Annotated in this window: 54 protein-coding genes and 1 riboswitch; of the genes, 30 read left to right on the top strand and 24 right to left on the bottom strand. The window is 68.4% G+C overall.

Annotated elements, in window-relative coordinates; all coding sequences use genetic code 11:
- Positions 1–8 precede the first annotated feature (8 nt).
- Positions 9–449 carry a MarR family winged helix-turn-helix transcriptional regulator gene (locus tag ACFVVM_RS16320; protein WP_387618270.1) on the bottom strand — a complete coding sequence of 147 codons (441 nt, stop codon included), beginning with the start codon at positions 447–449 and terminating at the stop codon, positions 9–11.
- A 69-nt stretch (positions 450–518) separates the two neighbouring features.
- Here ACFVVM_RS16320 and ACFVVM_RS16315 point away from each other — a divergent pair, with 69 nt between their 5' ends.
- The 5 genes from ACFVVM_RS16315 (at position 519) to ACFVVM_RS16295 (ending at position 4,420) form a co-directional block, all read left to right on the top strand.
- On the top strand, positions 519–1,145 hold the full coding sequence (locus ACFVVM_RS16315; RefSeq protein WP_387618267.1) for a maleylpyruvate isomerase family mycothiol-dependent enzyme: 627 nt from the start codon (positions 519–521) through the stop codon (positions 1,143–1,145).
- A gap of 234 nt (positions 1,146–1,379) precedes the next feature.
- Positions 1,380–1,904, top strand: coding sequence for a DUF3558 domain-containing protein (locus ACFVVM_RS16310; RefSeq protein WP_387618264.1), 525 nt, complete (start codon positions 1,380–1,382; stop codon positions 1,902–1,904).
- A 14-nt stretch (positions 1,905–1,918) separates the two neighbouring features.
- Positions 1,919–2,293 (top strand): hypothetical protein, encoded by a 375-nt coding sequence (locus tag ACFVVM_RS16305; protein ID WP_387618261.1) that lies wholly within the window; start codon positions 1,919–1,921, stop codon positions 2,291–2,293.
- A 3-nt stretch (positions 2,294–2,296) separates the two neighbouring features.
- Positions 2,297–3,628 carry a hypothetical protein gene (locus tag ACFVVM_RS16300; RefSeq protein ID WP_387618258.1) on the top strand — a complete coding sequence of 444 codons (1,332 nt, stop codon included), beginning with the start codon at positions 2,297–2,299 and terminating at the stop codon, positions 3,626–3,628.
- 33 nt (positions 3,629–3,661) lie between these two features.
- Positions 3,662–4,420 (top strand): ESX secretion-associated protein EspG, encoded by a 759-nt coding sequence (locus tag ACFVVM_RS16295; protein ID WP_387618255.1) that lies wholly within the window; start codon positions 3,662–3,664, stop codon positions 4,418–4,420.
- Here ACFVVM_RS16295 and ACFVVM_RS16290 read toward each other — a convergent pair.
- From ACFVVM_RS16290 to ACFVVM_RS16265, 6 genes are all read right to left on the bottom strand, one after another.
- On the bottom strand, positions 4,417–4,788 hold the full coding sequence (locus tag ACFVVM_RS16290; protein WP_387618252.1) for a hypothetical protein: 372 nt from the start codon (positions 4,786–4,788) through the stop codon (positions 4,417–4,419). The genes ACFVVM_RS16295 and ACFVVM_RS16290 overlap by 4 nt on opposite strands.
- 195 nt (positions 4,789–4,983) lie before the next feature.
- On the bottom strand, positions 4,984–5,433 hold the full coding sequence (locus tag ACFVVM_RS16285; RefSeq protein WP_387618248.1) for a hypothetical protein: 450 nt from the start codon (positions 5,431–5,433) through the stop codon (positions 4,984–4,986).
- Positions 5,434–5,441: 8 nt separating this feature from the next.
- A complete protein-coding gene (locus ACFVVM_RS16280) occupies positions 5,442–5,939 on the bottom strand; it encodes a hypothetical protein (RefSeq protein ID WP_387618245.1) in 498 nt (165 codons plus the stop codon).
- Positions 5,887–12,867, bottom strand: a complete 6,981-nt coding sequence (locus tag ACFVVM_RS16275) for a toxin glutamine deamidase domain-containing protein (RefSeq protein ID WP_387618243.1) — start codon at positions 12,865–12,867, stop codon at positions 5,887–5,889. The genes ACFVVM_RS16280 and ACFVVM_RS16275 overlap by 53 nt, the downstream gene beginning before the upstream one ends.
- A 3-nt stretch (positions 12,868–12,870) precedes the next feature.
- Positions 12,871–13,188, bottom strand: a complete 318-nt coding sequence (locus ACFVVM_RS16270) for a hypothetical protein (RefSeq protein WP_387618240.1) — start codon at positions 13,186–13,188, stop codon at positions 12,871–12,873.
- Entirely contained in the window at positions 13,185–13,664 is a 480-nt protein-coding gene (locus tag ACFVVM_RS16265) for a YbaB/EbfC family nucleoid-associated protein (RefSeq protein WP_387618238.1), read from the bottom strand. Before ACFVVM_RS16265 ends, ACFVVM_RS16270 begins: the two co-directional genes overlap by 4 nt.
- 685 nt (positions 13,665–14,349) lie before the next feature.
- Here ACFVVM_RS16265 and ACFVVM_RS16260 point away from each other — a divergent pair.
- Both ACFVVM_RS16260 and ACFVVM_RS16255 read left to right on the top strand, forming a co-directional pair.
- The gene (locus ACFVVM_RS16260) at positions 14,350–14,820 is read left to right on the top strand and encodes a helix-turn-helix domain-containing protein (RefSeq protein WP_387618235.1); all 471 of its coding nucleotides are present in this window, start codon (positions 14,350–14,352) and stop codon (positions 14,818–14,820) included.
- A gap of 9 nt (positions 14,821–14,829) precedes the next feature.
- Entirely contained in the window at positions 14,830–15,393 is a 564-nt protein-coding gene (locus tag ACFVVM_RS16255; RefSeq protein ID WP_387618232.1) for a PIN domain-containing protein, read from the top strand.
- Positions 15,394–15,399: 6 nt separating this feature from the next.
- On the opposite strand, the gene ACFVVM_RS16250 is transcribed toward ACFVVM_RS16255, so the two are convergent.
- Positions 15,400–16,389, bottom strand: a complete 990-nt coding sequence (locus ACFVVM_RS16250; protein ID WP_387618229.1) for an NADP-dependent oxidoreductase — start codon at positions 16,387–16,389, stop codon at positions 15,400–15,402.
- 212 nt (positions 16,390–16,601) lie between these two features.
- Here ACFVVM_RS16250 and clpB point away from each other — a divergent pair, with 212 nt between their 5' ends.
- From clpB to ACFVVM_RS16195, 11 genes are all read left to right on the top strand, one after another.
- Complete coding sequence (gene clpB, locus ACFVVM_RS16245; protein ID WP_387618227.1) at positions 16,602–19,175, top strand: ATP-dependent chaperone ClpB; 2,574 nt, start codon at positions 16,602–16,604, stop codon at positions 19,173–19,175.
- Positions 19,176–19,238: 63 nt separating this feature from the next.
- Positions 19,239–20,024 (top strand): DUF5666 domain-containing protein, encoded by a 786-nt coding sequence (locus tag ACFVVM_RS16240; RefSeq protein WP_387618225.1) that lies wholly within the window; start codon positions 19,239–19,241, stop codon positions 20,022–20,024.
- Between the two features lie 68 nt (positions 20,025–20,092).
- On the top strand, positions 20,093–21,277 hold the full coding sequence (locus tag ACFVVM_RS16235) for a hypothetical protein (protein WP_387618222.1): 1,185 nt from the start codon (positions 20,093–20,095) through the stop codon (positions 21,275–21,277).
- A 58-nt stretch (positions 21,278–21,335) separates the two neighbouring features.
- Positions 21,336–22,142, top strand: a complete 807-nt coding sequence (locus ACFVVM_RS16230; protein WP_387618220.1) for an SDR family NAD(P)-dependent oxidoreductase — start codon at positions 21,336–21,338, stop codon at positions 22,140–22,142.
- Between the two features lie 3 nt (positions 22,143–22,145).
- On the top strand, positions 22,146–22,709 hold the full coding sequence (pyrE, locus tag ACFVVM_RS16225) for an orotate phosphoribosyltransferase (RefSeq protein ID WP_387618217.1): 564 nt from the start codon (positions 22,146–22,148) through the stop codon (positions 22,707–22,709).
- A gap of 68 nt (positions 22,710–22,777) precedes the next feature.
- Complete coding sequence (locus ACFVVM_RS16220; protein WP_387618214.1) at positions 22,778–23,836, top strand: beta-ketoacyl-ACP synthase 3; 1,059 nt, start codon at positions 22,778–22,780, stop codon at positions 23,834–23,836.
- A 1-nt stretch (position 23,837) separates the two neighbouring features.
- Positions 23,838–24,536 (top strand): lysoplasmalogenase, encoded by a 699-nt coding sequence (locus ACFVVM_RS16215; RefSeq protein ID WP_387618211.1) that lies wholly within the window; start codon positions 23,838–23,840, stop codon positions 24,534–24,536.
- 68 nt (positions 24,537–24,604) lie between these two features.
- Complete coding sequence (locus ACFVVM_RS16210; protein WP_387618208.1) at positions 24,605–25,588, top strand: alpha/beta fold hydrolase; 984 nt, start codon at positions 24,605–24,607, stop codon at positions 25,586–25,588.
- Positions 25,589–25,649: 61 nt separating this feature from the next.
- Complete coding sequence (locus tag ACFVVM_RS16205; protein WP_387618205.1) at positions 25,650–25,970, top strand: DUF4190 domain-containing protein; 321 nt, start codon at positions 25,650–25,652, stop codon at positions 25,968–25,970.
- 25 nt (positions 25,971–25,995) lie between these two features.
- Positions 25,996–26,679 carry a TrmH family RNA methyltransferase gene (locus ACFVVM_RS16200; RefSeq protein ID WP_387618202.1) on the top strand — a complete coding sequence of 228 codons (684 nt, stop codon included), beginning with the start codon at positions 25,996–25,998 and terminating at the stop codon, positions 26,677–26,679.
- Positions 26,680–26,848: 169 nt separating this feature from the next.
- Positions 26,849–27,937: a glycoside hydrolase family 76 protein gene (locus ACFVVM_RS16195; RefSeq protein WP_387619246.1), complete on the top strand. Its 1,089-nt coding sequence runs from the start codon at positions 26,849–26,851 to the stop codon at positions 27,935–27,937.
- Positions 27,938–27,940: 3 nt separating this feature from the next.
- On the opposite strand, the gene ACFVVM_RS16190 is transcribed toward ACFVVM_RS16195, so the two are convergent.
- Complete coding sequence (locus ACFVVM_RS16190) at positions 27,941–28,612, bottom strand: DedA family protein (protein WP_387619243.1); 672 nt, start codon at positions 28,610–28,612, stop codon at positions 27,941–27,943.
- 257 nt (positions 28,613–28,869) lie between these two features.
- Here ACFVVM_RS16190 and fbaA point away from each other — a divergent pair, with 257 nt between their 5' ends.
- Both fbaA and ACFVVM_RS16180 read left to right on the top strand, forming a co-directional pair.
- Positions 28,870–29,907, top strand: coding sequence for a class II fructose-bisphosphate aldolase (gene fbaA, locus ACFVVM_RS16185; protein ID WP_387618200.1), 1,038 nt, complete (start codon positions 28,870–28,872; stop codon positions 29,905–29,907).
- Between the two features lie 36 nt (positions 29,908–29,943).
- Complete coding sequence (locus ACFVVM_RS16180; protein WP_387618197.1) at positions 29,944–31,062, top strand: BTAD domain-containing putative transcriptional regulator; 1,119 nt, start codon at positions 29,944–29,946, stop codon at positions 31,060–31,062.
- 12 nt (positions 31,063–31,074) lie between these two features.
- On the opposite strand, the gene ACFVVM_RS16175 is transcribed toward ACFVVM_RS16180, so the two are convergent.
- A complete protein-coding gene (locus tag ACFVVM_RS16175; protein WP_387618194.1) occupies positions 31,075–32,133 on the bottom strand; it encodes a fused (3R)-hydroxyacyl-ACP dehydratase subunits HadA/HadB in 1,059 nt (352 codons plus the stop codon).
- Between the two features lie 94 nt (positions 32,134–32,227).
- Positions 32,228–32,746, bottom strand: a complete 519-nt coding sequence (locus ACFVVM_RS16170) for a hypothetical protein (RefSeq protein WP_387618192.1) — start codon at positions 32,744–32,746, stop codon at positions 32,228–32,230.
- A 2,651-nt stretch (positions 32,747–35,397) separates the two neighbouring features.
- Here ACFVVM_RS16170 and ACFVVM_RS16165 point away from each other — a divergent pair.
- Both ACFVVM_RS16165 and ACFVVM_RS16160 read left to right on the top strand, forming a co-directional pair.
- Complete coding sequence (locus ACFVVM_RS16165) at positions 35,398–35,832, top strand: DUF3151 domain-containing protein (protein WP_387618190.1); 435 nt, start codon at positions 35,398–35,400, stop codon at positions 35,830–35,832.
- 25 nt (positions 35,833–35,857) lie between these two features.
- Entirely contained in the window at positions 35,858–37,024 is a 1,167-nt protein-coding gene (locus ACFVVM_RS16160) for an aromatic acid exporter family protein (protein WP_387618188.1), read from the top strand.
- Between the two features lie 4 nt (positions 37,025–37,028).
- Here ACFVVM_RS16160 and ACFVVM_RS16155 read toward each other — a convergent pair whose 3' ends face one another.
- The 3 genes from ACFVVM_RS16155 to ACFVVM_RS16145 are packed head-to-tail and all read right to left on the bottom strand — an operon-like array spanning position 37,029 to position 39,372.
- Positions 37,029–37,883: a glycosyltransferase gene (locus ACFVVM_RS16155; protein WP_387618186.1), complete on the bottom strand. Its 855-nt coding sequence runs from the start codon at positions 37,881–37,883 to the stop codon at positions 37,029–37,031.
- 44 nt (positions 37,884–37,927) lie between these two features.
- On the bottom strand, positions 37,928–38,716 hold the full coding sequence (locus ACFVVM_RS16150; RefSeq protein ID WP_387618184.1) for a site-2 protease family protein: 789 nt from the start codon (positions 38,714–38,716) through the stop codon (positions 37,928–37,930).
- Complete coding sequence (locus tag ACFVVM_RS16145; protein WP_387618182.1) at positions 38,713–39,372, bottom strand: hypothetical protein; 660 nt, start codon at positions 39,370–39,372, stop codon at positions 38,713–38,715. Before ACFVVM_RS16145 ends, ACFVVM_RS16150 begins: the two co-directional genes overlap by 4 nt.
- 266 nt (positions 39,373–39,638) lie before the next feature.
- Between ACFVVM_RS16145 and ACFVVM_RS16140 the strand changes: the two genes are divergently transcribed.
- From ACFVVM_RS16140 to ACFVVM_RS16130, 3 genes are all read left to right on the top strand, one after another.
- Positions 39,639–40,928: an adenylosuccinate synthase gene (locus ACFVVM_RS16140; protein ID WP_387618180.1), complete on the top strand. Its 1,290-nt coding sequence runs from the start codon at positions 39,639–39,641 to the stop codon at positions 40,926–40,928.
- Between the two features lie 192 nt (positions 40,929–41,120).
- A complete protein-coding gene (locus tag ACFVVM_RS16135; protein ID WP_387618177.1) occupies positions 41,121–42,029 on the top strand; it encodes a hypothetical protein in 909 nt (302 codons plus the stop codon).
- 254 nt (positions 42,030–42,283) lie between these two features.
- Positions 42,284–42,595, top strand: coding sequence for a hypothetical protein (locus tag ACFVVM_RS16130; protein ID WP_387618175.1), 312 nt, complete (start codon positions 42,284–42,286; stop codon positions 42,593–42,595).
- A 112-nt stretch (positions 42,596–42,707) separates the two neighbouring features.
- Here ACFVVM_RS16130 and ACFVVM_RS16125 read toward each other — a convergent pair whose 3' ends face one another.
- The 3 genes from ACFVVM_RS16125 to ACFVVM_RS16115 all read right to left on the bottom strand — a co-directional run bounded on the left by ACFVVM_RS16125 (position 42,708) and on the right by ACFVVM_RS16115 (position 44,611).
- Positions 42,708–43,526 carry an alpha/beta fold hydrolase gene (locus ACFVVM_RS16125; protein WP_387618172.1) on the bottom strand — a complete coding sequence of 273 codons (819 nt, stop codon included), beginning with the start codon at positions 43,524–43,526 and terminating at the stop codon, positions 42,708–42,710.
- A gap of 192 nt (positions 43,527–43,718) precedes the next feature.
- A complete protein-coding gene (locus ACFVVM_RS16120; RefSeq protein WP_387618169.1) occupies positions 43,719–44,291 on the bottom strand; it encodes a methylated-DNA--[protein]-cysteine S-methyltransferase in 573 nt (190 codons plus the stop codon).
- Between the two features lie 47 nt (positions 44,292–44,338).
- Positions 44,339–44,611, bottom strand: coding sequence for a hypothetical protein (locus tag ACFVVM_RS16115; protein WP_387618166.1), 273 nt, complete (start codon positions 44,609–44,611; stop codon positions 44,339–44,341).
- Between the two features lie 61 nt (positions 44,612–44,672).
- Between ACFVVM_RS16115 and ACFVVM_RS16110 the strand changes: the two genes are divergently transcribed.
- On the top strand, positions 44,673–46,175 hold the full coding sequence (locus ACFVVM_RS16110; RefSeq protein WP_387618164.1) for a PLP-dependent aminotransferase family protein: 1,503 nt from the start codon (positions 44,673–44,675) through the stop codon (positions 46,173–46,175).
- 2 nt (positions 46,176–46,177) lie between these two features.
- Here the strand turns inward: ACFVVM_RS16110 and ACFVVM_RS16105 are convergent, their stop codons facing one another.
- Both ACFVVM_RS16105 and ACFVVM_RS16100 read right to left on the bottom strand, forming a co-directional pair.
- A complete protein-coding gene (locus tag ACFVVM_RS16105) occupies positions 46,178–46,552 on the bottom strand; it encodes a hypothetical protein (RefSeq protein ID WP_387618161.1) in 375 nt (124 codons plus the stop codon).
- 78 nt (positions 46,553–46,630) lie between these two features.
- Entirely contained in the window at positions 46,631–47,728 is a 1,098-nt protein-coding gene (locus ACFVVM_RS16100; protein WP_387618158.1) for a CaiB/BaiF CoA transferase family protein, read from the bottom strand.
- 126 nt (positions 47,729–47,854) lie between these two features.
- On the opposite strand from ACFVVM_RS16100, the gene ACFVVM_RS16095 reads away from it, so the two are divergent.
- A complete protein-coding gene (locus ACFVVM_RS16095) occupies positions 47,855–48,337 on the top strand; it encodes a DUF456 domain-containing protein (RefSeq protein WP_387618156.1) in 483 nt (160 codons plus the stop codon).
- Here the strand turns inward: ACFVVM_RS16095 and ACFVVM_RS16090 are convergent.
- Together ACFVVM_RS16090 and ACFVVM_RS16085 are read right to left on the bottom strand one after the other, a co-directional pair.
- A complete protein-coding gene (locus ACFVVM_RS16090; protein ID WP_387618153.1) occupies positions 48,334–49,203 on the bottom strand; it encodes an amidohydrolase family protein in 870 nt (289 codons plus the stop codon). The genes ACFVVM_RS16095 and ACFVVM_RS16090 overlap by 4 nt on opposite strands.
- Positions 49,204–49,259: 56 nt before the next feature.
- Entirely contained in the window at positions 49,260–50,648 is a 1,389-nt protein-coding gene (locus ACFVVM_RS16085) for an FAD-dependent oxidoreductase (protein ID WP_387618150.1), read from the bottom strand.
- Between the two features lie 132 nt (positions 50,649–50,780).
- Here ACFVVM_RS16085 and ACFVVM_RS16080 point away from each other — a divergent pair, with 132 nt between their 5' ends.
- From ACFVVM_RS16080 to ACFVVM_RS16070, 3 genes are all read left to right on the top strand, one after another.
- Positions 50,781–51,296 carry a hypothetical protein gene (locus tag ACFVVM_RS16080; protein ID WP_387618147.1) on the top strand — a complete coding sequence of 172 codons (516 nt, stop codon included), beginning with the start codon at positions 50,781–50,783 and terminating at the stop codon, positions 51,294–51,296.
- Positions 51,297–51,341: 45 nt separating this feature from the next.
- A riboswitch (SAM riboswitch) is annotated at positions 51,342–51,458 on the top strand.
- Positions 51,459–51,472: 14 nt separating this feature from the next.
- A complete protein-coding gene (locus tag ACFVVM_RS16075; protein WP_387618144.1) occupies positions 51,473–51,889 on the top strand; it encodes a rhodanese-like domain-containing protein in 417 nt (138 codons plus the stop codon).
- Between the two features lie 11 nt (positions 51,890–51,900).
- Positions 51,901–53,109, top strand: a complete 1,209-nt coding sequence (locus ACFVVM_RS16070; protein ID WP_387618141.1) for an O-succinylhomoserine sulfhydrylase — start codon at positions 51,901–51,903, stop codon at positions 53,107–53,109.
- Between the two features lie 49 nt (positions 53,110–53,158).
- Here the strand turns inward: ACFVVM_RS16070 and ACFVVM_RS16065 are convergent, their stop codons facing one another.
- The 3 genes from ACFVVM_RS16065 to ACFVVM_RS16055 form a co-directional block, all read right to left on the bottom strand.
- Complete coding sequence (locus tag ACFVVM_RS16065; RefSeq protein ID WP_387618139.1) at positions 53,159–54,481, bottom strand: MFS transporter; 1,323 nt, start codon at positions 54,479–54,481, stop codon at positions 53,159–53,161.
- Between the two features lie 186 nt (positions 54,482–54,667).
- Positions 54,668–55,765, bottom strand: a complete 1,098-nt coding sequence (locus tag ACFVVM_RS16060; protein ID WP_302873565.1) for a flotillin family protein — start codon at positions 55,763–55,765, stop codon at positions 54,668–54,670.
- 19 nt (positions 55,766–55,784) lie between these two features.
- Positions 55,785–56,018, bottom strand: coding sequence for a hypothetical protein (locus ACFVVM_RS16055; protein WP_387618136.1), 234 nt, complete (start codon positions 56,016–56,018; stop codon positions 55,785–55,787).
- Positions 56,019–56,098: the final 80 nt, after the last annotated feature.

Raw genomic sequence — 56,098 nt, 5'->3', positions numbered from 1 at the left:
CGACAGCCTCATCGATACGGGTCGGTGATCTTGCGCAGTTCGGTCAGCGTCGCGCGCAGCGCGTTCGCCCGCCGCGGGCCGAGGTGGGCGGTCCATTCCGATTCGACCTGTGCGGCAGTGTGATCGGCGAGTTCGGCCGCGCGGCGGCCCCTGGCGGCGAGGCGGAGGAGGCGGGCTCGGCCGTCGGTGGGGTCGGGTTCGCGGTGGAGGTAGCCGGTGCGCAGGAGTTGGTCGACGAGGACGCTCGCGGTTTGTTTGGTGATCTGGGCCTGGGCGGCGAGGTCGGTCAGGCGGGAGCCGGTCGGGGCGATGCGGGCGACCAGGCGGGCCTGGGCCTGGGTGAGGTCGTCGAAGCCGCCGTCGGCGAGTGCTTCGAGGACGCGTCGTTCCATCTCTCGGTACGGCACGAACAGCAGAACTCCGAGGTTGAGGGCGTCGTCGGCGGGCATCTCACTCCTTGATCCGGTCAGCTTCACTGACTATATTAGTCAGAAAGGCTGACCAATAGGAGGCCGATCATGGACGCCGGGCAGTACTGGAAGACCATCGCCGAGCAGCGTCGCGCCATCGCGGATCTGCTCGCCGGGTGTACCGACGACGAACTGGACAGCCCGTCGCTGTGCGCGGGCTGGCGCGTCCGCGATGTCGCCGCCCACGTGGCCCTGGCCCCGCAACCGCCCGGCCCGCTCACCATGCTCCGCGAAGCCGCCCGCGCCCGCGGCAGCTTCCACCGCCTCAACCACGACCTCGCCGTCCGCTACGCCGACACCACCGCCGACCTGTCCACAGTCCTGCACACCCTCGCCGACTCGCACCGCCTCCCCGCAGTCACCAACCACCGCAACATCCACTTCGACGTCATCGTCCACGCCCAGGACATCGCCCGCCCCCTCGGCCGCGTCATCCCCGTCGACCCGGAAGCCGCAGCCCGTGCCGCCCAACGTGTCTGGACCATGGGCTGGCCGTTCTGGGCCCGCCGCCGCCTCCACCACGTCCACCTGATCGCCGACGACTACTCCTGGACCGCGGGCACCGGCCCCGAAATCCACGGCACAACTCTCGACCTTCTCCTCGTGCTCACCGGTCGCCGCGGCGTACTCCCGGCACTCACCGGGGACGGTGTGAGCCTGCTCGGGACCACTTGATCCGGACAGATTCGATCGAAAACCCGACCGGACGGGAAATTCATCGTCCGCGCCCCGATTCCGGCCGGGTTCACCACCGATTTGCCCCCGGTTTCCGGCCCTGCGAACAGGGCCCGAAGCCGAGGTCCGAGCGGGCCCGATCGAGCGACATGGCCCAGGTCGCTCGCCCCTTCGCGTGCTAATGTCCCTGGTCAAAGCAGTGACCGGCTGGAAGGGGCGGGGATGAGGCGCGCGGTGACGACGCTGATCGTGGCTGGGGTGGCAGTGGTCGGGGTGGCGGGGTGTGGTGGTTCGGAGGGGTCGTCGGGGACGGGGAGTTCGGGGGTGAGTACCTCGGCCAAACCGGTGTTGTGGGATCCGTGTGCCGAGATCTCGGATGAGGTGTTGACGGCGGCGGGGGTCGATCCGGGGACGGAGGAGAGCGGTGTCGGCGGTCATGCGCAATCGGGGTGGGAGATCTGCGCATGGGATGCACCCGACTATTCGCTGACCGTCTACACGACCGACAAGACTGTGGAGGAGTTCGAACAGAAGTCGGGCAACGTCGATTTCCAGGATGTGACGATCGCGGGCCGCCAGGGCCGCCAGTTCAAGGTCGAGGGTGCATCGAAGGACCTCGGCTGTGATGTGGTCTTCCCGGCTGCCCAAGGCGTTGTCCAACTCGAGATTCTCAACTCGCCATTGGAGACCGGGTTGGAAGACCCGTGCGTCTACCTGGCGCGTGTGGGGGAAGTTCTCGTTCCGATCTTTCCGAACTGAACCGGGGAGGGTTCATGAGTGAGACCACTGCGTACAGCGCGCTGCTCGACAAGGTGAAGGCCGGTGAGGTGTACCTCAACGACGAGGCGGCCGCCTACCACATGTTCAAGGCGTGTGATCAGCGCCTGTCCGACCTCCGCGACATCCTCGGCATCACCCGGCGAGTGCAGAACGTCAGCGGCTTCGGCGATTTCCAGATGGGGAAGGATCTCGAGAAGAAGTTCCTCACGCAAGCGACTGGCGAGCCCAATTCGATCGACGCCGTGGTGTTGAAGGACATCGAGGCTGTGCAGCAACTCCGCGAGGTCTTCTCCCTCTCGTTCAAGAACATCACCGGCAAAGACATCGAAAACGCCAACGCCATCGACTACACCACCGGCCAGGTGTAGCCCATGTCCCAACCCAACATCGCCGGCCTCGACCTCTTCGGCGGCCTCCGCAATTTCGTCACGTCCCCGTTCGCCAACGACGACGGCGAACTCGACGCCTCCCAGATCGCCGACATCCAGAACCGCTACAACGACCAGCGCGATCGGGCCCGGCAGAAGGCGGGCGACCTCGGGTTCGACGGCGACTACCGGCCGACGGTCGTCAAGGACACCGACCCCTTCGAGACGCTGGATCTGTCGGTCCTGCGCGCCAAGGTCGACCAGATCGACCTTGCCGCGGTCGGCGATCTGATCAAGGCGTGGAACGAGATCTCCACCCGCAACAGCACCTCGCTCGACGAGTTCCGCACGCAGATCGCACGCGGGATGACGCCCGATGTGTGGGCGGGCGCCGCGGCGAATGCAGCGGCGGAAACTGTTGCAGCATATGATGATACGGGTAAGAAGGTGACCATCGCGGCGGCGCTCACCAGCGGCAAGCTGGATGAATTGCGTACCGGTCTCGAACCGACGAAGCGTTTGGTCCCGCACGAACCCGAACATCGCAGTGGGCTCGACAATTTCGGCGGTCTGTTCACCGGCCGTGGCTGGCGCAATGACGATGTCGCGCAGAACAACGCGAAAGTCGAGGCCGTCCGCGTGCTCACCACCGTCTACGCCCCGGTGATCTACGAATCCGATGACCGGGTTCCGGTCATTCCCGTGCCGAGGACCGTGGAGGGCACCGGCACCGGGCCTGACGGCGGATCGACCAGACCCACGTCCTACCAACCGGATTCGTCCACGCCGGACACCGGTCGGCCGTCGACGAACCCGGGGAACACCCCGGAATCGACCGTCCCGACCGAGCAGGACGCAACCCCCGGCGACAACCCGACCACGCCGTCGTCCACCACCCCGGAGTCGACGACGCCCACCTCGACCACGCCGGCGTCGACCACTCCGGCCGCGACGACGCCTGCCGCCACTTCTCCCGCAGCGACTGTCCCCGGCGGCGGTTCACCAGTCGGAACACCCGGTGGCGCAGGTGTTCCCGGTGGGGCGGGCGTCGGCACTCCGGGTTCGGGCGTGCCCGCGCCTGGCAGTTCGCTCCCCGGCGGCGGCACCGCAGGCACCGGCTCCACCACCGCCGCCCGCGCGGGCGGCACGGGAGCGGGCACCTCCGGTCGCGCCGGAATGCCCGGCATGATGGGTCCCGGCGCCCGAGGCGGCGGCAAGGACGACGAATCGAGCAAGGGCATCCCCGATTACCTCATCACCCAGGACCACGGCGACGAACTCACCGGCCTCGACGACCTGCCCAAGACGGTCCCGCCGGTCATCGGCGCGGACTAGACGCGAGACCTGATGAAGCAGAGTAGATCTCCCGTGCGAACCTGGCGGCTGACCGCCCTCGACTTCCGCACGCTGTGGGAAGCGGCGGGGCGCGACGTACTGCCGTACCCGCTGCACCACCGCCACATCGATGTCGAGACCCAGGCCGAGATCCTGCGCCTGCGCGGCAAGGCCGCCGAGAACCTGATGGCCGAGTTCGACAGCGACCTCGACCACGCCATGGCCGCCCTGCTCGCTCCGCACGCCCGCGTCGAGGTCGCCGGCGCCTCGCGCGGCAAGCGGACGATCCGCGCGCACGGCGGAATGCGCGACACCTACGCCGCTTTCGCCGTGCAGAGCCCCGGCCCGGAAACCGATCCCGGCGACATCACGCTCTACCTGCTCGCACCCGACACGCTGGCCGCCGCGGTCCTGTCCACCCTGCCCCGCGCCGCCGCCGGTTCCGGCCGCGAAATCCGCGTCACCGCAGCCGAACTCGCCGCCCCGCGCGCCGATGTCCGCGATTCCTGGAACCCCACCCCCCGCGACCAACTCGAGGCCTTCCTCGCCAAACCCACCGACACCCTCACCCACATCGGCGTCTACGCCCACTCCAGCGTCGACAACCGCCACACCGAAGGCCGCGACGACTTCCAGGTCCACGACATCACCGGCGACGGCCGCTACGTCTTCTACGGCGAAACCACTTTCATCGCCAAACCCGCCACCACCACCCGCATCCACTCCACCCTCGCCACCATCCTCTCCACCACCGCGGCCAAGGCCCGAGCAGGCACCTACCGCGCCCCTTAGTGGCCGCCGGTGACCGTGGCGACGGCTCGCTGCCGATCCTCCTCGGCCACCTCACCGAGGACGAACCCGCGCGCGACGATGTGCTCGACAAGGGCCGACTCCGGCGGGAGCCCGTATTTGCGCAGGTAGTGCGGCACCGCGCCCGGCCAGACGAACACCCCGTCGGTCTGGAAGTTCATCGGCACGTCGCGCACCTCGGGCGCGAAATCATCTGCGCTGTAACTGCGTGCGCTCAACACCACCGGCGCGTGTTCGAGGTAGGCCAACACCCGATCACGGATGCTCGGATCCAGCGCGGCCCGGTTCACCACCGGCCTGCCCTGAGCGTCGCGCCCATCGAACGGCGCCGAAAGTCGAAGATCGTTCATGGTTGATCAACCTATTCCGCGCAGCGCGACGGGTCGACCATCACGCCGAGCCCGACCGACTTCCACCACCGACATCAAGAAGGTGCGTTCCTGTCTCTCGGTGTCGGTCATCAGGCCGAACCCGTTCTCTCGACGACCTCAGGTGGTGCCGCAACCTCGGCGGCTTCTCCGGTCGCTTGCACCAGTGCTGGTACGTCAGCCAACGTCACGGGCCTTCTCCAGCAATTCCTGCATCCAGCTGGGGATGTGTTCTGCAGCTCGGGGAAAGAGTTCCAATTCGCGAGCGCAGTCGGACGGGGACGGCAAATGTTCGGAATGGAAGTTGCTCGAGGGGATATCCCTGAAGTATTCTATCGAATAATAGTCGGGATAGTAGAGGAAGTATTCGGCCTTTATCCAGGCGCCGCGTTCGGGTCGCGCCATCCCTGCCCGCAATTGGGCAAACATGTCATCGACATCGGATGGCGGCTTCCAGATGCCTATTACCTGCTCTCGCTTGTTGAAGACAACGGCGCTGGATCCGCCGAAATCGTTGTCGCCGATTGTCATGTATTTCAGGTCGAGGCGATTCCACCCTGGCGGGGCAACGACCTCCAATCGATCAGTTATCGCTGAAAGCAGTGCGCCTTGTTCTTCGATGAACATCGGGTCTGTCACTGCTTTCCCTGTTCGCTGAGGTACTTGTACTCGCCGGAAAGGATCTGATTCAACCACTTCGGCATGTGCTGTGGGTCGCGTGGATAGATCGCGAGGTCGGTCTTCCAGGTTCCTATATCTGTGGGTGCAAACCAAAGTGGATCGTGATCGTAGTCGAAGACGATTCTATACTCCATGTTCTCCGCAAGGTTGTATCGAGCTAGGAACCATGTGCCACGCCCAGGTTCGTACATCATATCTCGTAGCTGATCGAGTGCTCTGCTTGCTGCAAAGAGAGGTTCGGGTATCTGAAATATTTTGCCACTGTCAAGGGTGCACCAAAACCCATAGTCGGAGACCGCGGCAGTACCTCGGTACTCGAGGTCGAGTCGTTGCCAATCGGGCGGCGCCAGCTGAATCAGATTCTCGCCTACTGTCCGAAGGAGTTCAATGGTCCTTTCATCATGATTGTAGTCGCGATCCGGGTGCGGGGTTCCGTGCCGCTGCTGGGACATTGTGGAAATTCCTAACCTGTATGTATTCTTCTGAATCGACTGGCGATACGGTGAACCTTACATGTAGTCGATCGGGTGTGCGAATATTCGGAGTGTGTCGTTCGGCGAATACATCGATTCTTCGGATTTCCGCATCGGGTGACCGACCGACCGACGACTGGTCGGATTCCATCCGTCGCCACGAGTCCGAGGTCGGGCGCTCCTCGAGTCGCCAACTGCTGTTTTCATATGCCCACTGAGGAACATGGTTGATGCGCTCACCTGGGCCGCCTGCCTCATATGGGGCCAGATGGCCGCCAGCGAAACGGAATAGGTTGGATGGATCGTCGGGATACAAGCTGGAGTCGTACTCTCCGGGCAGGTAGTTGCCATGCCTGTCTCTGCCTCCGCCCGCTATGTTTCCAACATCTGTTTGCAGGTCTGTCGAACCTCCCAGTCCCCGACGTGGGCCGAAGAAGGTTTCGGCAGTGATTCCGGCGGGTGAATATGTCGGTAGTACTGATGCCGCAACTGTGTCGCCGTTGTCGTCTGTTCGGAACAGTTGTCGAGGTTCTCGCGGATCGAGTCCACGGTGTTCCAAGTGGCGTGGTCCGACGGCATATGTGGTGTTTGGGCATGGCACCGAAAGGTTCGCATCCCATGTTGCCCCCGTGCCGAGTTCGGGATTGAATCCGTGCGTTTGGTTTCCGGACCACGTGTGAATATGGGAAAAGGCCCCATATTCGTCTGTATAGAAACTGCCATGCCAGTTGCCGTCAGTATTGTAAACATCGTAGCGAGTGTGTGGTTCGCGAGGTTGCTGCAACGAGAACGGACCCTGCGTGGCTGTGTCGTAATCGGTGATCGGATCTGTGCTGCTGTACATGCCTTGATCGTTGCCCCTGGGATCCCAGTCAACTGCGGGGTCGATAGGACCACCTCGAAATTCATCGAACCTTTGGGGTAGTGACTGTTGCGGATCGGTGGTGCCAGTCTGTGCCGCTGTATGTGCCGACAGCGATGCTGCGGGTTGGGCGCCGGACGGCCGTGAATCTTCCAGCGATGTGCCGACGTAGGTATGCGGATAGATTCCGGTTGCACTCTGTACCCGATATACGACCCCCGTCTCCGGAGAGCTGATGTCTGGGTTGTCTCCCAGCGGGTTGACCGTGCGGCCGTGCCCAGTATTCGCTGATACCAGGTCGGCGTGGGTAACTCGGCCGTCCGCATCGGTGTAGAACGTGCCTCTGGGATTACCGGCAGAGTCAGTTGCGACGATGCGAGAGTTCGGCGGGAGTTCCCCATTCGAATCCAGGATACGAGTGGTTGGCTCCACGGTCATCTCCACCTCGGAGAGCGGGGTGCCGCCGCTATTGGAAGGAGGATCCCATTCGGCACTCATCTGCGGCGATGGATTGCGGTTTGGCGGGTCCGTCCGTGGCGCGACCGGGCGAGCTCGGTCGACTGCTGTTTCGGGGGCGAATCCGCCCTCGGACGGGCTTCTGGTTCCGGCAGGGTTGGTGTTCGGGCCCTCGTTGGTGGTAGCGCCACTCGGGTGGTGGGTATGCCATTGACCGTCGGGTGGGATTCGGGGGATGCGGGTGCCGTCGGGGTTGGTGATGGCGCTGGAGGTGAAGACGTTTCCGTTGGCGTCGGTCCAGGCGGCTTGGGTGGGGGCCAGGACTTCTACGCCCAGGTGTTGGGACAGGCGGTTGGCGAAGTCGTTGGTGGAGGCGTCGCAGCCGATCAGGCGGATGGGGGTGGTGCCGTCCCAGCCGGAGCGGCGCAGGAGGTCGCCGTATTGCTCGGGGGTGAGGGTGTGGTCGCCGATGCGGGCGTTGCCGTCCGGGGTGATGTGGGTGTCGGCGGTGAAGCGGTGGGGGTCGGCGGGGACTCGGTGGGGGAGGTCGCCCATGGTGGGGTCGCCGCGGTGGTGGGAGACGCCCGCGGGGGTTTGTTCGGCGTGTTGGTTGTGGATGGCGTCGAGGTCGACGGTCGGGTTGGTGTCGACGGAGGGCGTGGTGTGCTGGTCCGCCCAGGAAGGGGTGGTGGCTCGGGCGAGGTCGGCGCGGGAGATGTCGGAGCCGAGTTGGTGGATGTCGGCGGGGGTGAGGGTGGGGTTTGTGGTCGGAGGAAGGCCGAGGGTGGCGCGGAGGGTGTTGGCGAGGTCGGTGCGGGTGGGGTTGGTGTCGGCGTCGATGGTGAGGTCGGCGGTGGCGGGGTTGGTGGTGGGGACCACGTCGACCATGAGCCAGTCACCGAGGGGGAATTGGTTGCCCTGGTTGAAGGTGAGATCGGTGGCGAGTTGGGTACGGTCGGCGACCGCGTCGATGGTGGTGGGTGGCGTTGTGGGAGAAGCGGTTACGGCCGCGGTGACGCGGATGACGCGGACCGGTTGGCCGAGGGCGGTGGGATAGCTCGCGCTGCGGTACGGGCGGCCGGTGGTGGGTTTCACCTGCAGGGCCTGGTCGTTGGCGGGGGTTACCGAGCGGAGGGATTCGCGGGCTTGGCGGGCTCGAGTGGCGCTTTCGAGGTCTTGCGGCGTGAGGGTGGTGTGGGCGGGTGCGGTCGCGGTGTCCTGTTGAGAATCGGTTAGACCTCGATCACCCCGGTCTGCGGCCAGCTCCCGGTCGCTCGGCTCTGCTGGTGTGCCCAGGCCGTCGCTGTCGTCGAGACTCGATCCGACGGGGTCACGGTGACTGGATTCTTGGTGATCTCGATCTGCAGGGAGATCCCCGGATCGGTCGGGTGTTCCAGGAAGGTCAGCTCGACCTGATACCTGATCTTGTTCTGGTCCTCGAATGTCCGAGTCAGCTGGATTCGGTGCGTTTTCGGATAGGCGGGCTCGGGTGGGATCGGGGGATGGATCTGGTAGCCCTGAGGTGGTTGCCCGGCCGCTGTCGTCCGGTCGAACTCCGCCGCGATCACCGGGAGCGCCGCGCTCGAGTGCTCGGTGATCACGCCCGTCGCCTTGTTGATCACGTAGGCCCCCTGGCCCATCCCCCGCTGGTGCTGTTCCCGGGGTGACAGGATCTGTCGGCACACCCAGCCGTGCTCGCTCTCCAGGATGCTGTACTCCTGGTTCGGTCCGAGTATCCGGGCCAGCAGGTGACTGGCCTGTTCCCGGGTTGGTACCGGTTCCGGCATGAGCGGGTCCTCCGTTCGCATCGATCGGTATGCACTGCATGATCGCCGCGTTCTCGGTGAGCGAGGACGGCGGGGTGAGCGAGGTTTCCCCGCTCTGCGGATCCCACCACACGGGGCCGGGTGCGCCGGGTGGGAAAACCACGACGGTGGCGTGTCCACCTTGCAGCACCGGAGTGCCATCCGGATGGAAGAGCTTGTTGCCGTTGGCATCACGGGCGTGCCAGTCGGTACCTACCAGTGCCGCCGAGCCGGGTCCCAACGCGGCGACATAGTCGTGCAACGCTTGATACTGATCGCTGACGGGCATCCCCGTGTAGGACTGGAAGTTCGCACCCAGCCACTCCTGTGCGCGCGCGGGTCCGCCGACCTCGCCGGATTGGTTGTCCCGTGCGCCATTCGACAACCGATCGTCGAAGCGTGGCGCCGACACACGAGGTACGCCGAAGAACGATGACAGCGCGGACAACGAACAATCCAGGCAATTGTTACTGCGACCTGGCACCGTGCGGCCACCATCGTTGACCAGTTGCCCGTACGGATGAGTGCGCGGGTCGGCGCCGACCGTGAAACGGTTGTCTCGGCGAAGCGCGTCCTCGACTCGGGCCTGGTGCGACGGGTGCTCGAGATCGCCCAGTCGGCGATGATCGACCACGCGGGAATCAGCGGGGTCGCTGAATCTGGCAGGAGTGTTCGCCCGCGCGATGTCGTTGCTGATCTCACGAAGATCTCGGGGACCCAGCGGCTGTCCCGCGGCGGCCGGAAAGAGACCGAACTGGTCCCGGAGCGCGTTGGCGGTGTCGTTCGGCAGCCGGTTGGCCGCCAGATCCAGATCGGCGGCCGCGGGATCCGTGGTGAATTCGACATCCATGAGGAACTGGTCCCCGCTGAGCAGTCGGCTGCCATTGTTGAACGCGGCATCGACCGTCGCCTGAATGTTCTCCATGGCCTGGTGCAGCTCGGCGGGCGACATCAGGTGCGCGTCGGGAATATGAGCGCGAACGCTGCCGACAGCCACCCACTGGTTGCCGCCGAGATGGAAGCGGCGAACGCGATACGCGGGTGGGCGTTGGGAGTACGGATTGCGGTTGGTGTCGATTGCGGGGGTACGGCCGTCTTGTGACGGCAGGCCGCGGAGCGATTCGCGCAGTGCGCGCGATTGATTGTGCTGCGGGGGAATCGAGTTGGCCGTGGGCGAAACGGTGTTGGTCGGCGAAGGCCCGAACGGCGACGGGTTGACCGGAGGCGTGGATGTGTTCGGGCTGGTGCCCGGTGGCTGCTGGCTGGGTGGGGACTGTGGCGTGGCAGGTGGCGGACCCGCAGGCGTCGATGGTGTTGCGCGGGCGGGCGTCGACGGCGGTGCGGAGCTCGACGTCGGTTGGCTCGCGGGAGTGGTCGGTGCTGCGGGGCGGGTTGGTGTGGAGGGTTGGGGACTGCTCGTTGCGGGCTGATGGGTTGCCGGGGTGACAGGGGTCGCGGTCATCGGGGGGACCGCGCCGGCGGGTGATGCGGGGGTGGATGTCGGTGTCGGCGTCGGGGTTCCGGCTGTCGGTGCGGTGGGGGTCATCGTCGCGGCGGCGGTGGTGGTTCCGTCGGACTGTGGTGTTCGGTTGGGGTCGGGCTGGGTGTTCGTTGGGGTTGTGGGGGTGTTCGGGGAGCTCGGTGGTGCGGTTGTTCCCGGGGTCGTTGGGGACGTGCCGGGATTGGCTGGCGTGGTGCCGGGCGTGGTCTGTGCGGATTCGCTGGGTGTCGAGGGTTGGGTGGTCGACGGAGCCGGGGTCGAGTCGGTGGGGGTGGTCGGTTGTGTCTGGGTGGGGGTGTCGACCGGGGGAAGCTCCAGTGAGGACGGGCTGTTGGTCGGGCCGGTGGGGTTTGTGCTGGTCGGAGCGGAGTTGGGTGTCGATGGAGTGGTGTCGCCGGGAGCGGACGGCGTGGTGTTGGCGGGTGTGGATGGGCTGGGCGCGGTGTCGCTGGGAGTGGATGGGTTGGTGCCGCCGTCGGGTGTGGAGGAGGCGGTGTCAGCGGGTGTGGATGAGTTGGGCGTCGAGCTGCTGGGTGTGGACGGCGTCGTGTCGCCGGGGTCCGAGGGTGAGGTGTTGGCGGGTGTGGATGGATTGGGTGGAGAGCTGTTGGGCGCGGATGGACTCGTGTCGCCGTCAGGTGTGGAGGGGGCTGTGCTGCTGGGTGTGGATGGGCTGTTGCCGCCCGGCGTGGACGGGTTGGTGTCGCCGGGTGTCGATGGGGTGGGTGTGGAGTCGCCCGGGGTGGAAGGGCTTGTCTCGCTCGGCGTGCCGGTGGGTGCGGGGCCGGAGTTGGTGGGGGAGGAGGGCGAATTGCTTTCGGGGGTGGCGGTATTCGTCGGTGCGGTGGGGGCAGGTGGGCTGTCGGCTGGTGAGCTGGACGAAGGTGACTGATCGGCTGGTGAGTTCGACGTCGGGGAGTGGTTCGCTGGTGAGCTCGGCGAAGGTGAGTCACTGACGGGTGAGTTCGGCGTCGGTGAGTCGTTGGTGGGTCCGCTCGGGCTTGGTGAGTTCTGTGCTGGTGAGGTGTCGTTCGGTGTGGTTGAGGCCGGAGACGTGTCGCTCGGAGTGGTGGAAGCCGGTGACGTTTCGCCTGGAGTGGCGGAAGCCGGTGACGTGTTGCCTGGGGCGGTGGGGCCGGGTGAATCGTTGCTGGGCGCTGACGGTGCGGAGGTGGACGGTTGGGTGCTCGCGGGCTGGGTCGCGCCTTCACCGGGAGCGGTCGATGGCGTGGAGGGGCTCTGCGGACCGGTTGATGCCGGTGTCGTCGAGGGTGATTCGCCGTTGGGTTGGCTGGAGGGGGTGCCGCCCGGCACGTTGCCGAGGTCGGGAACGTCTGGGGCCGTGGTGGTTCCGCCGCGTGAGCCTGATTCCAGGCCGCTCTGGATGCCGCCCGCACCTGCGCTGGTGAAGGTGTCGACGCCGATGTCGAGTTTGAATTCCTGATCGAGCAGGGCGGAGGCTACGCCTGCGGTGGCGACCTGGGCCGAGAGGTCGGCGCCGAGTTCGGTGGCGGCACCGGCGACGGAATTGGCGGCGAGTTTGCCTGCCTTGCTGGAGATCTGGTCGCCGACACCGCCGAGCCGGTCGCCCATCGCGCCGCCGACGGCACCGCCGACCGCGCCGCCGAAGGTCGCCAAACCCAGGTCGGTCCAACCGAAGTCGTCCATCGAGCGGTCACCCTTGGCGACCTGGATCGTGCGGGCGAGGGCATCGATGCCGCCTTCTTCGAGTGCTTCGAACATGGCGCCGCGCAGTGCCGCGCGAGCTGCCGCCTTCGCGGCGCCCCGGGCGATCATGCGGCTGATCAGCTGTCGTATCGCGATCCGCACCGAGACCTGCGCGGCCACCCGCGCCGCGACGCCCGCGGCGGCACCGACGCCGGTCCACGCGGTGGCGATCGCGGCGCCGATCTGCACGGCGGCCACGATCATGGTGCCGATGATCACGAGTTTGGTGTGTTCGATGTCGTTTGCGCCGTCGTCGAGGAGCTCGGCTTGCTTCTCGCACCATTTGCGGATCGCGGTGAAGGCGGCATCGTCACCGGCGAGCAGCTTGTCGCGGTAGGCGGCGATCGCGTCGTGGGTCTCGCCCTCGGACAGGGCCGACAGCGCCGCGTTCAACGCCGCGGCGGCCTGGTCGTCGACGGTGTCGAGCGCGTTGGCGGTGCTGGTCCACGCGTCGGCGAGGCGGCGCATGGCGGTTTCGTCGCCCTCCGGCCAATCACCCGCGCCGAGAATGTATTTCGCGACCCATTGCAGTGAGTCGGGAATCTCGATCCCCACCGGCTAGGTCCCCGTCGACTGCTTCAGCTGGGCCGCGCGAGCCGTGTCCTGCTCGACGAGTTTGTCGGCGACGGTGACCATGTTCGTGCCGAGCTGGGACATCGAGGTGGCCAGATTGCCCACCGACTTCTGACCCTGCTCCACGCCCGGTGTGTAGTTGTCGGAGAACGCGTTTCCGATCTCGTCGCTGCCCCAGCACTCACCCTCGGCCGCGATGGCGGCGCTGAGCGTGCTGAGTGCAGTGGTGAGGGTGGTGGCGACGGACTCGAAGGAGGATCTGGTGCCGCGCAACGCATCCGGGTCGGCTTTGAGAGAGCTCACCGCAGGTACCCCTGATTCCGGAAGTATTCGTCCTCGTCACGAGCTGGCGCTGGTGGCGGATCCACCGGTGCGCGGAAACGCGCCATGAGGTCTGCGGTGCTCGGCGCGCCCGGGATCAACTCGGGCAGGTCCGGGAGTTCGGTCGCGAGTCCGGTGAGAGATTCCAGTGCCTGCTCTTGACTCTGGGCCACCAACTGTTGCGCCGCCTGCACCGTCGCGGTGATCGACGCGCTCAACTTCTCCGGGGTCGAGTGCCGGAAAGCCGTTGGCTCCATGTGGACTTCGATCACCCCGGCCGCGTTGGCGGTGACGCGCACGAGATTGTCGTCGGACCACACAGTCCTCGGTTCGGCCGCACCGGCCTGCGCCGCGAGCAGCGCGGACGAATCCCGTTCGTACGCCTCGAGCATGCGATCGATCTCGGCACGCAGGCTCGCATTCCCGGCGCGCGTGATCTCGGGCAGATCGTCGGTCATAGCGAATCCCATTCTCGACAGCGGTATTTCGAGATATTGGACGCGCCATCCGCAGCTTGGGATCCCTATTGTGCGCTAAGTCTCATTCGCCGGAAGTGTCTGGGCCGGTCGGCTCGTATCGAACCCCGATCGGAGCACCCAGGGGTGCCGGCGTCGTAACCATCCCTCCCGGTTCCCCGCTCACAGACCCCGATTCGCGACCTCGGCCAACACTGGTAGCCCCACGCCTGGGTCGGCGTGTGGCGGGGTTGGACCTGGGCGTAGGTGTGCACTCCCGAAACCGACCAGGTGCGTACGTGCGAGGCGTACGACGATGGTGCTCGCAGGAGGCTGGGTGTCAGGGTTGTGTGTCCCTCGGTCGGGCTCTCCGATAACGACCGACAAGGAGTCGCCAAGGCCCGGGAAACGACACAGGCAGCCCATCGTGCGGGGCAGAGCTCACCCCGGAACGACGAAGGCCCGACGCCATGAGACGCCGAGCCGTTGCATGTAGGATTTCATCCCACGGTGCGAACAGGCTTTGACTGTTTCGTACCCAGGCCGTTCGGTGAGTTGGCGCTCACCGGGCGGCCGTTCTTGTTCGTGTGACGCTACACACTGCCCCGTCACCGAGCAACCCGCTGGCATCGGCCTCCGCCGATCGCGCCGCGCTTTCGTTTTTTTCGAATAGGTCTACACTCGGAGTATGTCAACAATGCTGCGGGAGAGTACGGTCTTCCCTCCTGACGACCCTGCTGACCTCGAACAGTTGGTTTCGAGCTTGCGGATCGACCAAGCCTGCGTCAAAGCCAGACTCGTCGGACCCGACGGCACCTACTTGGACATCCCTGACGAGCTCTACGCAGTGCTGCGGGATGCCGTCACCGCACTGTCGAATGGGTTGGCGGTCTCGATCGCACCGCACAACACCATGCTGACGACCCAGGAGGCTGCCGACCTCCTCAATATCTCGCGTCCCACTCTCGTCCGGCTGCTCACCGACGGGGAGATCGCCTACTCGATGCGCGGACGCCACCGGCGGGTGCTACTCCGCGACGTCCTGACCTACCAGAGCCGCGTACGTACCGAGCGGCGGGCAACGCTGGATGCGATGGCGGCAGAGGGTGAAGAGGCGGGCATCTACACCGCAACCTTGACGCCACCCGAACCGAGGTAGAGCGCGCCGATGCCGTTCAGCGTGTTCTTCGATGCATGTGTTCTGCACCCCGCCTACCTGTCCGACACGCTCCTTCGTATGGCGGACGCCCAGATGTTCCGGCCGCTCTGGTCCGCTGGTGTGTTGAGTGAACTTCGCGGAAGTCTCGTGCGCCGCGATATTCCACCGGACAGTGTGGACCGCCGGATCTCCCAGATGAAGTTCGCGTTTCCAGACGCGATGGTCACCGGCTACGAATCGTTGATCAGCGGAATGGAGAACGATCCGAAGGATCGTCATGTACTCGCCGCTGCGGTGCGTTCTGGCGCGGAGGTCCTGGTCACCTTCAATGTCCGTGACTTCCCCGAACACGCGTTGAAGTCCTACGATCTCATCGCGGTCACTCCGGACGACTTCTTGCTGGACCAGCTGGATCTCTATCCAGGACTGACTATTTCGACCCTGCACAGGCAGGCTGCTGCATATCGCCGGGATCCGAGATCGGTCACCGGCCTGCTGTCGGTACTGGAAAGGACCGGCACCCGGGTCTTTGCGGCCGAGGTCCGCCGCCACCTCGACAGCGCCGGTAGCTGATACGAATCAGATTGCCAGGACGGTCTTTCCGCGCGCGCTGCCCGCGCCGAGGACGGCGGGAGCGGCGTCGAGGGGGACGGTCATCTGGATGGGGACGACGACGTCGCCCGCGGCTACGCGGGTGAGGAGGCGGGTGAGTTCGGGGGAGCGGCCTTTGGATTCGAAGTTGCCGCCGGTGATGTCGCGTGCGCGCAGGGCGTTCTCGTCGGCGCCCCAGGTGATGGAGTAGGCGTGGCCGCCGCGGCGGACGAGGGTGGCGTGGCTGGCGAAATCGGCGGGGCCGCTGACCAGGTCGAAGAGGACGTCGATGCCGTCGGGGTGGGTGAAGCGGACCGCGTCGGTGACGTTGGAGTCGCGGTGGGTGGCCGGGTCCGGGTCGACGAAGTCGGGGTCGGCCGGGCGGATCTGGGTGTAGTCGATGGTCTCGGCGGCGCCGAGGCGCGCGACCTGATCGGCGGCATCGCCACGGGCGGTGGCGATCACGTGGGCGCCCGCGGTGTTGGCCAGCTGCACCAGGAACGAGCCGACCCCGCCGGTCGCGCCGACGATGAGGACCTTCTGGTCGGGCTGGATGTGCGCCGCGTCGACCAGGTCCTGCGCGGTGACCCCCGCGGTCGGCAGCGCGGCGGCCGCGACGGTGGTGAGCCCGTCCGGGATCGGTACGAGGGTCGCGTCCTCGGGAACGGTCGCGTACTGCGCCCAGCTGCCGTGCCCGGCCGGTGCCGTCAAGAACTTCCCGACCACCTTGTCGCCCACCGCGAACTTCGTGACCCCCGCGCCGACCGCCGACACCGTGCCCGCGCCGTCGACGCCGAGAATCATCGGGAAATCCGTCGGCATCTTCCCCTCGAGCAGCCCGTCGGCCATCTTCAGATCGAACGGGTTGACCCCCGCCGCGTCCAACGCCACCTGCACCTCACCCGGCCCGGCCGTCGGGACCGGCACATCGGCCAGCTCGGGGGTGGCGCCGAACTTCTGAACCACGATCGCGCGCATGGCGATGAACTCCTCACATCGGGGCTGAGCCGGGCACCGTAATCCTAGGCGGATAGCCGTTCGACATGCGGTGATTGATCGTCTTCGGTGGTGTCGCGGCGTAGCGTGAGCGCAGACCCGAACCCCGCGGAAAAAAGATGGAGTTGAGCGGAACAGACTCAACTCTGTGCACGTTGAACAAGTCGATATCGGACAAACAAAAAGGGAGATTCGTGGACTCGTTCAATCCCACCACCAAGACTCAGGCGGCGCTGACCGCCGCTCTTCAGGCCGCCTCGGCGGCGGGCAATCCGGAGATCCGTCCGGCACACTTGCTGGTGGCGTTGCTGGATCAGACCGATGGCATCGCCGCCCCGCTGCTGAAGGCCATCGGCGTCAATCCGGCGACGGTCGAGCGCGAAGCCGGTGACATCGTCGACAAGTTGCCGCGCGCGACCGGCGCCACCACCACCCCGCAGCTGGGCCGCGAGGCGCTGGCCGCGATCACCGCCGCCCAGCGGCTGTCCACCGAACTCGGCGACGAGTACGTCTCGACCGAGAACCTGCTGGTCGGGCTCGCCCAGGGTGAGACCGAGGTGGCCAAGCTGCTGCGCAAGCACGGCGCCACCCCCGAGGCGCTGCGTGACGCGTTCACGAAGGTGCGCGGCAGCGCCAGGGTCACCAATCCCGATCCCGAGGCCAGCTACCAGGCACTGGAGAAGTACTCCACCGACCTCACCGAGGCCGCCCGCGCGGGCAAGCTCGACCCGGTGATCGGCCGCGACACCGAGATCCGCCGGGTGGTGCAGGTGCTCTCGCGCCGCACCAAGAACAACCCGGTTCTGATCGGTGAACCCGGCGTCGGCAAGACCGCGATCGTCGAAGGTCTGGCGCGCCGGATCATCGAGGGCGATGTCCCGGAGTCGTTGCGCGACAAGAAGGTCGTCTCGCTCGACCTCGGCGCGATGGTCGCGGGCGCGAAGTATCGCGGTGAGTTCGAGGAGCGGCTCAAGGCCGTGCTCGACGACATCAAGAACAGCGCGGGCGAGATCATCACCTTCATCGACGAGCTGCACACCATCGTCGGCGCCGGCGGCACGGGCGATTCGGCGATGGACGCGGGCAACATGATCAAGCCGCTGCTCGCGCGCGGTGAGCTGCGCCTGGTCGGCGCGACCACCCTCGACGAGTACCGCAAGTACATCGAGAAGGACGCGGCGCTGGAACGGCGCTTCCAGCAGGTGCTGGTCGGCGAGCCGACGGTGGCCGACACCATCGGCATCCTGCGCGGCATCAAGGAGCGCTACGAGGTGCACCACGGCGTGCGCATCACCGACTCCGCGCTGGTGGCCGCCGCGACGCTGTCGGACCGCTACATCACCTCCCGGTTCCTGCCGGACAAGGCGATCGACCTGATCGACGAATCGGCCTCGCGCCTGCGCATGGAGATCGACTCACGCCCGGTCGAGATCGACGAGGTGGAACGCGCGGTGCGCCGCCTCGAGATCGAGGAGGTCGCGCTGGAGAAGGAGACCGACGCGGGTTCCAAGCAGCGCCTGGAGAAGCTGCGCCAAGAGCTCGCCGACGATCGCGAGAAGCTGAGTCAGCTCACCACCCGCTGGCAGAACGAGAAGAACGCCATCGATTCGGTGCGCGGGCTCAAGGAGCAGCTCGAGGCGCTGCGCGGTGAGTCCGAACGCGCCGAGCGCGACGGCGATCTCGGCAAGGCCGCCGAGCTGCGCTACGGCCGGATTCCCGCGCTGGAGAAGGAGCTCGCGGCGGCGGAGGAGGTCAGCGGCGCGGCGCCCGACGGTGACGTGATGCTCAACGAGGAGGTGACTCCCGACGACATCGCCGATGTGGTCTCGGCGTGGACCGGCGTGCCCGTCGGCCGGATGCTGGAGGGCGAGACCGCCAAGCTGCTGCGGATGGAGACCGAGGTCGCCGGGCGCGTCGTCGGTCAGGAAGAAGCCGTGCAGGCGGTGTCGGACGCGGTGCGCCGGGCGCGCGCCGGTGTTGCCGATCCGAACCGGCCGACGGGCTCGTTCCTGTTCGTCGGCCCGACCGGCGTCGGCAAGACCGAGTTGGCGAAATCGCTGGCGGACTTCCTGTTCGCCGACGAACGCGCCATGGTCCGCATCGACATGAGCGAGTACAGCGAGAAGCACTCGGTGGCCCGCCTGGTCGGCGCGCCGCCCGGATATGTGGGCTACGACCAGGGCGGTCAGCTCACCGAGGCGGTGCGCAGGCGGCCGTACTCGGTGGTGCTGTTCGACGAGATCGAGAAGGCGCACCCGGACGTGTTCGACATCCTGCTGCAGGTGCTCGACGAGGGTCGCCTGACCGACAGTCAGGGCCGCACAGTCGATTTCCGCAACACCATCCTGATCCTCACCTCCAATCTCGGCGCCGGTGGCGACCGCGATCAGGTGATGGACGCGGTGCGGCGGGCGTTCAAGCCGGAGTTCCTCAACCGGCTCGACGACGTGGTGATGTTCCACGCGCTCGACGCCAAGCAGCTGGAATCGATCGTCGACATCAACCTGCGGCAGCTGCAGAAGCGCCTGGCCCAGCGTCGGCTCACCCTCGACGTGAGCGAGGAGGCCAAGCAGTGGCTGGCCGTGCGCGGCTACGACCCCGCCTACGGCGCGCGCCCGCTGCGCAGGCTGATCCAGCAGGCCATCGGCGACAGCCTGGCCAAGGAACTGCTCTCCGGCGCGGTCGCCGACGGCGACACGGTGAAGGTGAGTGTGGACGACGCGACCGACAAGCTGGTCGTCGGACCCGAGGTTGTCCACAGCTCGTGATTTATCCACAGCCCGGTGCGTAGGGGCCTCCCAAACGCACCGGGCTGTCCTACGCTGGGGGTCATGACGAACCCGAACGATCCGTGGGGGCAACGCCCGGAGGATTCGCCGACCGAACGGTTGGGTTCGCCGGGCACGGAATCGACCAAGCCGTACGGTGGCGGCGGATTCGACGAGTGGGGGCAACCGTCGAATCCGACCCGGGCACTACCGCCGCACGACGCGCAATGGGGTGCCTATGAAAGTGGTTATCCCGTAGAACAGCCCCCACCGCAGCAACCGCCACCGGGCTACGGGTACGGCCATCCGGGCGCACCGCCGCCGGGCTATCCACCGCGGCCACAGGACGGTGACCAGGGCGAACCGCCGAAGCGGCACACCGGTTTGTGGATCATGCTCGGCCTGGCGGTGCTCGCGCTGATCGCCGTCGCCGGTGTGCTCGGCGGGCTGGTGCTCGGCCTCGGCGACTCCGGCGAGGACAAGACGGCGGCACCGCCGCCGAGCAGTGTGCTGCTGCCCCCGCCGGTCACGCAGCAGCCGTCACCGAACACGCCGCCGGACACCAGCGGCCTGCCCGGCTTGCCCGGGCTCGGTGGCGGTGAGGATCTCGGTGCGACCATGGGCAGCATCACCGCCAATTCCGGTTCCGAGATCACCATGAGCACCCTCGGCGGGTCCACCGTGCGGGTGCTGATCGACGATGCCACCCAGGTGATCTCGCTGACCAGCACGAAGGCGGCCGACCTGCCCGTCGGCGACATGGTTATGGTGCAGGGCGACAAGAACCCAGACGGGTCGATCCACGCCAAGATCATCATCAGTACGGCGTTACCGGGCGGCCCCCGATGAGCGACCCGCGCGTCGAATCCCCGGTGCTACCGGGCAATCACGGCGACGGCTGGATAGGCTAGGCGACGATGACGGCTATGTGGTTCGGGTTGGCGGCGATCGCACTCGTGGGTGCGGTCGTACTGCTGTATTTCGATCGGGTCCAGCGACAGCGGACCGGGCACGCCCGCCAGGTGTGGGCGAAGTCCCAGGGCTACACCTATGTGTCGGTGGAGCCCGCGCTCGCCTCGACGTGGCGTCGTGGCGCCCTGGCCAAGCTCGGCTACCTCTCGGCGGTCGACGTGGTCTCCGGCATTCGCAAGGGCGAGAAGTTCGTGCTCTTCGACCTGGAAGATGCGGCGACCCTGGTGGCCGTGCGCCGCCAGATCGGCTCCGAGATCGATGTCGACATGCGGCTCAAGACCGCCTCGCCGCCCAAGGACCACGATCTGGAACTGCTCGGCGCGATCGGTGACCGGGTCGTGTTCGCCACCGACCCCGAGATCGCCCGCCACGCGGTGGATCAGCGGATGGTCGGCTTCATCGAGTCGCTGTCGGACACCGTGCAGATGCTGTGGAGCGAGGGCAACTGGACCCTCGGCATGCTCCCGGTCGGCAGCGGACCCAAGGACTGGGAGACCGCGATCGACGCGGTCCTTCGCCTGTCCGGCCTGCTGCACGTGCTGCCGCCGGTGGCCGAGCCGAGCGAATACACCCGCCCGCGTTCGAGTTCCGACCTGCCGCCGCAGGTCTCGGGTTTCCGGGACGAATACGACGACGACGAGCGCGACGGGTTCGGTGCCCGCCCCAGCGCCGCCGAGGTCGAGGAGCGCGGCCGTGCCCGCTTCCCCGGCCCCGACGAACTGGACGAGCCCGACGACGACTTCGACGACGAATCGATGTTCAGCCGCCGTGCCCCGGCCCCGGCCACCGACTTCGACGACGAGCCGCCGTTCGGTCGTGGCCCCGCCCGCGCCTCGGCCACCGAGCCCGGCGACGACTACGACGAGCGCGCGCCGATCGGCCGCACCGCGTCCTACCCGCCCGACTTCGATCCCGATCTCGACGATCCCGAGTTCGAGGATCAGCCGGCGCCCGGCCGTCGCCCGCTCGGCGAGCCGCCGCGGCGCCCGTCGCTGGCCGTGGTGCCCGAGCCGCGTCCCCGCGTCGAGCCGCCGCGCCCGGTCGGCGCCGAGGGCGACGAGGACTCCGATCAGCCCGGCGGACCGTTCCACCCCGGCTTCCGCCCGTACCAGGGCCCCGTCCCGAAGTGATCCCGTGCCGCGGTGAACGTCGCCGCGGCATCTTCCCGTCGACCGGAATCGACCAGCGATGACCGATAGTTCCTCACGCCTGCCCGGCGCGCTCCGCCCCGTCGCCATGATCACCGGACCGACGTCCGGCATCGGGCAGGGCTTCGCCCACCGTCTCGCCGCCCTCGGCTACGACCTGGTCCTCGTCGCCAGGAACGAGCAGCGCCTGCGCGCACTCGCCGACGAGCTCGGCCGCCGCTACGCCACCTCCGCGGAGGTGCTCGTGGCCGACCTCGCCGATGACGACGACCGCGCCCGCGTCGCCGACCGGGCCGCCGCCGGCATCCAGTTCCTGGTCAACAACGCGGGTTTCGCGCACTCGGGGGAGTTCTGGACGCTGGAACCGGCCGAGCTGCAGGCCCAGCTCGACGTCAACGTCACCTCGGTGCTGCAACTGACCAGGGCCGCGCTGCCGTCGATGATCGCCGCGGCCTCCGGATCGATCGTGAACGTGGCCAGTGTGGCCGGGTTGATCCCCGGACGGGGGTCGACCTATTCGGCCTCCAAGTCCTACGTCGTATCCTTCTCGGAAGGGTTGGCGGGTGGATTGGCGGGCACCGGTGTCCGCGTCCAGGCGCTGTGCCCCGGGTTCGTGCACACCGAGTTCCACGAGCGCGCAGGCATCGAGATGAGCTCGCTGCCCAAGCGACTGTGGCTCGACGTCGACCAGGTCGTCGACGGGTGCTTGCAAGATCTGGACTCCGGTCGGGTGATCAGCGTGCCCGGCGTGCAGTACAAGGTGCTCACCGCGGTGGCGGGCTTCGTCCCGCGGACCCTGGTGACCCGCTTGAATCGCGGTCTGTTCAACGCACGCGGAAGGACTTAATTGATGATCGACCAGGCACGTCAGGCGCTCACGACCGCCGATCGCGACCGGCTGGCCGCGCTCGTGCGCGAGCTCGCGGTCGTGCACGGCAAGGTGACGCTGTCCTCGGGCAAGGAGGCCGACTACTACGTCGACCTGCGCCGCGCGACGCTGCACCACCAGGCGGCCCCGCTGATCGGTTCGCTGCTGCGCGAGCTGGTCGCCGACTGGGACTTCGACTCCGTCGGCGGGCTCACCATGGGCGCCGATCCGGTCGCGATGGCCGTGATGCACGCCCCCGGCCGCCCGATCGACGCGTTCGTGGTGCGCAAGGCGGCCAAGGCACACGGCATGCAGCGCCAGATCGAGGGCCCCAATGTCGTCGGCAAGCGGGTGCTGGTCGTCGAGGACACCACCACCACCGGCAACTCGCCGCTCACCGCGGTGCGCGCGCTGCGCGACGCGGGCGCGATCGTGGTCGGCGTCGCCACCGTCGTCGACCGGGAAACCGGCGCTGACCAGGTGATCGCCGCCGAGGGGCTGGAATATCGATCCATCCTCGGGCTCGACGACCTTGCCCTGAGCTAGCCTGAACAGCGCCAAGCGCGGACGACGACGTTGTCGTCCGGAAAGTCTGAAGGACGTGTGAGTCACCTGTGGTGAGCATTGCAGTAAACAAAGGTCGCGACAATGTTGCGATGCTCGGGATCGGTGCCTACCGCCCGCAGCGCATCGTCAGCAATGCCGAGGTGTGCGAGACCCTCGACTCGACGCCCGAGTGGATCTTCGAGCGCACCGGTATCCACAACCGGCGCTGGATCAGCGGTGACGAGACGATCCGCTCGATCGCCGCGGCCGCCGGTGAGCGCGCGCTGAAGAACACCCCGATCGATCGCAGCGTGATCGGCGCGGTCATCCTGTGCACCTCGAGCTGGCTCAAGCTCACCCCGCACGGCGCGCCCTCGGTGGCCTCCGACCTCGGTCTCAACGGGGTCGCCGCCTTCGACCTCACCTCCGGTTGCGGCGGTTTCGGCTACGGGCTCGGCGTCGCCGCCGACCTGATCCGGGCCGGTTCGGCCGAGTACGTGCTGGTGATCGGCGCGGAGACGATGACCGTCGGCCTCGACAAGTCCGACCGCGGCACCGCGATGATCTTCGGTGACGGCGCGGGCGCGGTCGTCGTCGGCCCGGCCGAGGAGAACGGCATCTCCCCGACGGTGTGGGGCAGCGACGGCGAGAACGCCGAAGCCATCGCCCAGAACATCGACTTCCTGGCCTTCCAGCATCGCGCCCAGCAGCTGCAGGGCACCGATCCCGAGGTGGAGCCGGTGGGCCAGATGTCGCTGCGGATGGAGGGCCCGAAGGTCTTCCGCTGGGCCGCGGTGACGTTACCGCGCGCGCTCTCGGCGGCACTGGAGCACTCCGGCGTGGCCAAGGAGGACATCGAGATCTTCGTCCCGCACCAGGCCAACGCCAGGATCAACGAGCTGATGAAGAAGAACCTCGGCCTGGCCGAGGGCATCCCGATGGCCAACGACATCGAGAACACCGGCAACACCTCGGCCGCCTCGATCCCGCTGGCCATCGAGGAGATGCTGGTGACCGGCAAGGCCAAGGGCGGTCAGCTCGCGCTGCTGCTCGGCTTCGGCGCCGGACTGAGCTACGCGGGCCAGGTCGTCACCCTGCCGCCCGCCCCGAAGGAACCGAGCTTCTGACGTGCGTGCGCTTCGCGCCGGTTATCTCGCGGCCGCGGCGGTCACCGTTTTCGGTGCCGTCACCGGCCGCGAGCGGCTCCAATGGGTGGCCAAGCCACTGCTGATGCCGCTGCTGGCGGCCGACACCGTGACCAGCGGCGTCGACCTCGATCCCACCGAGCGCCGGATCCTGCTCGGCTCGCTCGCGGCGGCCACCGTGGGCGACGTGCTGCTGATCGATCCCGACGACGACCGCCGCCTCATCGCGGGCGCTTCGTCGTTCGCGGTGATGCAGACCGGTTACTCCGTGCTGTGGTGGCGCCGCGGTGCCCGCCCGCGTCCCGAGATCGCCGTGCCGCGCGTGCTGGCCTGGGCGGGCGCGGCCGGTCTGCTGCGCGCCAAGGCGCCGGTGCTGGCCCTCCCGCTGACCGCCTACGGCGCCACCCTCGGCACGGCGGCCACGCTGGCCTCCGACCCCGGCCTCGCGCCTGGTGCGAAAAACATTGCGGGACTGAACATCCCGAACAGCGACCCGCGCAGCCGCCTCGGCCTCGGCGCCCTGCTGTTCACCGTCTCCGACGGCCTGATCGTCCTGCGCCGCCTCTTCGCCCGCGACGACCGCACCCGCCGCATCAGTGAGGGCGTCATCCTGGCGACCTACGCGGCAGCGCAGTACCTGCTGACCGACCCGGCGGTCGGCGCCCGCCGCGACGGTGTCTGATACGCGCTGTCACAGAGCGCTAACCCAACTGTCTTCCGTGGGCAACACCCGCCGCGCACCCTTCGGAGATGACCGGGGAAGTGCAGTTCATCGAGGTGCACGGGTACCGCCGTGCTTATCGGATGGCGGGGTCGGGGCCGCCGCTGTTGCTGATCCACGGGATCACCGACAGCTCGGGGACCTGGGCGCCGGTGTTCGACGCGCTGGCCGAGCACTACACCGTCATCGCGCCCGATCTGCTCGGGCACGGTGAATCCGACAAGCCCCGCGCCGACTACGCCGTGGCGGCCTACGCCAACGGGATGCGAGATCTGCTCAGCGTGCTCGGCATCGACCGGATCACCGTGGTCGGCCATTCGCTGGGTGGCGGCATCGCGATGCAGTTCGCCTACCAGTTCCCCGAGAAGGTGGAGCGGATCGCGCTGGTCTGTCCGGCGGGGATGGGGGCGGGCGTGCATCCGGCGTTCCGGCTCGCGACCCTGGCCGGTGCCGGTCCCGCGCTGATGGCGATCACCAGCTGGCCGGTGCGTACCGCGGTGCGCACCTCGATTCCGCTGGTGACGGCGCTGGGCGGGCTCGGTCTCGGGCCCGACGCCGAATACGTGCTCCGCCTCTACGGTCACCTCGCCGAGCCCGGCGCGCGCAACGCCTTCCTGCGCACCATCCGCGCGGCGGCCGATCGCCGCGGTCAGACCATCACCATGCTCGACCGCGGTTACCTGGCCGCGCACCTGCCGACGCTGGTCATCGGCGGCACCCGCGACACCGTGATCCCGTCCGGGCACGCGGGCCGCGCGCACCGCGCCTTCCCCGGCAGCCGGATCGCGATCTTCCCCGGCGCCGGCCATTTCCCGCACCACTACGACCCCGACCGGTTCGTGAAGCTGATCCGCACCTTCATCGAGGAGACCGAACCCGCCGTCTTCGACCCGCTGCGCTGGCAGCGGACCCTGCGCCGCGGCCTGCCGATCGTCGCGCTGCCCTCACCGGAGCCCGCGCCCTCGGTGCCGCTGCGCGAACCGCATCCGGAGCCGCTGCGCGAGCAGGGTTGACCCGGCCACGGCCGAATCCACCGGTCCGCTCGGGACGTCGTTCCCGGCTACGATTCGGCGCATGAGCAGTCCGCCCCCGCCCGGCTATCCCGGCTATCCCGTGTACATGAAGCCGCCGGATCACCCCGAAGCCACCCTCGTGCTGATCCTCGGTGCCCTCGGCGTCGGGTTCTGCGGTTTCTGCGCGCCGTTCGCCTGGTTGAAGGGCCGCAGGGTTCTGGCGGAGATCGACGCCTCGGGCGGGCAGGTCGGCGGCCGGTCGGCGGCGAACGCGGGCTACATCATGGGCGTCATCGGCAGTGCCGTACTCGGCTTCACCTTGCTCATCGGGCTCCTCGCCGTGGTGTTCATCGTGATCGGGGCGGCCGGGGCATCGGCGTAGGCGGCGTCCACCTAGCATTCTCGGCGTGAGTGAGCCAGTGGAATCGCCCGAAGCGCCTGGTCCTGGGCCGACCGAATGGGGCGAGCATCCACACGGGCTCGGCCCATGGGAGCAGGAGTACGGCACCCCCGTCCCCGCCGACGAGCGCTACGACCCGGTGCTGCTGGCCGAGGGCGACCGCCGCAACGTGGTCGACGCGTACCGGTACTGGACCCGCGAGGCGATCGTCGCCGACATCGACGCGCGCCGGTTCCCGTTCCACGTGGCCATCGAGAACTTCGGTCACGACGCCAACATCGGCACGGTCGTGCGCACCGCCAACGCCTTCGCGGCCGCGGCGGTGCACATCGTCGGCAGGCGGCGCTGGAACCGGCGCGGCGCCATGGTGACCGACCGCTACCAGCACCTGGTGCACCACACCGACCTGGCCGAGCTGCGCGCGTTCGCCGCCGACGCGGGACTGACCGTCGTCGCGGTCGACAATGTGCCCGGCGCGGTCCCGCTGGAGACCGCGCAACTGCCCCGCGACTGCCTGCTGCTGTTCGGGCAGGAGGGCCCCGGCGTCAGCGACGACGCGAAAAACGCAGCGGCACTGACCGTTTCGATCGCCCAGTTCGGGTCGACGCGCAGCATCAACGCCGGTGTCGCGGCCGGAATCGCCATGCACGCCTGGATCCGGCAACACGCGGATCTGTCCCTGGCCTGGTAGTTCTCCGCGTGCCGAAAACTACGATGTCGAATCGGTAACAGAACGGGCGCGGAAAAGGGGTCCGTACTGGCACCATGGACCCATGACCTCGCCCAGGGGACGGCGCCCACAGCCCATGGATCGTGCCGGAGCTGTGCCGACTCCGGCGCTGTGGTCCGAGCGCGCCGACATGGCGGAGTCCGCGATCATCTCCCGGCACCTGCGCACGCTGTGGGGTTGTCCCGGAACGGAATTGGGCGTCGTCGGCTGGCCGGCCACCCGGCGCGAGCGCGCGTTCGTCGGCTGGCACTACTGGTGGCAGGCCCATCTGCTCGATGTCGCGGTCGACGCGGCCAACCGGGTGCCCACCCCCGCGCGGCGCAGGCGGATCGGCGCCATCGCCCGCGCCCACCGCATGCGCAACATCACCGGCTGGACCAATCGCTACTACGACGACATGGCCTGGCTGGCGATCGCCCTGGAACGTGCCGAGCGCACCCAGGAACTCACCGAGGCCCGCCGCGGCCTCATCGCCCTCGAACAGCAGCTCTACGGCGCCTGGGACCCCGAGACCGGCGGCGGCATCCCGTGGCGGCTCAGGTCGGACTTCTTCAACGCACCGGCCAACGGTCCGGCGGGTATCGCGCTGCTGCGGCTGGGCCGGGTCGAACGCGCGCAGGAGATGGCCGACTGGCTCGACGCCACCCTGCGCGATCCCGAATCCGGGCTGATCCTCGACGGCATCCACCTGCCCTCCGGCGAGATCGAGCGTCCGGTGTTCAGCTACTGCCAGGGCGTCGTGCTCGGGCTGGAGGCCGAACTGGCCGTGCACACCGACGACGACCGCCACGCCGAGCGGGTCAGCAGCCTGCTGGCCGCGGTGGAAGAACACATGACGAAGCGGCTGGTGATCACCGGTGGCGGTGGCGGCGACGGCGGCCTGTTCAACGGCATCCTGGCCCGCTATCTCGCGGTGGTCGCGCTGATGCTGCCCGGCGAGGGCAAACGGCAGGAGGCCGACCGGCGGGTGGCCGCCGCCATCGTCAAGGCCTCGGCCACCGCCGCCTGGGCCAACCGGCTCGAGGTGGAGGGTGAGCCGCTGTTCGGGCACGACTGGAGCAAACCGGCGCGACTACCCGGCGGCACGGCCGGTGCGGGCAAGTTCACCCCGGGCGGTTCGGTGACGGCCTCGGCGGTGCCCGAGCGCGACCTGTCGGTGCAGCTGTCGGGCTGGATGCTGATGGAAGCCGCCTACCAGGTCACCGCAGCGGGGTTGTGAGGCTCAGCGCTCGGCTTCGCTCGGCACGCCGGGCGCGTGTTCGACGTCGAAGTCCTCGGCCGGGCGCGCCATCTCCTGGCGGTACTGCCGGATACCGAAGATCGTGCCGATCACCAGGCCCACGATCAGAATCCCGACCACCCCGGGCAGCAACCACGGCACCCGCTGGAGGAACCCGCCGGCGTAGTAGCCGATGAGCAGCAGGACCGGCGCCCAGATGATCGCGCCCAGCGTGCTGGCGATCGTGTACCGCTTGTGATCCATCCCGGCCGCGCCCGCGACCATCGGGCACAGCGTGCGCACCCAGGGGATCCAGCGGGCCACCAGCACCGCGAAGAAGCCGTGCCGTTCCAGCAGCGCGGTCACCTTGGCCAGGTTCTCGGTGTTGATGTAGCGGCCGTTCTTGCGCGCGACCAGGTGATGACCGGTGCGCTGCCCGATCGCGTAACCCACCTGATTGCCCACGATCGCGGCCACCATCGCACCCACCGACAACCCCCACACCAGGGTCTCGCCGCTGCCGTGGGAGGCCAGCACGATGCCCGCGGTGATCAGCATCGAGTCGCCGGGCAGGAACAACCCGATGATGAACGCGCACTCGAGGAAGACGAAGACGAGCACAACAGTGCAGATCAGCGCGGGTCCGGCCGAGATCAGTGGATCGAAGGTGCCCATGGCAAGTGTCGTCGGTACTGCGGTCACTGCGATCAGTGCGCCTCGTTCGTCGGCACGGTGGACTCGCCGCTCGTCCACGCATCGGATACCGCCAGCAAAGTCACGGCCCCCACAGTACCGGTCGGTCCCGCGAACACCAGCCGAGCGCGGTGATCCCGGTGCTCTCCGCGAACCGGGTGCGCCGACGGTTGTCTTCTAAATTAGGGTGTGGCCTGACAGAATTGGTTTTTCGCTCCCCACACACGGAGGTCACTGCTGTGCCTATCGCGACTCCGGAGGTCTACGCCGAGATGCTCGGCCGGGCCAAGGCGCACTCGTTCGCATTCCCGGCCATCAACTGCACTTCGTCGGAGACGATCAACGCCGCCATCAAGGGCTTCGCGGACGCGGGCAGCGACGGCATCATCCAGTTCTCGACCGGTGGCGCCGAGTTCGGCTCCGGCCTCGGGGTGAAGGACATGGTCGTCGGCGCGGTCGCGCTGGCCGAGTTCGCGCACGTGGTCGCCGCGCGGTACGACGTGACGATCGCGCTGCACACCGACCACTGCCCCAAGGACAAGCTGGACACCTACGTGCGTCCGCTGCTCGCGATCTCCCAGGAGCGCGTGAACAACGGCCAGAACCCGCTGTTCCAGTCGCACATGTGGGACGGCTCGGCCATCCCGATCGACGAGAACCTCGAGATCGCCAAGGAGCTGCTCAAGCTCTCGAAGGCCGCCAACATCATCCTCGAGGTCGAGATCGGCGTCGTCGGCGGTGAAGAGGACGGTGTCGAGGCCGAGATCGACGACAAGCTCTACACCTCGCCCGAGGACTTCGAGAAGACCATCGAGGCGCTCGGCGCCGGCGAGAACGGCAAGTACCTGCTCGCCGCCACCTTCGGCAACGTGCACGGCGTGTACAAGCCGGGCAACGTGGTGCTGCGGCCCGAGGTGCTGGCCGAGGGTCAGCGCGTCGCGGCGGCCAAGCTGGGTCTCGGCTCCGACGCGCAGCCGTTCGACTTCGTCTTCCACGGTGGTTCGGGCTCGCTGAAGTCCGAGATCGAGGACTCGCTGCGCTTCGGTGTGGTGAAGATGAACGTCGACACCGACACCCAGTACGCCTTCACCCGCCCGGTCGCCGGTCACATGTTCAGCAACTACGACGGTGTGCTGAAGGTCGACGGCGAGGTCGGCAACAAGAAGGTCTACGACCCGCGCAGCTACCTCAAGAAGGCCGAGACCTCGATGGCCGAGCGCGTCGTCGAGGCCTGCAACGATCTGAAGTCGGCCGGTCGTTCCGTCAGCGGTTCCTGATCGGCCTTTCGCAACAATCAAACGGGGCCCGAGCTCATGAGTCTTGATGTCCGTGTGCTCGGGCCCGTTCGACTGCTGGTCGGCGGTGAGCCGGTGGCGGTCGGCGGGCCCAAGCCGCGCGCTCTGCTTGCCGCGCTCACCGTCAACCGACGGCGCGCGGTGTCTTCCGCCGTGCTCGCGGAGATGGTGTGGAACGAGGATCCGCCGGATTCCTACGCCGCCAGCCTGCAGGTGTTCGTCTCCAACATCCGCAAGGCGATGCGCAACGCCGGTCTCGACTCGGCACAGATCCTGCGCACCGAGGGCGCCGGTTACCGGCTCGAAATCCCCGATACCGCTTGCGATCTCGGTCGTTTCGAGAACGCGCGTGAAGCCGGATCGCGCTGCCTGGACGTCGGCGACCATCCCGGGGCCGCCAATCTGTTCGGTGTGGCGCTGCGCGAGTGGACCGGGCGGGCGCTGGCCGATCTGGTCGGGCTGCAGTTCGCCGACAGTTTCGCGACCGCGATGAACGAGGAGCGTCTGCTCGCCGCTTCGGCGCGGGTGGATGCCGAGATCGCTTGCGGGCGCGCGTCTTCGGTGATCGGCGAGCTGGTCTCGATGACCAACGAACATCCGCTGCGCGAGCCGCTGTGGGGGCAGCTGATCACCGCGCTGTATCTGTCCGGTCGCCAGGCCGACGCGCTCGAAGCCTGCCGGCGGGTGCGGTCGGTGCTGGCCGAGGAACTCGGCATCGATCCCGGTGCCGCGCTGATCGAGCTGGAACAGCGCGTGCTGCGCCAGGAGCCGCTGAATGTGGTGGCCGCCAAGCGATCCGAGCAGCTGGCCGCGGCGATGACCGAGACCGTCACCGAGGTGCCGCGTTCGATCCGCAACGGCAATCTGCGCTTCGCCGACGGACGCACCATCCCGATTCCGCACGGCGGCATCAGGATCGGGCGGATGACCGACAACGAACTGGTCCTCGACGATCCGAAGGCCAGCCGGTACCACGCGCACATCATGCCCAGCCGGGCCGGACTGCTGATCAAGGATCTGCACTCCGCCAACGGGGTCTATGTGAACGAGTCACCGATCGATTCGGGGGCGCTGCTGGCCGATGGGGACGTCATCCGGGTGGGGTCGACGATCCTGACCTTCATCGCCGTCGCGTAGCCCGGTTGTCCATCAGGTCAGGCGGATCTCGGCGACCGCGCGGCCGAAGAGCTTGCGGCCCTCGGAGATTCCGCTGAGCAGCACGGTCGCGGCGCGGCGGTCGGTGTCGATCGACTTGATCTTGCCGGAGAACTGGATCTCGCCCGCCGCGGTGGGCGGCACCGGCACGAAACCGGAGAAGCGGACGGCCAGCTTCTCGATCGCGGTGGGGTCGCCGAGCCAGTCGGTGAGGTACTGGGCGGCCAGGCCCATGGTGAGCAGGCCGTGCGCGACGACGGTCGGCAGGCCGGCGAGTTCGGCCGCGCGATCGCTGAAGTGGATCGGGTTCGGGTCGCCGGAGACGCCCGCGTAGTTGGCCAGGTCGCCACGGGTCAGGCGGGCGGAGCCGGTGGGGAGTTCGCCGCCCTTGACCAGCGAGTCGAACTCGGGGGTGGTGTGCACGGGGACGAACTCGCGCGGGGGAGCGACGGGGGCCGGGCCGGTGCGGCGGATCAGCACATCGGTGGTGTCGATCCCGGCGACGGTCGCGGGGCGCGGGTGCATGCTGATGTTCTCGACGGCGTCGACGATGTTCGGGTCGACCTCGACGCCGCGGCGGGCCACGATGGTGGTCGTGCCCTGCACGGCGATCTCGCCCTGCTGGTTGATCAGCTTGAACCCGACGTTGATGAAGTCGTTGTCGCCGAACTGGCGGATCGACTCGACCTCGATCTCGGTGCTGATCCGGTCACCGGCCAGCATCGGCCGGAAGATCTCGAAGACCTGGTCGGTCTGCAGGACCTGGGACAGGTCGTACTCGGTGAGGACGGTGTCCAGCAGTGCCCTGGTGGCGCTCATGCCGATCACCGACGCGAAGGTCGGTGGGGCGATCACGCCCTCGTAGCCGAGCTTGCGCGCGTCGACTTCCTGCTGATGGGCGGGGTGCGCGTTCTGCACGGCCCTGGCGAATTCGCGGATCTTCTCGCGGCCGACTTCATAGTGATCGCGGAAGCCGAAGCGCTGGCCCACCAGCGTCGCATCCGGGACCACAGCTTCGATGTCCGGCTGCGACGCTGTCTGTTCCCTGCTCATGATCCGGAAAATAATACTGGTCACCTATTCAGATCACCAGTTATGTGTGACCCGTCATACCAGACAGGGTGTCCGGTATGACGGGTCAGCGGCGTCAGGGGGTGGCGGCGGTGGGGTCGCAGACCTTCCACGTGCCGTCGGTGCGCTCCAGGTCGAACGTGCGCGCGGTCCGTTCCGCGTCGCTCTCGGTGTACACCGTGGCCTCGGCCAGGGCGGTGTCGCCGGTGATCCGCACCGCGTCCACGCTCGCGACGATCGGCAGCGAACCCTCCTCCGTCGAGAGCTGGTGCACGCCGTTGAACTCCTCGGCGGTGATGCCCTGATAGAACTCGTGCAGCTGCCCGCACGTGCTCGACCGCAGGGCCTCGAGATCGCCGCCACGCAACGCGTCGGTGTACTCCCCGATCGCGGTCCGCACCTGCCCCTCCGGCGAATTGTCCCCACCGGTCATCAGCGCCACCACGGTCACGATCAACGCGATCACCAACACCGCGGCGCCACCCACCGCCAACAACCACCGCTTCGACCGCTTCGGCCCGGCCTCCCCCGGTCCACCCACCTGCGGCGCATCGATCCGCTGCGGCGGCGCCACCTGCCGCTGCCGCTCCGCCACCTGCTCCGCGGGGCGGGTCGGCTGGATATCGGCGGGAGACGGCGCCGAGGCCGACTGCCGAGGCGGGCCATCCGGTCCCCGCTGCGACGAAGGCAGAGTCTCATCGAACCCCTGCGGACCACCGGGCCCTTGCGGTCCGCCGGGGCCTTGCGGTCCGCCGGGGCCTTGCGGTCCGCCGGGGCCTTGCGGACCGCCGGGCCCTTGCGGACCACCGGGGCCTTGTGGAGCGCCGGGGCCTTGTGGAGCACCGTGGCCTTGTGGCCCGCCGTGGCCTTGCGGAGTGCCGGGCCCTTGCGGAGCGCCGGAGCCCTGCGGCCCACCGGAGCCCTGTGGCCCACCGGGCCCTTGTGGCCCGCTGTGGGTTTGTGCCCCGCCGGGGCCTTGGGGACCGCCGGGGCCTTGCGGAGTGCCGGGGCCCTGCGGAGCGCTGGGGCCCTGCGGAGCACCCGGACCTTGTGGGCTGGCGGGGCCCTGTGGAGCGCCTGGGCCATGGAAGCCCTGAGGTGCGCCGGAACCTTGGGGTGAGCCGGGTGCCGGAGGTGTGCCCTGGCCTTGCGGCGCCCCGGGCCCATGCGGCCCACCCTGCTGCCCCGCTTGCCGAGGCCCACCGGGGCCCCGAGGCGTATTCGGCGGCGGGGTCACCGCGGGTCGACCACCCGGAGGCGGCACCACCCGATCCGTGCCCCGCTGCACCGGGATAGCAGTCGTCGGCGCCTCGGCCGGATTCACGACCCGCATCGCGACGGTCTGGTCCTCGGACCCGGGAGCGCTGTCCCCGCTGCCGGGTTTCGCCAACCCGACGGGAGCCGACGCGTCGGACTTCTTGTCGGAGATCTCTTCAGGGCTCGACACGGACGGCGAGTCCTCGACGGCGTCGACATCGTCCGCATCCCGAGCCTCGCCGGAAACCTCGGGACCGACATCGTGGGTGACCGTTGCGTCTTCGTCGGCTGGGCTTGTGCTCGAGGTGTCGTTGTCGCCCGGAGTGACCGCACCGGAGGCATCGTCGGCGTCCGCATCGGGGGTTTCCTTGCCGGCTGCCGCCGCTACCGCTCCGGCTGCCACCGCCGCACCCGCGGCTGCCGCGGTGCCGGACTTCGTGGCCGAGGACTTCTCCGGCGACGGGCGGTCGGCTTGGTTCATGCCGGCGGTCGGAACATCTTCCGGCGCGCCCTTCGACTGACTGCTGGAGAACTTCACGGTGCTGTCCTCGGCTGAACCGCCCTGTGCCGCACCGGGTTTCTGTCCGGGAATGGACATTGCCGTGGTCGCCGCGTCCGGACCGGCGATATCGGGAGCATCCCGATCGGCTTCCACCGACTGCTCACCGCCCGGCAGACCCTTCGACAGTCCTGCCAACGGGGAAGGCGCCCCGCCGGACTCACCGTCTTGTCCACCGGAGCCCCGCTGTGTGGATTCGGGATCTCCAGGTGCGGTACTCGGGCGGGCCGACCCGGGGCCGTACCCGGGTCCACCGGTCGGACGCGGTCCGCCGGGACCGGAATTCTGCTGTCCGCCAGCGATATTGCCGCCGCGCCCACCAACTGGATTGCCGCCCTGGCCCGCAGCGCCCGGCGAATTACGCGGGCCCGGTCCGTAGCCGGGCGCACCGGAGGGACGAGGCCCTTCGGGCGCGGGACCGCGACCCGGAAACTGTTGTCCGCCAGGGCCTTGTACGTTCTGCGAACGCCCTGCCGGCTGAGGTCCATATCCGGGGCCGCCGACAGGGCGCTGCGCACCCGGCGCACCCGGTCGGCCTGGCGCACCCGGTCCTCCCGCCACGCCCGGTCGGCCTGGCGCACTCGGTCCTCCCGCCGCGCTCGGCCTGCCGGGGCCACCTGGCCCACCTGACGCGGTTGGCCCGCTCGGACCACCTGGCCGCCCGGGAGCACTGCCTGGTTGCCCGCCGGGAGCAGCACCCGGTCGACCGTCGCCGCCCGGCCGCGAACCCGGTCGGACGCCGGAAGGGCCACTGCCGGACGCATTGCTCGAAAGTTGTTGTCCACCCGCCGCCGCGGACTGTGGGCCGGGCCCGCCCTGGCCCGAGATCCGCTGCCCACCGGGACCGGCCTGGCCCGGAGGCCGATGCCCACCCTCGGACGCGGGTCGCCCGCTCGGCGGGCCACCCTGGCCGTCGTTGCCCGATGCACCGGGGGACCGCACCGATCCCGGCGCCGACCCCGCGAATCCCGAAAGCTCCTCGCCTTCCGGCGAAACCGCGCTGGACGGTCGAGTCTCCTGGTCACCGGTCACCGGTCCAGCCGTGGGCGCCTCGACCCGGCCACCCTGCTCGGCACGACCCGGCAGCTCATCACGCCGGATGACCACCGTGTCACCCCCGGCCGCGGTCGGATGACCCGGTTCGGTCACTGCCTCCGGCGTCGATTTCGGCGCGCCGGAAGGGGGCCCGGCCTTGCCGGTGTTCGACGAATCGGCGCCGCGCTGATCGGGGCGCTGCCCGGGCGTGCCGGGACTGGCAGGCTCGGCTGCCGGATTGTTCTCGTCGGTCGGGTCGGACACCTATGTACCCCTCGCTCAGGCTCGAACGTTGCACTCTGCGGCCAGCCTAATGCGCCTCGCGCGGGGGAGTCCGCCGATCGCCGCGTGGCGGGCCGGGCGACGTCGTCGGACGGCTGGTGCACAATGAACCCATGACCTCCTTCGGTGACCTGCTCGGACCGCAGCCGGTCCTCCTTCCCGAACTGATCGACGCCGAAGACGCCATCGCGGCGGGCACCGACCCGGTCGAAGTCGCCGCGAAGAATCCGGCCGCCTCGATCGCCTGGGCCCAGCTCGCCGAGGCCGCGCTCGACCGCGCCGCCGACGAGGTGAACCACGACACCGTCGCGGCCTACGCCTTCGCCCGCACCGGCTACCACCGCGGCCTCGACCTGCTGCGCCGCAACGGCTGGAAGGGTTTCGGCCCGGTCCCGTGGAGCCACGAGCCGAACCAGGGCTTCCTGCGCAGCGTCGGCGCGCTGGCCCGCGCGGCCAAGACGATCGGCGAGACCGAGGAGTACGCCCGCTGCCTCGACCTGCTCGAGGACTGCGATCCGCGGGCCGCCACCGAACTCGGCCTGGATTGAGCCAGCGCTCGGAACCGGGTCGTCGGTGAGCGATCCACATCGCGTCGTCGCCGCGGCCTCGCCGGTGGTCACCGCGGCCAGGGTCAGCACCGCGGCGCGCTTCAAAGCGTCCTCGGTGCGGCTTCGGCTGTCGGCGATCCCGATCCTGCAGTGCGCGCTCGGCGCCGCGCTGGCGTGGTTCATCGCCCATGACATCGTCGGCCACCCCGACCCGTTCTTCGCCCCGACCGCCGCGGTGGTCTCGATCGGCGTGTCCTTCGGTGCGCGGATCCGGCGCTCGGTGGAGCTGGTGGTCGGTGTCGCGGTCGGCATCGGCATCGGCGACCTGTTCATCCTGCAGGTGGGCACCGGTGTCTGGCAGGTGGCGCTGGTCGTCGCCGGGGCGATGGCCTGCTCGGTCTTCCTCGACGGCGGCACCATCATCACGATGCAGGCCGCCGGTTCGGCCGTGCTGGTCTCCACCCTGAACCAGGCGCCCGGCGCGGGCCCGGCCCGGATGATCGACGCGTTGATCGGTGGCCTCGTCGGCATCCTGATGGTCGCGGTGATCCCGCTGCACCCGGTGCGCCGCGCCCGCGAACACGCCGCCGATGTGCTCGCGGTGATGAACAAATCCCTGATCGCCTGCGCCGACGGCCTGCTCGAACAGGACTCGAACAAGGTGCACGACGCGCTCACGGCGGTGCGCGCCACCCAGAAGCAGATCGACGCGCTGCGCTCGGCCCTGGAAGGCGGACGCGAGATCAGCCGGATCTCCCCGCTGTACTGGAACTCGCGAAAACGGCTCGAACGCATCCATTCCGCGTCCGACCCGCTCGACAACGCGGTCCGCAACACCCGTGTCCTGCTGCGCCGTTCACTCACCCTGGTCCGCGACGACGAGGTACTCGATCCCCGCCTGATCGACCTGGTCAACCAGCTCGGCACCTCGGTCGACGTGGTGCGCAAGATGATGCTGGCCGACCCGGGCGAACAGCCCGATCAGGCCGAGGCCACCCGCGGCCTGCGCAGTGTCGCCAAGAACGCCCGCCCCGAACTCGTTGTCGGAGCGGGGCTCTCGGCGCATGTGGTGTTCGCGCAGATCCGCTCGATCGTGGTGGATCTGATGGTGGTGTGCGGCATGCAGCGCATCTCGGCGATGGCCCTGCTGCCGCCCACCGTGCCCAATCCGTATGTGACGCCGGAGGAATGACCGCTCAGTCGCCGACCGGCGAGACCCGGGGACGCCCGGACCGCAGCGAGAACCGCTTGCGGTCGAAGTCCCACACCCGGTAGATCGGCCACTGCGCGGTGTGCATGAGCCAGGCGCCGGTGATCACGGCCCGATGGAACAGCACCACGTTGTAGCCCTGGTTGGTGATGGTCTGGAGGCCGCGCACCTGGTACTGCCACCACACCGGCGGCGGAGTCTTGCGGCGGCGCGCCGAGATCTGCGCCCGCAGCCGGGGCAGCTGGTCGATGCGCAGCTTCGCCTTGGTCAGGCACAGGGCCAGATCGAGGTCCTCGTGCAGATCGCGCCGGGTGGTGGTCGCCTCCTGCACCTGCTGCCACGCCGAGCGCCGGATCGCCATGTTCGCCCCGTGCACATTGCCCACCCGCTGGTCCTTGATCAGGCCCAGGCGTTCCTGCGTGCCGATCGCGGCGGCGAGGAAGATGCCGATCGGCGAATCGTGGTAGGTGCTGATACCGGTCACCGCCATGGTGCCCGGATTCGCGTCGAGGTGGTCGCGCACGGTCGCGCCCCAGTCGGGCGCGACCAGGGTGTCGGCGTCGATCCGGCCGAGGTAGTCGCCGCGGGCCTTGTCGAAACCGTGGTTGCGCGCGTGGGCGACGCCGGGGTCGGGCTCGTCGATCAGCTCGATCTTCGGATGTCGGGCGGCCAGTTCGGCGACGATCTCCCGGGTGCCGTCGGTGCTGCCGTTGTCGACGACGACGATCTCGTCGATCGCCTCCTGGCCGATCAGGCGCTCCAGACAGGCGGTGATCCCCGCGGCCTCGTCGAGGGTGGGGATGATGACAGAGAGGACAGCGGTCGATTCGGTGGAGCCCATGCGCGTTTCCGTTCCTGGGGTCGTAGGTGACCCGAGTCCGGCCGTCAGCGCCAGAAGCGAGTCAATTGGCCGCCGTAGGCAGCCCAACCCTCAGGTACCCCGGACAGTTCGAACAATGCGTACACCGCGTCGAAGAACACCCGATTGAGCGGAGTGAAAAAGATGACAGCGAAGAGAATCAACATGCCGTACGGCTTGATCTGTTCGAGCGCGCGCCGCGTCTCGTAGCGCAGCGACGGCTCGATGATGCCATAGCCGTCCAGGCCGGGAATCGGCAGGATGTTCAGCAGGAACGCCGTGATCTGCAGGAACGCGAGGAAGCTGAGTCCGGTCCAGAACGCGGGATTCTCGGTCACCGATCCGAACATCCGGATCACGATCAGCAGCACCACCGCGCACAGGGCGTTCGAGGCCGGGCCGACCGCGCTGACCAGCCGCTGCACATTCGCGCTGAACCGGCTGGTGTTCACATACACCGCGCCGCCCGGCAGCCCGATCCCGCCGAGCGCGATGAACACCAGCGGCAGACCGATCGAGAGCACCGGATGGCTGTACTTGAGCGGATTCAGCGTGAGATAGCCACGCACCTCCACCTCGTGATCGCCCGCCCGCCACGCCACATAGGCGTGCGCGAACTCGTGCAGGCACAGGCTGATGATCCAGCCGAACACCACCAGGACGAACACGCCGACCTTGGCCTGCCACGACTGGATGTCGGCGTTCCAGGCCAGTGCCCCGCCGAGCACGGTGATCGCCACGATGAGCAGGAAGACCGGGCTCGGGCGGACCGCGCCGTTGCCGGTTCGCCGGTCGGTGGGGAAGGAGTAGGTCATCGCACCAGCAGCCAGGGGTGTTCGAAGCGGTAGAAGGTCGAGCGGGGCACGGTCCGTTCGGTGGTGATCCCGTCGCGGGTGACGACCCCGCCCGGCGTGCCGAGCTGCGCCGCGCGGCCCGAGACCCAGGTGCGCTTGCGCATGCCCTTGCGCACGCGCGCGCGGACGCCGGGCATGGTCATCGTCGGCGAGATGAGCATCGTGGTGACCGTGCCGGTGAACAGCAGGGTGTCGTCGACGTAGGCCTCGCCCTCGAGTTTGGCGCCGTCGACGCCGGTGATGCTGGCCCGGCCGACCAGCACGGTGCCGGTGTCGTCGCGGATCAGCGGGGTCTCGATGGCCCGGCCGTCCAGGGCGATCTTCGCGGCGGCGTTGCCGGTGGCGGTCTGATACACCCGCGAGGCGTAGGTGGTCTCGACCGGCACGAAGCCCACTTCGACGTGCAGCCGTTCGGTGCGCATCAGGTGGGTGAGCACGGCGGCGAGCGAGGCATCGGCGCCGAGCACGATCAGGCGCGGCAGGCTGTCGGCGGCGAGCACCGGGAGCAGTTCGTCGATCACCGCGACATCGGGCACCCGGTCGGTCTGCGTGGTCGGCAGCGAGGCGAGCGCGATCGGGACCGGGATGTCACCACATCGGAGAACGTGGGTACTCAAACTGCGGTACACCCTCCTCGATCGGGCCGACGGTGTGTCGCCCACAAGCACATGGCAAACCCCCTGCCGACCAGTAACCGTAACCGATCGTGGTGCGCGTGGTGGGCGGGGGTCGGCGCGCTCGGACGGGGCAGGTCGGCCGAGCCCGAGCACGTGTCGCTAGACTGTGTCTCCGGCCACCGCCTCAGTGATTGGACGCGCCAGCGTCCTACGGCAGGTAGCTGCAGTACTGCATGTGCTGCCGTCGATCTGTAGGAGACTCCGAAATGCCGGCTATCGTCCTCATCGGCGCCCAGTGGGGCGACGAGGGTAAGGGCAAAGCTACCGACCTGCTCGGTGAGCGGTTGCAGTGGGTGGTCCGATACCAGGGCGGCAACAATGCCGGTCATACGGTGGTTCTTCCCAATGGCGACAAGTTCGCGCTGCACCTGATCCCGTCGGGCATCCTCACTCCCGGAGTGAAGAACGTCATCGGCAACGGTGTGGTGGTGGATCCCGGTGTGCTGCTCGACGAGCTCGCCGGTCTGGAAGAGCGCGGTGTCGACACCTCCGGCCTGCTGCTGTCGGCCGACGCGCACCTGATCATGCCGTACCACGTGGCCATCGACAAGGTCACCGAACGCTTCCTCGGCAACCGCAAGATCGGCACCACCGGTCGCGGTATCGGCCCCTGCTACCAGGACAAGGTCGCCCGCGTCGGCGTCCGCGTGGCCGATGTGCTCGACGAGAAGATCCTCACCCAGAAGGTCGAGGCCGCCCTGGAGTTCAAGAACCAGGTGCTGGTCAAGATCTACAACCGCCGCGCGCTCGACCCGCAGCAGGTGGTGGACGAGGTCCTCGAGCAGGCCGAGTCGTTCAAGCACCGCATCTCCGACACCCGCCTGGAACTGAACCTGGCGCTCGAGCGCGGCGACACCGTGCTGCTGGAAGGCTCGCAGGGCACCCTGCTCGACGTCGACCACGGCACCTACCCGTTCGTCACCTCCTCGAACCCGACCGCCGGTGGCGCCGCGGTGGGTTCGGGCATCGGGCCGAACAAGATCGACACGGTGCTCGGCATCCTCAAGTGCTACACCACCCGCGTCGGCTCCGGCCCGTTCCCGACCGAGCTGTTCGACAACTTCGGCGAGTTCCTGGCCAAGCAGGGCGGCGAGGTCGGTGTCACCACCGGTCGCGCGCGCCGCTGTGGCTGGTTCGACGCGGTGATCAGCCGCTACGCCACCCGCGTCAACGGGGTGACCGACTACTTCCTGACCAAGCTGGACGTGCTGTCCGGGCTGGACACGGTCCCGATCTGCGTCGCCTACGAGATCGACGGCGAGCGGGTCGAGCAGATGCCGACCACCCAGACCGGGTTCCACCACGCCAAGCCGATCTACGAGGAGATGCCCGGTTGGTGGGAGGACATCTCCCACGCCCGCACCTTCGAGGAGCTGCCCGCCGCCGCGCAGGCGTATGTGCTTCGGTTGGAAGAGCTTTCGGGTGCGCGGATCTCGTGCATCGGCGTCGGCCCGGGGCGCGATCAGACGATCGTCCGGCACGACGTGCTCGGCTAGTTTCTTCGTCGAGAACGGCCCCTTCCCGATCCGGGAGGGGGCCGTTCTCGTGTCTGCGCTGGTCAGGGCGACACGCGCGGGTGATGTGGAATCGCTATCGATTTGACAGCATCCGGCTGGCAAACGCTATCGTCGCTGCGCGGCGCGCGGGGACGTGCCGTATTTCTCGAGTGTGGTGAGTGGGTGTTCGGCGTGATCCGTCGGTCCGATGATGTGAACTACTCGACGGTGCGGCGGCTCGCTCGCCCGGTCGTCGGGGTCCTGCCGATGGCGTTGGCGGTGGCCTGCGCCGGTGTCGCGATCGCGGTGCCGCAGCCCGGAGTCTCCGAGCCGCCGGTGCAGCCGGGCGTCACCAGCCCCGCCGAGGACGGCGACCGATCCTCGCTGACGAAGTTCGACGGCCCGGATTCCCTGGAACACCAGGTGGTCCCCGAGCGCCCCGAATCGCGTCCGGTGCCGCAGTACTCCCAGCCCGCGCCGCCGATCGTCATCGAAGAGCTGCACCTGCCCGAACCGGTCGAGCCGGTCGCCCCCATCGCCCCGCCCCCGCGCACCCTGCGCGTCGGCGAGTTCACCACCCCGGTCCCGGACGAGGTGCCCGGTGACATCCTCGACGGCGTCAACGGCACCGCGGCCGACGTCGAAGCCGCCATCGCCACCCAGGGCCGCTCGGTCGGCATCAACCCGTCGCGCTCGGACAAGATCGCCGCGGGGACCGCCGCGGGCGCTGTCGGTGGTGCCGCGCTGTTCGGTGTCCCGGCTGCTGTCGCCGGTGGCGTGGTCGGTGGCGCGGCCGGTGCCGTGGCCGGCGCGGCGATCGGCTTCGGCGTCGGCGTCGCCGGTTCGGCCGCCGCGACCGCGGGAGTCGCCGCACTGGCGGCCGCCGCGACCGGTCCGGCCGCGGTCGGCACCTTCCCCCTCGTCTGGGCCGCTGAGTCGCCTCTGATCCTCGCCGCGGGTGCGGGCGCCGCAGGAGCCGGCGCCCTCATCGGTGGTGGCATCGGCGCTGTGGGCGGCGCGGCGGTCGCCGGTGTTCCCGCCGCAGTCGTCGGCGGCGTCCTCGGCGGTACCGCGGGCGCTGCCTACGGCGCCACTCTCTGAGCTCTCCCAGCTTGCTCGACCCGCATACCCCCGCACCGCGTGACGGGGTGTTGGACGGTTGATCACCATGCCCCCATGCAAGCGTTGGCCGAGTAGCCAACGCCACCAGGGCCTGGTGATCAACAGCCCAGGTCGGGTCGCCGGTCTCGTCCGGGCGTCTCGGTGGCTCGAGGTCGTGTGGTCGTGAACGCCCGCGGTGCCGTGGGCGCGGGCACCGGGGTACGGTCGGAACGGGTGTCGGACGGAGGTTGCTGATGTCGGTGCGTGGTGGTTTCGCCTGGTCGGCGGTGTTCGCGGTCGTCGTCCTGGCGGGTTGCGCCGGTCCGGAGACGCCGACTCCCGAGCCCAGTGTCTCGCCGGTGAGTTCGGTGGTTCCACCTCCGCAGACGCTTCCACCTCCGCAGACCCTCGAGCCCACCCAGCAGCGCTACGAGCGCATTCGCGGCATGCTCTACACCGTCGGCTGCACGAGCAACAGCTGCGTGCAGACCTACTTCGCCTGTATGGACGGCTACCTCACCGGCGACCCGTGTCAGCTCTACCGCGACAATCCGCCGCCGCCCTGACACTCGCGTGCCACATCCCGACCTGGACCGTTGATCACCACGCTCTGGTGGCGCCCCGCTCTCGGCCGATACTCACCTGAGAGCGTGGTGATCAACAGTCCAACAGGGCGAGTTACTCGGCGCGGGTGAGGAAATCGCCCACGGCGGGGGCCAGGATGGCGATCTTGGGGTCGTGGCTCACGCCGGGGAGTTCGGTGAACTCCGCGTTCTTCAGGATCTGGGCGGCGGCCTTGGCGCCCTTGGTGAGCATCGGCACGGTGCGGTCGCCGGCGAGTACAAGCACCGGCACGTCGACACCACTCCAGTCGGCGGCCTTCAGTTTCTCGCCACGCATGTACGGCCGCATCACCGCCCAGTCGTGCGCGGTCGAATTCGACGTCTCCGTGAGCCGCTTCCAGAACGGGGTCACCCGCATCACCCCGACCATCATCAACGGCATGCCCATCGCCTTGGTCATGTAGTACCGCACCGTCTTGTCGCGCTTGCCCGCGGCGATCATCGGGTGCAGCTTGTCGGCCAGATCCTTCGGTGGCACACGGTCTTTCGGGTCGATCACGAACGGCGGCTCGAACGCGACCACCTCGGTGATCCCGGGTACCGACTGCGCGGCCAGCAGCGCGAGCACCGCGCCCGACGACCAGCCGAACAGTGCCGCCTTCCCGCCCGCGACCTCGACCAGCGCCGCGATGTCGGCGATCTCGTTGGCCGGGTCGTACACGCCGGGGGAGTCGGTGCTGTCACCGCGCCCGCGCCGGTCGTAGTTCAGGACCGTGAGGCCGTAGTCGTCGGCCAGCGTCTGCGCGAGTTCGATCATCGACGGGAACTTGCGATAGCTGAACGCGCCGCCGATCAGGATGACCGTCCCGGCCGTGCCTTCGCCGACCCGGTCGTAGGCGATCGTGGTGCCGTCGGCCGACGTCACAGTCTGCATGGGGGTTCCTCTCGATTTCGGGTCGTGTGACCTCCGCGCTCGACGGTACGCGACCCTCTCGCCCGCAGGTCCGCACGGGTTTCCCTGTCCCGATGCCGCATCCGCCGACGAGCCGGCCCGCAGCCGTAGCGCGCACACTCACCCGTTCAGACGGCGGCGGCCGGGGGAACTCATCGGTACCGGATCGAGGAATCAGAACAACATCGGCTCGCCGAAACCCGGCGTGCGTTCGATCTCGAGCAGTCGTGCCTTGGTGCCGATGCCGCCGGGCGCCGAGAAACCGTGCAGCGCGTGGTCGGCGGCGAGGACGCGGTGGCACGGGACGATGAGCGGGATCGGATTGCGGCCCAGCGCCTGCCCGACCGCCTGTGCCGAGCCGGGTGCGCCGATGCGGGTGGCGATGTCGCCGTAGCTGAGGGTGCGGCCGGGGTCGATGTCGCGCGTCACGGCGTAGACGGCGCGATGGAACTCCGGCACCCCGCGCAGGTCGAGCTCGATCCAGCGCAGCGCGTCCAGCGTGCCGTCCAGGTGGGCCCGGATGCCCGCGATCGCCGCGATGATCGCGGGCCCCGGCTCGCTCTCGTCCACGGGTGTCCCGGCGAACGGCCGGGTGATCCGGGCGAGGGTCTGTTCCTCGCTGGCCTCCGGGAGCTGGAACCGCACGACGGTGTCGCCGTGCCAGGCGATCGCGCACAGGCCGATCGCGGTGTCGAACAGCGCCGCGACCACCGGTTCGGTCCGAGTGGAATCAGTACCGGAACTCATGATCACAGTGTGCGCCGAGGCGGTGACACATTTCGATCGCCCCGGGATCACGCGGCGAGTGGCCCGCGCTTCTCCGGATCGACCAGTCCAGTTTCGGGCAACTGGACCGAATCGTCGGCGTCAACCGTATCCCGCTCGATCTCGTGCGCCCGGATGGCCGCGAGATCGCGATAAAGCCGCTGATCATCGTAGGTGCCGAAGGCTCGGTCGTGCGGCGAGGACTGGAACGGCCAGAACGGCAGTTCGCCCTCCTTCGGTGAGAAGCGATAGACCGCCAACCCGAAGGCGACAGCGACGGTGAGGGCAAGGAATGTGGTCATGCCGTAAGAATCCTCCGACTGGCCTTGCCTAGAAATAGCCACTTACGGAATACTGGACTTTATGGCGACAAGAGTGATCGGCGCGGCGGGCCTGGCCCGTGACCTCGGCCGGTGGCGTGACCCCGAGCCCGACGGCGATTCCCCCGAGCGCCGCCCGCACCGGCCCGCCTATCTGGCGCTGGCCGAGGCCATCCGGCTGCTGATCCACGACGGCCGCGCGCCGCTGGGCGTGGCCCTGCCCAGTGAGCGCGATCTGGCCGCCACGCTCGGCGTCAGCCGCACCACCATCACCTCCACGTATTCGCTGCTGCGTGAACACGGCTACCTGATCAGCCGCCAGGGCTCGCGCAGCACGGTGGCGCTGCCGCCGACCATCCGCAACGACGGCGGCTGGCACACCCGCGGCATCATGGCCCTGATCGCCCAGCCCGAACTGCCGACCATCGACATGACCTACGCGGCGATGTCGGCCCCGCCCGAGCTGCACGACGCGTATTCGACCGCGCTGCAAGGCATCCCGCCCTTCCTCGGCACCCACGGCATGGACCCGGTCGGTGTCCTCGCGCTGCGCGAGGCGCTGGCCCGCCGCTACACCGCCCGCGGCCTGCCCACCGAACCCGACCAGATCCTGGTGACGCTCGGCGCCCAGCACGGACTCCGGCTGCTGCTCAACGTGCTCACCTCACCCGCCGCGCGCGTGCTGATCGAGCACCCCACCTACCCGAACGCCATCGAGGCGATCCGCGATGTCGGCGCCCGGCCCATCCCCATCCCGCTGCGCCCCGAATTCCCCGACGCCGGTTGGGATCTCGACGGCCTGCGCAGCACCGCCCGGCAGACCGCGGCCACCCTGGCCTACCTGGTCCCCGACTTCAACAACCCCACCGGCCTGCTGCTCGACGAGGCGGGCCGCGCCGAACTGGCCGCCATCGCCCGCGACACCAGGATGACCATCGTCGTCGACGAGTCGATGGGCGAGCTGAACCTGTCCGACGCGCCGATGCCGCCGCCGGTCGCCGCGTTCGCCAAGGGCGCGGAGATCGTCACCATCGGCTCGGCGTCCAAGTCGTTCTGGGGTGGCCTGCGGGTCGGCTGGATTCGCACGAATCAGGCGCTGATCACCAAGCTCCTCGGCATCCGCGCCACCGTCGACCTCGGCACCCCCGTCATGGATCAGCTCGCCACGGTCCACCTGCTGGAGAACGCCGACCCCATCCTCGATCGCCGCCGGGCCCAGCTGCGCGCCCAGCGCACCGCCCTGCTCGACGCCGTCGCCGAGGACCTGCCCGGCTGGCACATCGCCCCCGGCGCGGGCGGCATGTCCGTCTGGGCCCAACTCCCGAGCCCGGTGTCCACCGCCCTGGCCGCCACCGCACCCAACCACGGCGTATTGCTCGCCGCCGGACCACGTTTCGGCGTCCAGGGCGCATTCGAACGCTTCCTCCGCCTCCCCTTCACCCACCCAGAACCCGAGCTCCGTCTCGCCGTCAAATCCATCGCCGCCGCCTACGAAGCCCTCACCCCCCGCGCGGCGGACCCGCTCCAACCCCTCACCTGCTACTGAGCTCAGCCGAATCCGCAGGGGCGGTAGTCGGCCGAAGCTGGGGTGTTCGGTTCGGGGCGGACGGTCTCGTAGCCGACGCCGAACATGAACAGGGTCGAGAGCAGGACGCCGATCGTGGTCAGGGGGACGGCGACGGCGCTGCGGACCGACGGGTAGCGGAACAGCAGGACGAGCAGGCAGACGAGGGCGAGGCTGGTCGCCAGGAGGAGTCCGGTGGCCAGGCCGTTGAGGGCGGTGACGGCCACGGGGACCGGAATCTCGCGGCGGCAACGGGATTCGAGCAGCTGGGCCTGGCGGGAGTCGAGCAGTCCCTCGGCGAGTGCGAAGGCGAGCAGCGCGGTGCCGAAGGTGGTGGCCGCGATCAGCGCGGCGAGCACCTTCGGTGGCCGATGGCCGGTTCGGATCCGTGGCCTGTCGTCGATAGAGGAAAACCCTACCGACGACAGGCCGGGAAATCAGTCAGCCCAGACCGTTTCGATCGGTGTCGCCACGGTGGGCGGCGGGGTCGGGATGCCACCCGGGGTGCGCGAGAAGCGCGGGGCGGGCGCGTGCTGGACGACGCCGTCGATCTCGATCAGGCCGGTGCGGGCCGCGATGTGCGGGTTCTCGGTGGCCTCGGTGAAGGTGAGCACCGGGGTGGTGCAGGCATCGGTGCCGTCGAAGACCGCGGCCCATTCGTCGCGGGTCCTGGTCTTGAACTTGTCGGCGAACAGCTTGCGCAGCTGCTCCTGACCGTTCGGGTCGATCTGCATCGGCAGACCCTCCGGATCGATCTCGAGACCGGCGAGGAGCTGGGCGTAGAACTGCGGCTCGATCGCGCCGACGGCCATGTACTTGCCGTCGGAGGTCTCGTAGGTGTCGTAGAACGCCATGCCGGTGTCGAGCAGGTTGGTGCCGCGCTCGTCGGACCACAGGCCGACCCCGCGCATGCCCCAGATCATGTGCGAAAGGGCAAGTGCCCCATCGATCATCGCCGCGTCGATCACCTGGCCCTTGCCCGAGCTCTGCCGTTCCACCAGCGCGGCGAGCACACCGAACACCAGGAACATCGAGCCGCCACCGAAGTCGCCGACCATGTTCAGCGGCGGCACCGGGCGCTCGCCCTTGCGACCGATGGCATTGAGCACGCCGGTCAGCGAGATGTAGTTGATGTCGTGGCCGGCGCGATCGGCCAGCGGGCCGTCCTGGCCCCAGCCGGTCATCCGGCCGTAGACCAGGCGCGGGTTGCGCGCCAGCGCCTCGTCGGGGCCGAGGCCCATGCGCTCGGTGACGCCGGGACGGAAGCCCTCGAGCAGTACGTCGGCCTTCTCGACCAGGTCGAGGATCTTGGCGACGTCGGCGGGGTCCTTCAGATTCGCCTCGACGATGGTTCGCCCGCGCCACTGCGGGCGCTCCATGAAACCGGGCAGCTGGTTGGGCCGCTGCACGCGCACCACGTCGGCGCCGAGGTCGGCCAGCAGTAGTGCGGCGTGCGGGCCCGGCCCGATCCCGGCCAGCTCGATGACCTTGATGCCCGCGAGGGGCCCCTGCTTGGCGGTGGACTCGGTGCTCACGCCTGACCTCAGTTCGTCGTCGAACGGTATTGACGCTTCGACAATAGCGTTGGGATGGCGGCTCGGGTAGGCCATGGGCCAGAATTCGAGGCGCGCGACTCGGCGCGGATACGGGAGGACCCGGTAGTGAGCGTGTGGGGTGAGGTCGTTGTCGGCCTCGTCATTCTGGTCGGCATCGCCGGCATCATCGTACCGATCCTGCCGGGGGTGATCCTCATCTTCGCCGCGATCGCGGTGTGGGCGTTCATGACCGGCGGTGCGACGGCCTGGACGGTGTTCGCGATCGCCACGGTCGCCCTGGTCATCTCCGGCGTCGTGAAATACACCTGGCCGGGCCGGCGCATGCGCGAGGCGGGTGTGTCGAACAAGGCGCTGCTGATCGGCGCGATCCTCGGCGTGATCGGCTTCTTCGTCATCCCGATCGTCGGCCTGTTCATCGGCTTCGTGCTCGGGGTGTACCTGGCCGAGCTGTACCGCCTGAAGACCAACGAACTGGCCTGGCCCGCGACCGTGCACGCGCTCAAGGGCGTCGGCCTGTCGATGCTGGTGGAACTGTTCGGCGCGCTGATCGCCTCCGGTGTCTGGCTCACCGGAGCGTTCCTGGCCTAGCGCTCGATGACCGGCAGCGGGCGCGTTGCCGCGTCCGCGCCGGGCAGTTCGTCGCGGGGGATCGGCACGGTCGGATTCTCGGTGCGCGGCATCGGCCGCGTCGGCGCCGGATCGGATACCGCGCGCTCCACGGCGGGCAGCCGATAGAACTCGCGGGCGTTGTCCTCGAGCACCGCGTGCAGATCGGCGCCGACGACATCGCAGATCAGGTCGATGTCGGCATCGTCGAACGGCCTGCCCGCGCGGGTGCCGGGCAGGTCGGAACCGAACATCAGCGCACCCGGGTTGACGGTGTGGATCCGGCGCAGCGTGTCGGCCACATCCATCTCGACCCGGCCGAACCCGGTCGCCTTCACCCTGGCCCCGCGATCCACCAGATCCAGCAGATACGGCAGCCCCTCCGCGGACATCCCGAGGTGGTCGATGGACAGCGCGGGCAGTTTGGAGATCACCGGTTGCAGCGAGGCCAGCATCTGACCGTCGATGTAGAGCTCGACGTGCCAGCCGACGAGCTCGTGCGCGCGCAGCGCCTGCAACGTCATCTCGGTGATGTCGGCGGCGGCGCGCTTGAGGTTGAACCGCAGCGCCCGCACCCCCGCCCGGTCCAGTTCGAGGATGTCGTCGTCGGTGGCGTCCAGGTGGAGCCGGGTGACGCCGACCCAGTCGGGACCGAGCGCGGCCAGCGCGGCCGTCAGGTACGCCTGATCAGTACCTTGGAAAGACGCGCTGACCACGGCGCCACCGCGAACATCGAAGCGCTCCATGCGCTTTCGATAATCCGCGATGACATAGGGGTCGGGTAGGTAGCCTTCGTTCTCGATCAGCGGGTACCGCGGATCGATGATGTGGACGTGGGCATCGAACACCTGTACAGAATGCCTCGAGTTCGGCGGAAACGGAGAGTCCGAACCCACGTCCCGCCTTACGCCTTGTTGGGCTCGGACGCGCGGAGCATGTCCTCGCGCTCGACGACCTTGACGCGTTCGCGGCCCTCGGGCTCGCCGAGGGCGCGCTCGTGGGCGTCGAGGCGGTACCAGCCCGCCCAGGTGGTGAACGGAATGCCCTTGCCCTCGAGGAACTCGGTGACGGCGTCGAGCTCGGGCTTGGCCGGGGGCGCGAAGTCCTTGGCGTCGTCGAGCAGGCAGGCGATGGTCTCGTTGGCGTCGCCCTTGGTGTGACCGATCAGACCGACCGGGCCGCGCTTGATCCAGCCGGTGACGTAGGTGGCGGGCATGAAGCGCGCCGCGCCCTCGGCGGTGTCGTCGGAGATCACGCGACCGGCCTCGTTGGGCACCGTGCCCGCCTGATCGTCGAACGGCAGCTGGGTCACGTTCTGCGACAGGTAACCGACCGCGCGGTAGACGGCCTGGATGTCCCACTCGCGGAACTCGCCGGTGCCCTTGACGTTGCCGGTCCCGTCGAGCTGGGTGCGCTCGGTCTTGAGGCCGACGACCTTGCCGTCCTCACCGAGGATCTCCGAAGGCGACTCGAAGAAGTGCAGGAACAGCTTGTGCGGGCGGTCGCCCTGATCGCGGATCGCCCACTGCTCGAGGGTGTTGGCGACCATGTCGACCTGCTTGGAGTTGCGGCGCGCCGCCTCCGAGCCCTCGTCGTAGTCGATGTCCTCGGGGTCGACGATCACCTCGATGGTCGGCGAGTGGTCGAGTTCGCGCAGCTCGAGCGGGGTGAACTTGGCCTGCGCCGGGCCGCGACGGCCGAAGACGTGCACCTCGACGGCCTTGTTGGCCTTGAGCCCGTTGTAGACGTTCGGCGGGATCTCGGTCGGCAGCAGCTCGTCACCGGTCTTGGCCAGCACGCGCGCCACGTCCAGGGCCACGTTGCCGACACCGAGCACCGCGACCTTCTCCGCGTCCAGCGGCCACGAGCGCGGCACGTCCGGGTGCCCGTCGTACCAGGAGACGAAGTCGGCGGCGCCGTAGGAGCCGTCCAGGTCGATGCCGGGGATCGGCAGCGCGCGGTCGGCGTTGGCACCGGTCGAGAAGATCACCGCGTCGTAGAACTGACGCAGGTCGTCGAGGTTGATGTCGGTGCCGTAGTCGATGTTGCCGAGCAGGCGCACCTGCTCCTTGTCGAGGACCTTGTGCAGGGCGGTGATGATGCCCTTGATCCGCGGATGGTCGGGGGCGACGCCGTAGCGGATCAGACCGAACGGCGCGGGCATGCGCTCGTAGAGGTCGATCGACACCTCGGCATCGGACTTCATCAACGCGTCGGCGGCGTAGATACCGGCCGGGCCCGCGCCCACGATCGCAATGCGAAGCGGGCGGGTCGCTGCACTCTGTTCGGTCATTTTCTACGCGCACCCTTTGGTCGAGAACTGTTGACGGCGTCAATTCAGCTTAGGCTAACTTGACTATCCGGCTGCTGGCAGCTGCCATCGACGTCGGCAGCAGGCCGCACGACGGCGATTCTATCTGCGGCGTTGTGGCCGCCCGGCGCGCGGTGTGGTTGTCGGTGCCGGGTCTGTCAGGATTACAGCATGAACGATGAGCAAACAGGCTCGGATGACCAGCCCATCGTGGTGGATCAGACCGACAAGCGTTCCATCGTCCCCTTCGTCGCGGCGGCGGTGGTGGCGATCGTGGTGCTCATCGGCATCGTGCTCGGTGGGCTGCTCTCACCCGCTGAGAAAAATGTCACAGAGGCCGACCGCCTCGCGGCCGCCGTCACCAACTATATCGACGCGCGCTCGCGCAGCGACTCGCGTCCGCCGCCGGGTGTCGCCTGCCCCGGCTTCGACGAGCAGAAATCCGGCCTCACCGAGCGGCTCGGCGGCCCGGAATCGGCTGTGTCGATCGACAAGAGGGGTTTCGAGAACCCGACCGTCAACGGTGACAAAGCCAAGATCGACGCGACCGTCCAGATCGACGGCAACGAGGCGACGAGCACCTGGACACTGACCCGCGTCGATGGCGACTGGTTGGTCTGCACCTTCTGAACTGTTTGACACGGTGACCTGTGGCGAGGCAATCTCAGATCGCAAGGTCATGAGTGCCAGCGTCAAGCCCCGGCTCGCTGGTCGGCAACCCTCCTCCGCGGTGGGGTGCTCCGGGTGACGACCTGGCCGCGCGCCGGATTCCCGCCGCGGCAAGAGCGGATTCAGTAGGAGGCGACATGACTTACGCTGGCGACATCACCCCCGAGAAGGCCTGGGAGATCCTGACCGAGCACCCCGGCGCGGTGCTGGTCGACGTGCGGACCCAGGGCGAATGGGACCGGATCGGCATCCCCGACACCAGCTCCATCGAGCGCCCGGCCCACTTCATCGAATGGGTCGACGGCACCGGTACCCGTAATCCGGAGTTCGGCGCGCAGCTCGAGCAGGCGCTGGCCGGGCGCCCCGACGACGCTCCCGTGGTGTTCCTGTGTCGCTCCGGACAGCGATCCATCGGCGCGGCGACCGTGGCGACCGCCGCGGGCATCGCCCCGTCCTACAACGTGCTCGACGGTTTCGAGGGCGGCCCCGACGCGTTCGGGCAGCGCGGCAGCGTCGGCTGGCGCGCCGTCGGCCTGCCGTGGCGTCAGGCATAAGGGAGAACAGCATGATCACCGGTGGTTCGTTCGACAAGCCACTGCCCGAGGGCGTCGGCCCCGCCACCCTCGGTGTCCGCGGCGGTCTGCGCCGTTCCGGTTTCGAGGAGACCTCCGAGGCGCTGTACCTGACCTCCGGATTCGTCTACGAGAGCGCCGAGGCCGCCGAGGCCGCGTTCACCGGCGAGGTCGAGCACTTCGTCTACTCCCGCTACGGCAATCCGACCGTGTCCATGTTCGAGGAGCGCATCCGCCTGCTCGACGGCGCCGAAGCGGCCTTCGCGACCGCCTCGGGCATGTCCGCGGTGTTCACCGCGCTGGGCGCGCTGCTGAAGGCGGGCGACCGGCTCGTCGCCGCGCGCAGCCTGTTCGGCTCCTGCTTCGTGGTGTGCAACGAGATCCTGCCGCGCTGGGGCGTCGAGACCGTCTTCGTCGACGGTGACGACCTCGAGCAGTGGGAGCAGGCGCTCTCGGTGCCCACCCAGGCCGTCTTCTTCGAGACCCCCGCCAACCCGATGCAGACCCTGGTCGATGTCCGCAAGGTCACCGAGCTGGCGCACGCCGCGGGCGCGAAGGTGGTGCTGGACAACGTCTTCGCCACGCCCCTGCTGCAGCGCGGCTTCGAACTCGGTGCCGATGTGGTCGTCTACTCCGGCACCAAGCACATCGACGGCCAGGGCCGCGTCCTCGGCGGCGCCATCCTGGGCGACCAGGACTACATCGACGGTCCGGTCAAGACCCTGATGCGCCACACCGGCCCCGCCCTGAGCCCGTTCAACGCCTGGACCCTGCTCAAGGGCCTGGAAACCATGCCGCTGCGCGTGCGTCAGTCCACTGCCTCCGCGCTGAAGGTCGCCGAGTTCCTGGAGACCAGCAAGTCGGTGAACTGGGTGAAATACCCATTCCTGGAATCACATCCGCAGCACGCCCTGGCCACCGAGCAGATGTCCGGCGGCGGCACCGTCGTCACCTTCGAACTCGCCGGCGACGACGGCAAGAAGCGCGCCTTCGAGGTCCTCAACCGCCTCCGCATCATCGACATCTCCAACAACCTCGGCGACGCGAAGACCCTGATCACCCACCCCGCCACCACAACTCACCGAGCCATGGGCCCCGAGGGTCGCGCCTCGATCGGCCTGAGCGACGGCGTCGTCCGCATCTCCATCGGCCTCGAGGACCTCGAAGACCTCCTCGCCGACCTCGACCACGCACTGAGTTGACGCCAGCGGGCGGTTGCCTGACCCGGCAACCGCCCCTGACCAACTTCGCTTACAGCACAGCGTCTTTCGTCTCCGCCAGCGCCCACGTGCAGATCAGGCTGACGACGCCGAGCGCTGCGAGCATCACACCGATCGCGATGCTGCCGTACGCCGCGGCGAGTGGTGTGGCGATCAGGGGCGGGATCGCGCCGCCCAGTACCCCGGCCAGGTTGTAGCCGAGACCGGCGCCCGTGTAGCGGTATCGGGTGTGGAACAGCTCGGGAAGCAGTGCGCCGCACGGGCCGTAGGCGATGCCGAAGATGGCGAGTGTGATCGCCACGCCGATCGCGAACGCGACGGGTGAACCGGTGTCGATCAATGGGAACAGTGCGAGCGACCAGACGATGGCCGCCGCGCACGACACCATGATCACCACGCGGCGCCCGATCCGGTCGGAGTAGAGCGCCGACACGATCGTCGTCGCACCGAAGACCACGGCGGAGCCGACACCGACCAGCAGGACGAAGGGCCGGTCGTGGCCGAGGGTCTTGGTCCCGTAGCTCGTGAGGTAGGCGGTGCCCATGTAGAACATGGCGAACAGCATCGCGATCGAACCCGCCGCGAGCAGGATCTCCTTGCGCTGTTCCTGCCAGGCGTCGAGGAACGGCAGCCGCTTCGGTGCTGTCGTCTCATGCTTCTGCTGCGCGCGGAACACCGGAGTCTCTTCGATGGCAAGGCGCATGTAGAGGCCGATCGCGACGAGCACGATCGAGAGGATGAACGGAATTCGCCACCCGTAGTCGAGGAACGCGCCATCGGTGTCGCCGAGGACGGCACCGGTGATCAAGAAGGTGCCGCACGACAACAAGAAGGCGATCGCGGGCCCGATCTGCGGGAAGAGCGCGTATTTCCCGCGCTGGCCCGGTGGTGCGTATTCGGCGGTGAGCAGGGTGGCGCCCGCCCATTCGCCGCCGACCGCGAAGCCCTGGCAGAACCGCAGCAGCACAAGCAGTATCGGCGCCGCGACACCGATCGTGCTCGCGCCGGGCAGCAGCCCGATGAGCAGGGTGGAGAAGCCCATCAGCAGCAGCGTCGAGATGAGGGTCTTCTTCCGGCCGATCCGATCGCCGAAATGGCCGAACAGCATCGAACCGGCAGGTCGAGCGATGAAGGCGACGGCGAAGGTCGCGAACGACGCGACCGTTCCGGCAGTCGCCCCCAGTGCCGGGAAGAACACGGTCGGAAACACCAGCGCGGCCGCGGTGCCATAGATGAAGAAGTCGTAGAACTCGATGGTCGTGCCGATGCAACTGGCAATCGCGACTTTGCGTACGCTGGTCGGCTTTTCGGCCGATTGTTCCGGCGGCGGCCCAGCCTTACTCGTGAGAGTCACCGTTTTCCTCCAAGCTCGTAGCGGCACTCGAACCGTCCGCCAGGATGAGGGAAGAGTAGTGATCGGCGTCACATGGCTGGCACCCCCGGAAAGGGGTGGTTCCACCCCAAGGTCAACCGGTGGCTCGGGCACGGCCGGCCGAGCCTGGTCGTTCTCGAATGACCAGACCCGGCCGGTAGCGCACGATCAGACCTTGTCGACCTCGCCGTTCGACAGCGCCTTCTGCAGGGAGTTGAAGACCGTCAGGCCCTGACCGACCATTCCGTTGACCAGCTCGCCGACACCATCCGGCCCGTTGAGGACGGTGAGGTTGGCGTTCGCCAGACCCGTGGACGCCTGCTTGACGATCTCGGGCAGCTGTTCGATCAGGAGCTGGTCGAGGGCGATGCGGTTGTTGGAGGCCGCGGCCTCGGCCTGGATGCGGGTGCGGGCGGCTTCGGCCTCGGCGAGGATGCGGACGCGTTCCGCTTCGGCCTGAGCGGGTTTCACCACTTCGGCCTGCAGTTCCTGCTCGCGCAGTTCGGCGTTCTTGCGGGCCTGCTCGGCCTGCGCGGTGAGCACTTCCTGGCGGGCGATGGCGTCGGCGAGCGGACCGGCCTGTGCCGCTTCGGCATTGGCCTTGTCGATGTCGCGCTGGTACTGCGCCTGCAGCAGCGAGGTCTCCCGCTCGTACTCGGCCTGCCTGCGCAGCGACTCCTGCTCGGCTTCGGCGGAACGCTGGGCCGCCTGGGCCTGGGCGATCTGCGCGTCGCGCTGCACGGCCGCATTGTGCGGCGCCGCAAGGGCATTGATGTAGCCGAGGTTGCCGTCGTCGATGGACTGGATCTGGAAGGAGTCGACCCACAGGCCGATGTTGCTCATCTCCACCTTCGAGGCCACCAGTACCTCGTCGGCCAGCTTCTGGCGCTCGCGGATGATCTCCTCGACCGTCATCGAGCCGACGATCGAACGCAGGTGACCGGAGAAGATCCGTCCGGTCAGCACCGACATCTCCCGCTCCTGCTCGGACAGGAACCGTTGTGCCGCATTGACTATCGACTGGGTGTCGTTGGCGACCTTGAACGCGATCACCGCGCGCACATCGAGCTGGATCGCCTGCTTGGTGACGCAGCGTTCCTGGATCTCGGATTCGAACATGGCCAGCGACAGGTAGCTGACCTTGCGGAAGAACGGAATCACCCAGGTGCCGCGGCCGATGATCACCGTGAACGGCGTGTTGTCCTTGCTCTTCGCGCCGCTGACCAGCATCGCCTCGTCGGGATCCGGCACGTGATAGCCCAGCATGTGAGCCCCTCCCTCGTCTTCAGTTCTCTTGCGGTGGTTGCGGTGTGAGCGGAATCCAGACGACGACGTCGACGATCCGGCCCGGGTGGACCGCCACGATCAGCACGGTGGTTCCGGCCGCGATCGGCTCGTCGGCGCGCGCGAGGTAGAGCTCGGTGCCGCCGCGAATCGCGACGAGCACCTCGCCCAGCGCGCCCGCGCTCCGGATCGGCGAGGTGATGGTGCCCGTCAGGCCGTGCACCGGGTCGGTCATCGCGGTGGAACCTCCTTGTATCGCACACCGAATGGACTCAGCGTACGGACGTCGGGATGTGATCGGGTAGCGAAAACCTT

This window comes from Nocardia sp. NPDC058176, from assembly GCF_042883805.1.
Classification (GTDB): Bacteria; Actinomycetota; Actinomycetes; order Mycobacteriales; family Mycobacteriaceae; genus Nocardia.
Note: the sequence above shows the minus strand (reverse complement) of the source record. Positions and strands in the feature narration are given on the sequence as shown.

What these genes read in the sequence shown, in the direction of transcription:
- ACFVVM_RS16070 (WP_387618141.1), top strand. Translation starts at nt 51,901, where the DNA reads ATGATCACCGGTGGTTCGTTCGACAAGCCACTGCCCGAGGGCGTCGGC.
- ACFVVM_RS16320 (WP_387618270.1), bottom strand. Translation starts at nt 449, where the DNA reads ATGCCCGCCGACGACGCCCTCAACCTCGGAGTTCTGCTGTTCGTGCCG.
- ACFVVM_RS16120 (WP_387618169.1), bottom strand. Translation starts at nt 44,291, where the DNA reads ATGAGTTCCGGTACTGATTCCACTCGGACCGAACCGGTGGTCGCGGCG.
- ACFVVM_RS16190 (WP_387619243.1), bottom strand. Translation starts at nt 28,612, where the DNA reads ATGGGCACCTTCGATCCACTGATCTCGGCCGGACCCGCGCTGATCTGC.
- ACFVVM_RS16315 (WP_387618267.1), top strand. Translation starts at nt 519, where the DNA reads ATGGACGCCGGGCAGTACTGGAAGACCATCGCCGAGCAGCGTCGCGCC.
- ACFVVM_RS16110 (WP_387618164.1), top strand. Translation starts at nt 44,673, where the DNA reads ATGGCGACAAGAGTGATCGGCGCGGCGGGCCTGGCCCGTGACCTCGGC.
- ACFVVM_RS16280 (WP_387618245.1), bottom strand. Translation starts at nt 5,939, where the DNA reads ATGTCCCAGCAGCGGCACGGAACCCCGCACCCGGATCGCGACTACAAT.
- ACFVVM_RS16250 (WP_387618229.1), bottom strand. Translation starts at nt 16,389, where the DNA reads ATGCGCGCGATCGTGGTTCAGAAGTTCGGCGCCACCCCCGAGCTGGCC.
- ACFVVM_RS16290 (WP_387618252.1), bottom strand. Translation starts at nt 4,788, where the DNA reads ATGAACGATCTTCGACTTTCGGCGCCGTTCGATGGGCGCGACGCTCAG.
- ACFVVM_RS16180 (WP_387618197.1), top strand. Translation starts at nt 29,944, where the DNA reads ATGAGTCTTGATGTCCGTGTGCTCGGGCCCGTTCGACTGCTGGTCGGC.
- ACFVVM_RS16085 (WP_387618150.1), bottom strand. Translation starts at nt 50,648, where the DNA reads ATGACCGAACAGAGTGCAGCGACCCGCCCGCTTCGCATTGCGATCGTG.
- ACFVVM_RS16075 (WP_387618144.1), top strand. Translation starts at nt 51,473, where the DNA reads ATGACTTACGCTGGCGACATCACCCCCGAGAAGGCCTGGGAGATCCTG.
- ACFVVM_RS16055 (WP_387618136.1), bottom strand. Translation starts at nt 56,018, where the DNA reads ATGACCGACCCGGTGCACGGCCTGACGGGCACCATCACCTCGCCGATC.
- ACFVVM_RS16265 (WP_387618238.1), bottom strand. Translation starts at nt 13,664, where the DNA reads ATGACCGACGATCTGCCCGAGATCACGCGCGCCGGGAATGCGAGCCTG.
- ACFVVM_RS16130 (WP_387618175.1), top strand. Translation starts at nt 42,284, where the DNA reads ATGTCGGTGCGTGGTGGTTTCGCCTGGTCGGCGGTGTTCGCGGTCGTC.
- ACFVVM_RS16115 (WP_387618166.1), bottom strand. Translation starts at nt 44,611, where the DNA reads ATGACCACATTCCTTGCCCTCACCGTCGCTGTCGCCTTCGGGTTGGCG.
- ACFVVM_RS16195 (WP_387619246.1), top strand. Translation starts at nt 26,849, where the DNA reads ATGGCGGAGTCCGCGATCATCTCCCGGCACCTGCGCACGCTGTGGGGT.
- ACFVVM_RS16230 (WP_387618220.1), top strand. Translation starts at nt 21,336, where the DNA reads ATGACCGATAGTTCCTCACGCCTGCCCGGCGCGCTCCGCCCCGTCGCC.
- ACFVVM_RS16240 (WP_387618225.1), top strand. Translation starts at nt 19,239, where the DNA reads ATGACGAACCCGAACGATCCGTGGGGGCAACGCCCGGAGGATTCGCCG.
- ACFVVM_RS16125 (WP_387618172.1), bottom strand. Translation starts at nt 43,526, where the DNA reads ATGCAGACTGTGACGTCGGCCGACGGCACCACGATCGCCTACGACCGG.
- ACFVVM_RS16150 (WP_387618184.1), bottom strand. Translation starts at nt 38,716, where the DNA reads ATGACCTACTCCTTCCCCACCGACCGGCGAACCGGCAACGGCGCGGTC.
- pyrE (WP_387618217.1), top strand. Translation starts at nt 22,146, where the DNA reads ATGATCGACCAGGCACGTCAGGCGCTCACGACCGCCGATCGCGACCGG.
- ACFVVM_RS16300 (WP_387618258.1), top strand. Translation starts at nt 2,297, where the DNA reads ATGTCCCAACCCAACATCGCCGGCCTCGACCTCTTCGGCGGCCTCCGC.
- ACFVVM_RS16205 (WP_387618205.1), top strand. Translation starts at nt 25,650, where the DNA reads ATGAGCAGTCCGCCCCCGCCCGGCTATCCCGGCTATCCCGTGTACATG.
- ACFVVM_RS16155 (WP_387618186.1), bottom strand. Translation starts at nt 37,883, where the DNA reads ATGGGCTCCACCGAATCGACCGCTGTCCTCTCTGTCATCATCCCCACC.
- ACFVVM_RS16175 (WP_387618194.1), bottom strand. Translation starts at nt 32,133, where the DNA reads ATGAGCAGGGAACAGACAGCGTCGCAGCCGGACATCGAAGCTGTGGTC.
- ACFVVM_RS16255 (WP_387618232.1), top strand. Translation starts at nt 14,830, where the DNA reads ATGCCGTTCAGCGTGTTCTTCGATGCATGTGTTCTGCACCCCGCCTAC.
- ACFVVM_RS16210 (WP_387618208.1), top strand. Translation starts at nt 24,605, where the DNA reads ATGACCGGGGAAGTGCAGTTCATCGAGGTGCACGGGTACCGCCGTGCT.
- ACFVVM_RS16060 (WP_302873565.1), bottom strand. Translation starts at nt 55,765, where the DNA reads ATGCTGGGCTATCACGTGCCGGATCCCGACGAGGCGATGCTGGTCAGC.
- ACFVVM_RS16285 (WP_387618248.1), bottom strand. Translation starts at nt 5,433, where the DNA reads ATGTTCATCGAAGAACAAGGCGCACTGCTTTCAGCGATAACTGATCGA.
- ACFVVM_RS16140 (WP_387618180.1), top strand. Translation starts at nt 39,639, where the DNA reads ATGCCGGCTATCGTCCTCATCGGCGCCCAGTGGGGCGACGAGGGTAAG.
- ACFVVM_RS16165 (WP_387618190.1), top strand. Translation starts at nt 35,398, where the DNA reads ATGACCTCCTTCGGTGACCTGCTCGGACCGCAGCCGGTCCTCCTTCCC.
- ACFVVM_RS16305 (WP_387618261.1), top strand. Translation starts at nt 1,919, where the DNA reads ATGAGTGAGACCACTGCGTACAGCGCGCTGCTCGACAAGGTGAAGGCC.
- ACFVVM_RS16260 (WP_387618235.1), top strand. Translation starts at nt 14,350, where the DNA reads ATGTCAACAATGCTGCGGGAGAGTACGGTCTTCCCTCCTGACGACCCT.
- ACFVVM_RS16235 (WP_387618222.1), top strand. Translation starts at nt 20,093, where the DNA reads ATGACGGCTATGTGGTTCGGGTTGGCGGCGATCGCACTCGTGGGTGCG.